53 protein-coding genes (1 of these 53 only partly in view) are annotated in these 55,983 nt (G+C 70.1%); 21 read left to right on the plus strand and 32 right to left on the minus strand.

Annotated elements, in window-relative coordinates; all coding sequences use genetic code 11:
* The first annotated feature begins 242 nt into the window (after window positions 1-242).
* Complete coding sequence (gene pdxS, locus ACFQV6_RS33495) at window positions 243-1,139, plus strand: pyridoxal 5'-phosphate synthase lyase subunit PdxS (protein ID WP_378031661.1); 897 nt, start codon at window positions 243-245, stop codon at window positions 1,137-1,139.
* A 70-nt stretch (window positions 1,140-1,209) separates the two neighbouring features.
* On the opposite strand, the gene ACFQV6_RS33500 is transcribed toward pdxS, so the two are convergent.
* Genes ACFQV6_RS33500 through pgsA form a run of 4 tightly spaced genes read right to left on the minus strand, consistent with a single transcriptional unit; the run spans window position 1,210 to window position 4,447 of the window.
* Entirely contained in the window at window positions 1,210-1,758 is a 549-nt protein-coding gene (locus ACFQV6_RS33500) for a hypothetical protein (protein ID WP_378031662.1), read from the minus strand.
* A gap of 25 nt (window positions 1,759-1,783) precedes the next feature.
* On the minus strand, window positions 1,784-2,938 hold the full coding sequence (locus tag ACFQV6_RS33505; protein WP_378031663.1) for a glycosyltransferase family 4 protein: 1,155 nt from the start codon (window positions 2,936-2,938) through the stop codon (window positions 1,784-1,786).
* Between the two features lie 13 nt (window positions 2,939-2,951).
* A complete protein-coding gene (locus ACFQV6_RS33510) occupies window positions 2,952-3,818 on the minus strand; it encodes a phosphatidylinositol mannoside acyltransferase (RefSeq protein ID WP_378031764.1) in 867 nt (288 codons plus the stop codon).
* Complete coding sequence (gene pgsA / locus ACFQV6_RS33515; RefSeq protein ID WP_378031664.1) at window positions 3,818-4,447, minus strand: phosphatidylinositol phosphate synthase; 630 nt, start codon at window positions 4,445-4,447, stop codon at window positions 3,818-3,820. The genes ACFQV6_RS33510 and pgsA overlap by 1 nt, the downstream gene beginning before the upstream one ends.
* A 177-nt stretch (window positions 4,448-4,624) precedes the next feature.
* On the opposite strand from pgsA, the gene ACFQV6_RS33520 reads away from it, so the two are divergent.
* Window positions 4,625-6,787 carry an elongation factor G-like protein EF-G2 gene (locus ACFQV6_RS33520; protein WP_378031665.1) on the plus strand — a complete coding sequence of 721 codons (2,163 nt, stop codon included), beginning with the start codon at window positions 4,625-4,627 and terminating at the stop codon, window positions 6,785-6,787.
* Here the strand turns inward: ACFQV6_RS33520 and ACFQV6_RS33525 are convergent.
* Window positions 6,780-7,961, minus strand: a complete 1,182-nt coding sequence (locus ACFQV6_RS33525; protein ID WP_378031666.1) for an FAD-dependent monooxygenase — start codon at window positions 7,959-7,961, stop codon at window positions 6,780-6,782. The genes ACFQV6_RS33520 and ACFQV6_RS33525 overlap by 8 nt on opposite strands.
* A 53-nt stretch (window positions 7,962-8,014) precedes the next feature.
* Between ACFQV6_RS33525 and ACFQV6_RS33530 the strand changes: the two genes are divergently transcribed.
* Window positions 8,015-8,632 (plus strand): TetR/AcrR family transcriptional regulator, encoded by a 618-nt coding sequence (locus ACFQV6_RS33530; RefSeq protein ID WP_378031667.1) that lies wholly within the window; start codon window positions 8,015-8,017, stop codon window positions 8,630-8,632.
* Here the strand turns inward: ACFQV6_RS33530 and ACFQV6_RS33535 are convergent.
* From ACFQV6_RS33535 to ACFQV6_RS33545, 3 genes are all read right to left on the minus strand, one after another.
* Window positions 8,610-9,065, minus strand: a complete 456-nt coding sequence (locus ACFQV6_RS33535; protein WP_378031765.1) for an HIT family protein — start codon at window positions 9,063-9,065, stop codon at window positions 8,610-8,612. The genes ACFQV6_RS33530 and ACFQV6_RS33535 overlap by 23 nt on opposite strands.
* A 134-nt stretch (window positions 9,066-9,199) precedes the next feature.
* Window positions 9,200-11,197, minus strand: a complete 1,998-nt coding sequence (gene thrS, locus ACFQV6_RS33540) for a threonine--tRNA ligase (RefSeq protein ID WP_378031668.1) — start codon at window positions 11,195-11,197, stop codon at window positions 9,200-9,202.
* 161 nt (window positions 11,198-11,358) lie between these two features.
* Entirely contained in the window at window positions 11,359-12,276 is a 918-nt protein-coding gene (locus tag ACFQV6_RS33545; RefSeq protein ID WP_378031669.1) for an ADP-ribosylglycohydrolase family protein, read from the minus strand.
* A 96-nt stretch (window positions 12,277-12,372) separates the two neighbouring features.
* Here ACFQV6_RS33545 and ACFQV6_RS33550 point away from each other — a divergent pair, with 96 nt between their 5' ends.
* The 4 genes from ACFQV6_RS33550 to ACFQV6_RS33565 all read left to right on the plus strand — a co-directional run bounded on the left by ACFQV6_RS33550 (window position 12,373) and on the right by ACFQV6_RS33565 (window position 17,209).
* Window positions 12,373-13,062 (plus strand): response regulator transcription factor, encoded by a 690-nt coding sequence (locus tag ACFQV6_RS33550; RefSeq protein ID WP_378031670.1) that lies wholly within the window; start codon window positions 12,373-12,375, stop codon window positions 13,060-13,062.
* Window positions 13,063-13,064: 2 nt separating this feature from the next.
* Window positions 13,065-14,486, plus strand: a complete 1,422-nt coding sequence (locus ACFQV6_RS33555; RefSeq protein WP_378031671.1) for an ATP-binding protein — start codon at window positions 13,065-13,067, stop codon at window positions 14,484-14,486.
* A gap of 233 nt (window positions 14,487-14,719) precedes the next feature.
* A complete protein-coding gene (locus ACFQV6_RS33560) occupies window positions 14,720-17,026 on the plus strand; it encodes an RICIN domain-containing protein (RefSeq protein WP_378031672.1) in 2,307 nt (768 codons plus the stop codon).
* Window positions 17,027-17,062: 36 nt separating this feature from the next.
* Complete coding sequence (locus ACFQV6_RS33565; protein WP_378031673.1) at window positions 17,063-17,209, plus strand: hypothetical protein; 147 nt, start codon at window positions 17,063-17,065, stop codon at window positions 17,207-17,209.
* Here the strand turns inward: ACFQV6_RS33565 and ACFQV6_RS33570 are convergent.
* Together ACFQV6_RS33570 and ACFQV6_RS33575 are read right to left on the minus strand one after the other, a co-directional pair.
* A complete protein-coding gene (locus ACFQV6_RS33570) occupies window positions 17,200-18,213 on the minus strand; it encodes an adenosine deaminase (RefSeq protein ID WP_378031674.1) in 1,014 nt (337 codons plus the stop codon). The two genes, ACFQV6_RS33565 and ACFQV6_RS33570, sit on opposite strands and share 10 nt — an antisense overlap.
* A gap of 62 nt (window positions 18,214-18,275) precedes the next feature.
* The gene (locus ACFQV6_RS33575; RefSeq protein WP_378031675.1) at window positions 18,276-19,052 is read right to left on the minus strand and encodes a trans-aconitate 2-methyltransferase; all 777 of its coding nucleotides are present in this window, start codon (window positions 19,050-19,052) and stop codon (window positions 18,276-18,278) included.
* An 89-nt stretch (window positions 19,053-19,141) separates the two neighbouring features.
* Between ACFQV6_RS33575 and ACFQV6_RS33580 the strand changes: the two genes are divergently transcribed.
* On the plus strand, window positions 19,142-20,119 hold the full coding sequence (locus ACFQV6_RS33580) for an aldo/keto reductase (RefSeq protein ID WP_378031676.1): 978 nt from the start codon (window positions 19,142-19,144) through the stop codon (window positions 20,117-20,119).
* A gap of 41 nt (window positions 20,120-20,160) precedes the next feature.
* Window positions 20,161-20,367 carry a hypothetical protein gene (locus ACFQV6_RS33585; RefSeq protein WP_378031677.1) on the plus strand — a complete coding sequence of 69 codons (207 nt, stop codon included), beginning with the start codon at window positions 20,161-20,163 and terminating at the stop codon, window positions 20,365-20,367.
* Window positions 20,368-20,619: 252 nt separating this feature from the next.
* Here ACFQV6_RS33585 and ACFQV6_RS33590 read toward each other — a convergent pair whose 3' ends face one another.
* The 7 genes from ACFQV6_RS33590 to ACFQV6_RS33620 all read right to left on the minus strand — a co-directional run bounded on the left by ACFQV6_RS33590 (window position 20,620) and on the right by ACFQV6_RS33620 (window position 24,842).
* Window positions 20,620-20,823: a cold-shock protein gene (locus ACFQV6_RS33590; protein ID WP_011905669.1), complete on the minus strand. Its 204-nt coding sequence runs from the start codon at window positions 20,821-20,823 to the stop codon at window positions 20,620-20,622.
* Between the two features lie 341 nt (window positions 20,824-21,164).
* Window positions 21,165-21,437, minus strand: coding sequence for a DUF4235 domain-containing protein (locus tag ACFQV6_RS33595; RefSeq protein ID WP_378031678.1), 273 nt, complete (start codon window positions 21,435-21,437; stop codon window positions 21,165-21,167).
* Window positions 21,437-21,802 carry a DUF3618 domain-containing protein gene (locus ACFQV6_RS33600; RefSeq protein WP_378031679.1) on the minus strand — a complete coding sequence of 122 codons (366 nt, stop codon included), beginning with the start codon at window positions 21,800-21,802 and terminating at the stop codon, window positions 21,437-21,439. Before ACFQV6_RS33600 ends, ACFQV6_RS33595 begins: the two co-directional genes overlap by 1 nt.
* Window positions 21,799-22,239: a phage holin family protein gene (locus ACFQV6_RS33605; RefSeq protein WP_378031680.1), complete on the minus strand. Its 441-nt coding sequence runs from the start codon at window positions 22,237-22,239 to the stop codon at window positions 21,799-21,801. Before ACFQV6_RS33605 ends, ACFQV6_RS33600 begins: the two co-directional genes overlap by 4 nt.
* Window positions 22,240-22,287: 48 nt before the next feature.
* Window positions 22,288-23,523, minus strand: coding sequence for a mechanosensitive ion channel family protein (locus tag ACFQV6_RS33610; protein ID WP_378031681.1), 1,236 nt, complete (start codon window positions 23,521-23,523; stop codon window positions 22,288-22,290).
* Window positions 23,524-23,647: 124 nt separating this feature from the next.
* The gene (locus ACFQV6_RS33615; RefSeq protein WP_378031682.1) at window positions 23,648-24,472 is read right to left on the minus strand and encodes a DUF1206 domain-containing protein; all 825 of its coding nucleotides are present in this window, start codon (window positions 24,470-24,472) and stop codon (window positions 23,648-23,650) included.
* Between the two features lie 37 nt (window positions 24,473-24,509).
* Window positions 24,510-24,842 (minus strand): hypothetical protein, encoded by a 333-nt coding sequence (locus ACFQV6_RS33620; protein WP_378031683.1) that lies wholly within the window; start codon window positions 24,840-24,842, stop codon window positions 24,510-24,512.
* Window positions 24,843-24,884: 42 nt separating this feature from the next.
* Here ACFQV6_RS33620 and ACFQV6_RS33625 point away from each other — a divergent pair, with 42 nt between their 5' ends.
* Window positions 24,885-25,169, plus strand: coding sequence for a GNAT family N-acetyltransferase (locus tag ACFQV6_RS33625; protein WP_378031684.1), 285 nt, complete (start codon window positions 24,885-24,887; stop codon window positions 25,167-25,169).
* Window positions 25,170-25,202: 33 nt separating this feature from the next.
* On the opposite strand, the gene ACFQV6_RS33630 is transcribed toward ACFQV6_RS33625, so the two are convergent.
* The gene (locus ACFQV6_RS33630) at window positions 25,203-26,792 is read right to left on the minus strand and encodes a glycoside hydrolase family 3 protein (RefSeq protein ID WP_378031685.1); all 1,590 of its coding nucleotides are present in this window, start codon (window positions 26,790-26,792) and stop codon (window positions 25,203-25,205) included.
* A gap of 139 nt (window positions 26,793-26,931) precedes the next feature.
* Here ACFQV6_RS33630 and ACFQV6_RS33635 point away from each other — a divergent pair, with 139 nt between their 5' ends.
* The 3 genes from ACFQV6_RS33635 to ACFQV6_RS33645 are packed head-to-tail and all read left to right on the plus strand — an operon-like array spanning window position 26,932 to window position 29,675.
* The gene (locus ACFQV6_RS33635) at window positions 26,932-27,060 is read left to right on the plus strand and encodes a hypothetical protein (RefSeq protein ID WP_378031686.1); all 129 of its coding nucleotides are present in this window, start codon (window positions 26,932-26,934) and stop codon (window positions 27,058-27,060) included.
* A gap of 16 nt (window positions 27,061-27,076) precedes the next feature.
* A complete protein-coding gene (locus tag ACFQV6_RS33640; protein WP_378031687.1) occupies window positions 27,077-28,027 on the plus strand; it encodes a TIGR03557 family F420-dependent LLM class oxidoreductase in 951 nt (316 codons plus the stop codon).
* Between the two features lie 10 nt (window positions 28,028-28,037).
* On the plus strand, window positions 28,038-29,675 hold the full coding sequence (locus ACFQV6_RS33645; protein WP_378031688.1) for a RecQ family ATP-dependent DNA helicase: 1,638 nt from the start codon (window positions 28,038-28,040) through the stop codon (window positions 29,673-29,675).
* A gap of 9 nt (window positions 29,676-29,684) precedes the next feature.
* Here the strand turns inward: ACFQV6_RS33645 and ACFQV6_RS33650 are convergent, their stop codons facing one another.
* Window positions 29,685-31,133, minus strand: a complete 1,449-nt coding sequence (locus ACFQV6_RS33650) for an ATP-binding protein (protein ID WP_378031689.1) — start codon at window positions 31,131-31,133, stop codon at window positions 29,685-29,687.
* A 74-nt stretch (window positions 31,134-31,207) separates the two neighbouring features.
* A complete protein-coding gene (locus ACFQV6_RS33655) occupies window positions 31,208-31,579 on the minus strand; it encodes a MerR family transcriptional regulator (RefSeq protein ID WP_378031690.1) in 372 nt (123 codons plus the stop codon).
* A 111-nt stretch (window positions 31,580-31,690) separates the two neighbouring features.
* Here ACFQV6_RS33655 and ACFQV6_RS33660 point away from each other — a divergent pair, with 111 nt between their 5' ends.
* Both ACFQV6_RS33660 and ACFQV6_RS33665 read left to right on the plus strand, forming a co-directional pair.
* Complete coding sequence (locus ACFQV6_RS33660; protein WP_378031691.1) at window positions 31,691-32,401, plus strand: SDR family oxidoreductase; 711 nt, start codon at window positions 31,691-31,693, stop codon at window positions 32,399-32,401.
* A gap of 97 nt (window positions 32,402-32,498) precedes the next feature.
* Entirely contained in the window at window positions 32,499-33,842 is a 1,344-nt protein-coding gene (locus ACFQV6_RS33665) for a vanadium-dependent haloperoxidase (RefSeq protein ID WP_378031692.1), read from the plus strand.
* Window positions 33,843-33,915: 73 nt separating this feature from the next.
* Here ACFQV6_RS33665 and ACFQV6_RS33670 read toward each other — a convergent pair whose 3' ends face one another.
* Entirely contained in the window at window positions 33,916-35,343 is a 1,428-nt protein-coding gene (locus tag ACFQV6_RS33670) for an LVIVD repeat-containing protein (protein WP_378031693.1), read from the minus strand.
* A gap of 138 nt (window positions 35,344-35,481) precedes the next feature.
* Here ACFQV6_RS33670 and ACFQV6_RS33675 point away from each other — a divergent pair, with 138 nt between their 5' ends.
* The gene (locus ACFQV6_RS33675; protein ID WP_378031694.1) at window positions 35,482-36,153 is read left to right on the plus strand and encodes a DUF305 domain-containing protein; all 672 of its coding nucleotides are present in this window, start codon (window positions 35,482-35,484) and stop codon (window positions 36,151-36,153) included.
* Window positions 36,154-36,162: 9 nt separating this feature from the next.
* Here ACFQV6_RS33675 and ACFQV6_RS33680 read toward each other — a convergent pair whose 3' ends face one another.
* From ACFQV6_RS33680 to ACFQV6_RS33695, 4 genes are all read right to left on the minus strand, one after another.
* Window positions 36,163-36,732 carry a hypothetical protein gene (locus ACFQV6_RS33680; protein ID WP_378031695.1) on the minus strand — a complete coding sequence of 190 codons (570 nt, stop codon included), beginning with the start codon at window positions 36,730-36,732 and terminating at the stop codon, window positions 36,163-36,165.
* Window positions 36,729-41,348: a hypothetical protein gene (locus ACFQV6_RS33685; protein WP_378031696.1), complete on the minus strand. Its 4,620-nt coding sequence runs from the start codon at window positions 41,346-41,348 to the stop codon at window positions 36,729-36,731. The genes ACFQV6_RS33680 and ACFQV6_RS33685 overlap by 4 nt, the downstream gene beginning before the upstream one ends.
* Window positions 41,349-41,538: 190 nt before the next feature.
* Window positions 41,539-42,210, minus strand: coding sequence for an MBL fold metallo-hydrolase (locus ACFQV6_RS33690; protein ID WP_378031697.1), 672 nt, complete (start codon window positions 42,208-42,210; stop codon window positions 41,539-41,541).
* Between the two features lie 42 nt (window positions 42,211-42,252).
* The gene (locus tag ACFQV6_RS33695) at window positions 42,253-44,817 is read right to left on the minus strand and encodes an ATP-binding protein (RefSeq protein ID WP_378031698.1); all 2,565 of its coding nucleotides are present in this window, start codon (window positions 44,815-44,817) and stop codon (window positions 42,253-42,255) included.
* A gap of 97 nt (window positions 44,818-44,914) precedes the next feature.
* On the opposite strand from ACFQV6_RS33695, the gene ACFQV6_RS33700 reads away from it, so the two are divergent.
* Together ACFQV6_RS33700 and ACFQV6_RS33705 are read left to right on the plus strand one after the other, a co-directional pair.
* Entirely contained in the window at window positions 44,915-45,970 is a 1,056-nt protein-coding gene (locus tag ACFQV6_RS33700) for a class I SAM-dependent methyltransferase (protein ID WP_378031699.1), read from the plus strand.
* Window positions 45,971-46,285: 315 nt separating this feature from the next.
* On the plus strand, window positions 46,286-46,789 hold the full coding sequence (locus ACFQV6_RS33705; RefSeq protein ID WP_378031700.1) for a hypothetical protein: 504 nt from the start codon (window positions 46,286-46,288) through the stop codon (window positions 46,787-46,789).
* 342 nt (window positions 46,790-47,131) lie between these two features.
* Here the strand turns inward: ACFQV6_RS33705 and ACFQV6_RS33710 are convergent, their stop codons facing one another.
* Window positions 47,132-48,289 carry an FAD-dependent oxidoreductase gene (locus tag ACFQV6_RS33710; RefSeq protein ID WP_378031701.1) on the minus strand — a complete coding sequence of 386 codons (1,158 nt, stop codon included), beginning with the start codon at window positions 48,287-48,289 and terminating at the stop codon, window positions 47,132-47,134.
* Window positions 48,290-48,316: 27 nt separating this feature from the next.
* On the opposite strand from ACFQV6_RS33710, the gene ACFQV6_RS33715 reads away from it, so the two are divergent.
* Together ACFQV6_RS33715 and ACFQV6_RS33720 are read left to right on the plus strand one after the other, a co-directional pair.
* Complete coding sequence (locus ACFQV6_RS33715; RefSeq protein WP_378031702.1) at window positions 48,317-49,216, plus strand: helix-turn-helix domain-containing protein; 900 nt, start codon at window positions 48,317-48,319, stop codon at window positions 49,214-49,216.
* Window positions 49,209-49,619, plus strand: a complete 411-nt coding sequence (locus ACFQV6_RS33720) for a VOC family protein (RefSeq protein ID WP_378031703.1) — start codon at window positions 49,209-49,211, stop codon at window positions 49,617-49,619. The genes ACFQV6_RS33715 and ACFQV6_RS33720 overlap by 8 nt, the downstream gene beginning before the upstream one ends.
* Before the next feature lie 234 nt (window positions 49,620-49,853).
* On the opposite strand, the gene ACFQV6_RS33725 is transcribed toward ACFQV6_RS33720, so the two are convergent.
* The 5 genes from ACFQV6_RS33725 to ACFQV6_RS33745 all read right to left on the minus strand — a co-directional run bounded on the left by ACFQV6_RS33725 (window position 49,854) and on the right by ACFQV6_RS33745 (window position 54,683).
* On the minus strand, window positions 49,854-50,480 hold the full coding sequence (locus ACFQV6_RS33725) for a response regulator (RefSeq protein WP_378031704.1): 627 nt from the start codon (window positions 50,478-50,480) through the stop codon (window positions 49,854-49,856).
* On the minus strand, window positions 50,477-51,739 hold the full coding sequence (locus ACFQV6_RS33730) for a sensor histidine kinase (protein ID WP_378031766.1): 1,263 nt from the start codon (window positions 51,737-51,739) through the stop codon (window positions 50,477-50,479). The genes ACFQV6_RS33725 and ACFQV6_RS33730 overlap by 4 nt, the downstream gene beginning before the upstream one ends.
* 13 nt (window positions 51,740-51,752) lie before the next feature.
* Window positions 51,753-52,493, minus strand: a complete 741-nt coding sequence (locus ACFQV6_RS33735; RefSeq protein WP_378031705.1) for an ABC transporter permease — start codon at window positions 52,491-52,493, stop codon at window positions 51,753-51,755.
* Between the two features lie 5 nt (window positions 52,494-52,498).
* Complete coding sequence (locus tag ACFQV6_RS33740) at window positions 52,499-53,407, minus strand: ABC transporter ATP-binding protein (RefSeq protein WP_378031706.1); 909 nt, start codon at window positions 53,405-53,407, stop codon at window positions 52,499-52,501.
* A gap of 82 nt (window positions 53,408-53,489) precedes the next feature.
* Window positions 53,490-54,683, minus strand: a complete 1,194-nt coding sequence (locus ACFQV6_RS33745; RefSeq protein ID WP_378031707.1) for a glycosyltransferase — start codon at window positions 54,681-54,683, stop codon at window positions 53,490-53,492.
* Between the two features lie 108 nt (window positions 54,684-54,791).
* On the opposite strand from ACFQV6_RS33745, the gene ACFQV6_RS33750 reads away from it, so the two are divergent.
* Entirely contained in the window at window positions 54,792-55,256 is a 465-nt protein-coding gene (locus ACFQV6_RS33750) for an SRPBCC family protein (protein WP_378031708.1), read from the plus strand.
* 19 nt (window positions 55,257-55,275) lie between these two features.
* Here the strand turns inward: ACFQV6_RS33750 and ACFQV6_RS33755 are convergent, their stop codons facing one another.
* Window positions 55,276-55,983, minus strand: the 3' portion of a protein-coding gene (locus tag ACFQV6_RS33755) for a helix-turn-helix domain-containing protein (protein ID WP_378031709.1). 186 nt of this gene lie beyond the right edge of the window; 708 of the gene's 894 nt are visible here — the last part of the coding sequence; its start codon lies beyond the right edge, outside the window; its stop codon occupies window positions 55,276-55,278.

The following is a 55,983-nucleotide window of genomic DNA, read 5'->3' on the forward strand; positions in this document are numbered from 1 at the left end:
GAAGGAGAGGGCGGCGGGGTGGGGCGGCGGGGCGGCGGGGTGGGAGATGACGTCCCCGTGGGCTGTTGGCGAAGTTGCTCGTTCCGCCGGGCTGAGCTGCGAAAATTAGGCCGCCCGAGGGGCGGCTCCCGGCGTGTCCGGAGGCGGAACAGGCCACCGGCAGGTCGATTGGCTATCGGAGGGCGTGTCGCAGGTTCGTAGGATCCCGTTCACCGAAACCCCGCACGAGGAGCCGATTTCCCATGTCTGAGAACCAGCCCGCCGTCGGAACCGCCCGCGTGAAGCGCGGTATGGCGGAGATGCTCAAGGGCGGCGTGATCATGGACGTGGTCACCCCGGAGCAGGCAAAGATCGCCGAGGACTCGGGTGCCGTCGCGGTCATGGCGCTCGAGCGGGTGCCGGCCGACATCCGGGCCCAGGGTGGCGTGTCCCGCATGTCCGACCCGGACATGATCGACCAGATCATCAACACGGTGTCCATCCCGGTGATGGCCAAGGCCCGGATCGGTCATTTCGTCGAGGCGCAGGTGCTCCAGTCGCTCGGCGTCGACTACGTGGACGAGTCCGAGGTTCTCACGCCCGCCGACTACGCGAACCACATCGACAAGTGGCAGTTCACGGTGCCTTTCGTCTGCGGGGCGACGAACCTCGGCGAGGCTCTGCGGCGCATCACCGAGGGCGCGGCGATGATCCGCTCCAAGGGTGAGGCCGGCACCGGCGACGTCTCGAACGCCACCACGCACATGCGCAAGATCCGCGGTGAGATCCGTCGCCTGCAGACGCTGCCGGAGGACGAGCTGTACGTCGCCGCGAAGGAGCTTCAGGCACCCTTCGAACTGGTCAAGGAGGTTGCCGAGGCCGGCAAGCTCCCGGTGGTGCTGTTCACCGCGGGCGGCATCGCGACCCCCGCGGACGCCGCGATGATGATGCAGCTCGGCGCGGAGGGCGTCTTCGTCGGCTCCGGCATCTTCAAGTCCGGCAACCCGGCCCAGCGGGCGGCGGCGATCGTCAAGGCCACCACCTTCCACGACGACCCGGACGTGATCGCCAAGGTCTCCCGCGGCCTGGGCGAGGCCATGGTCGGCATCAACGTCGAGGACGAGCCGGTCCCGCACCGCCTCTCCGAACGCGGCTGGTAACGAACCCGGCCGGCAATAAAGCGGCCGGCGAGGAAGAGCGGCCGGCGAGGAAGAGCGGCCGGCGAAAGGGTCAGACCGGAGCGGCGGGAAGCACACCCTCAGCCGGATGAGCCGGCATCGGCACCACCACCGGCGGCAGGTCCGGGAGCGCCGGCTCGACGATGTCGAAGTACTCCGGGCGCGGGTGACGGCGGGTCAGCCCGAGCACCCGCACCAGGACACGCCGGCGGGCGCTGAGCGCGTCGCGTACCAGATCGGTGTGCACCTGGCGTGCCAGCACCACCCGCCGGCTGGTGGCGATGAGCGTCCTCGACGCGGGTTCTCCCGGGTCGAGGACGACGGTCTGCAACTGCCGGGTGAGGTCGTTCTCCGCGGATTCGCGGTCGCCCGGCGAGGCGTCCAGCGCCAGGCGGGCCGCGGCGTAGAGCTCGACCGACTCCCCCTTCTCGGCGACCACCGCGGCGGCGGCCGCGCGGCGCATCAGATGCGCGTCGAGGGCGCGCTCGGCCGACTGCGCCCGCACGTGCAGGCGCTCCACTCGCTGAGCGGTCCAGCCGAGGTACGCCGAGAAGATCGCGGCCAGCACGACGACTCCCACCACCCACCACATGCCGGGCATCGTAGTGCCGGAATGTGTCGCCCCGTTACGTGCCCTTACCGGGCTCGGCCCACTCGTCGTCGAAAACCCGCCCGTCGGTGGCCTCGATCGCGGTCGCGTACACCTCGAGTACCCGGTTGGCCACGCTGGGCCAGTCGAACGCGGCGACGGCGGTACGCGCGCACGACGACAGTTCAGCCCGCCGCCCCGGGTCGTCGAGCAGCTCGCCGAGCAGGGCGGTCAGCGCACCCGCGTCGCCGTTCGGGAAGAGAGCACCGGCCCGGCCGCCGTCGAGCACCCGCCGGAACGCGTCGAGGTCGCTGGCGGCGATCGCGGCTCCCGCGGCCATCGCCTCGGTGAGGATCATGCCGAAGCTCTCACCGCCGGTGTTCGGCGCCACATAGACGTCGACGCTGCGCAGCATCCGGGCCTTGTCCGCCTCGGAGACCAGGCCGAGGAACTCCACCCGGTGGTGAAGCTCCGCGGGGATGTCGTCGTAGAGCTCGTCGCGGTCCCCCGGCCCGGCCACGAGCAGTCGCAGCCCGGGTCGCTCCTTGGCGAGAGTGACATACGCCGTACGCAACAGGGGGAAGCCTTTGCGTGACTCGGTGAAACGGCCCAGGAAGCCCAGCGCACCACCCTCGCCGGGCCATCCCGGCAAAGGCGCAGCCGAGGCGAACTTCGCCACCGCGACGCCGTTGGGTATCTCGACCGCGCCGCCGCCGAGGTGTTCGACCTGCACCTTGCGGGCCAGTTCGCTGACCGCGATCCGCGCGGTGATCTTCTCGACGACCGGTTGGACGAACGTCTGCGCCGCGGAGAGCATCCGGGAGCGGATGATCGCGGTGTGGAAGGTGGCGACGACCGGGCCGCGGGCGGAGAGGACGGCGAGGAACGAGATGCTGGGCGAGATCGGCTCGTGGACGTGCAGCACGTCGAACTCGCCTTTGGCCAGCCAGCGCCGCACCCGGGCGGTGGAGATCGGCCCGAAGGCGATCCGGGCGACCGACCCGTTGTACGGCAGTGGCATCGCCCGGCCTGCCGAGACGACGTAGCCCGGCAACTCGGCGTCGTCGTCGGCGGGCGCGAGCACGCTGACCACGTGACCGAGGCCGATCAGCGCCTCCGCCAGGTCCATGATGTGGTTCTGCACACCGCCCGGGACGTCGAACGAGTACGGCGAGACGATCCCGATCCGCATGGCGCACCCCCTTTCAGAGCCACAGCTTCTGGAGCATGTGCCAGTCCTGCGGGTGCTCGGCGAGGCCGGCCGCGTAGGCGTCGGCGAGTTGCTGCGTAGTCTGCTTGACCCGTTCGTCGAGCGGGCCGTCGACCGGCGGGGTGATCCTCCGCATCCGCGACACGGTGCGGTTCTTCTCGAACCAGAGATCCACCGCGTAGAGCGGCGCGCCGGTACGGATGGCCAGGATCGCCGGCCCGGCCGGCATCCGGGTGCGCCCGCCGAAGAACTTCACCTCGACCCCGGAGCGGGACAGGTCACGGTCGGCGAGCAGCGCCACCACCCACCCCTTCTCGAGGTGTTCGCCGAGCACGTCGAGCGGGGGCCGTTCGCCGCCGGTGAGCGGCAGCACCTTCATACCGAGCTTCTCCCGGTACTCCAGGAACGCCTTGAACACGCCCTCCGGCTTGAGCCGCTCGGCGACCGTGATCATCGGCCAGTCGTGTGAGGCCACCCAGGCGCCGGCGACGTCCCAGTTCGCCAGGTGCGGCAGGGCGAGGACCGCACCCCGGCCGTCGGCCACCGCCTTCTTCAGCTGCTGGTAGCTGTCCGGCTCCATGAAGAAGCCGTCGAGGAAGTGCTGCCGGCTCTGCGACGGGAGGCGGAACGCCTCCATCCAGTAGCGGGCGTAGGAGCGGAGCCCGTCGCGTACCAGGGTGTCCGGCATGTCCGGCCCGGCCACCTGCCGCAGGTTGGCCCGCAGCCGCTGGGTGGCCGGTCCGTTCGCCCTGTACGCCCGGTCCGCCGCCACGGTGAAGAGCTTGCGGGCGACCGGCAGCGGCAGTGCCCGCACCACCCGCCAGCCGGCCGCGTAACCGAATTCGATCAGCCGATCCTTGATCACGCCGGCGCCTCGCCGTCGGTGACGGAGTCGGAGCGAGCCGCACTGATCAGCCGCTGGAAGACGGTGAACAACGAGAGCGCCGCGAGCACCCACAACGCCGCCGGCAGACCCCAGTCCAGCCCGGCCGCGCCGAGCAGGCCACCCGCGCCCACGATCAGCAGCCGTTCGAGACGCTCGGCGATGCCGACGTCCGCGTTCAGCCCCAGGCTCTGCGCCCGTGCCTTCACATAGGAGACGACCTGACCCGCGACCAGGCTGATCAGCGCGGCGACCATGCCGCCGTAGGGGTTGCCCTCGGTGGCCAGGTAATAGGCGACCGCCCCGAACACGGCACCGTCGGCGAGACGGTCCATGGACGAGTCCAGGAGTGCCCCGAATTTTCCGGTACCACCCCGCATGCGGGCCATTGTGCCGTCGAGTGCGTCGGTGAGCGCACAGGCGGTTACGATCACGGTGCCCCAGAACAGGTAGCCCTGTGCACCGAAGTAGGAGCCGATCAACACACCGACGGTGCCGGCGATGGTGACGGCATTGGGTGAGACGCCGACCCGGAGCAGGAAACGGGCGACCGGGTGCAGCACATATGAGACGACGGCACGCGCCGTAGTTTGAACGATCTTTGCCATGGCCGTCCCACCATAACGGCGTGCGACCAGCAGCGGCACGGCTCGGGGCCGTGGTTGGCCGGATCGTCACCATCCGGCACAGTTCGTAGGCTGAAGACGCTTGCGGCCGGTGGAGCGCCGGGTGTGGGATTTGCAGGACAGCGGCGTAACGAAACAGCTACGACAGGAGCGCTCGGCATGGCGCAGAAGACTTCGGAGAAGGGACTTGCCGGCGCGACTGCGCCGGTGGTGACAGACCCCGGCAGAGTTCGCAACGTGGTGCTGGTTGGCCACTCCGGTTCCGGCAAGACGACCCTGGTCGAGGCACTGCTCGCGGCCACCGGGACGATTCCGCGGGCGGGCACGGTCACCGACGGCACCACGGTCACCGATCACGATCCGGCAGCGGTACGGCAGCAGCGCTCGGTGGCGCTCTCCTGTGCCCCGCTGACGCATCAGGACGTGAAGATCAACCTGCTCGACACCCCCGGGTATGCCGACTTCGTCGGTGAGCTGCGGGCCGGCCTGCGCGCAGCCGACGCCGCGCTCTTCGTCGTCTCCGCGGTCGACGGTGTCGACGAGTCCACCGTCTCCCTCTGGGAGGAGTGCGCCGCCGTCGGCATGCCCCGCGCCGTGGCGATCACCCGGCTCGACCATCCGCGCGCCGACTACGAGGAGGCCCTCCAGGACTGCCAGGAGGCGTTCGGCGAGAACGTGATGCCGATCTACCAGCCGATGCTGGGTGACGACGGCCAGTCGGTCGCCGGCCTGCTCGGTCTGGTCACGCTCAAGGTCCTGGACTACTCACAGGGCTACCCGCCGCGGGCCGGCGCCGCCGAGCCGGAGCACCTCAACCCGATCGCCGACGACCGGAACACGCTCATCGAGGGGATCATCGCCGAGAGCGAGGACGAGACCCTGATGGACCGTTACCTGGGCGGTGAGCTGATCGACACCGAGGCCCTGATACCGGACCTGGAGAAGGCCGTCGCCCGGGGCAACTTCTACCCGGTGATCCCGGTCTGCGCGGGCACCGGCGTCGGGCTTGACGCTCTGCTCGACGGGCTGGTCAACGGCGCGCCGTCGCCGCTGGAGCACGACCTCCCGGTGGTCACCGGAGTGGACGGCTCGCCGCGCCCGCCGCTGACCTGTGATCCGGCCGGCCCGCTGGTGGCCGAGGTGGTCCGCACCACGATCGACCGGCACGTCGGCCGGGTCTCCTTGGTCCGGGTCTTCTCCGGCACCCTGCGCCCGGATCAGACACTGCACGTCTCCGGGCACGGGATGGCCGAGCGCGGGCACCCCGACCACGACTCCGACGAGCGGGTGGCGCACGTCTACGTCCCGCTCGGCGCCCAGCTGCGCGAGGTGCCGCAGGCCGTCGCCGGCGACCTCTGCGCGATCACCAAGTCGGGCAGTGCCGAGACCGGTGACACGCTCTCCAGCAAGGACAATCCGCTGCTGATGGCGCCGTGGCGGATGCCGGAGCCGCAGCTGCCGATCGCCGTGGTGGCGAAGACCCGCTCCGACGAGGACGCTCTGGCCAAGAACCTGGGCCGCCTCGTCGCCGGCGACCCGACGCTGCGCCTGGAGCGCAACCCGGAAACACACCAGCTCGTCCTCTGGACGATGGGCGAGGCGCACGCCGACGTGGTCCTGGACCGGCTCCGCTCCGGCGGTGTCGAGCTGGACACCGAGCCGGTGAAGGTGGCGCTGCGGGAGACCTTCGGCGCCGGCGCGAAAGGCCACGGGCGGCACGTCAAGCAGTCCGGCGGCCACGGCCAGTACGCGGTGTGCGACATCGACGTGCAGCCGCTCCCCCGCGGCGAGGGCTTCCAGTTCGTGGACAAGGTGGTCGGCGGCGCGGTGCCGCACAACTACATCCCGTCGGTGGAGAAGGGTGTCCGCGCCCAGCTCGAGCGCGGGCTGGCGGCCGGTTACCCGGTGGTCGACCTCAAGGTCACCCTCTACGACGGCAAGGCTCACAGCGTCGACTCGTCGGACGCGGCTTTCCAGACCGCCGGTGCGCTGGCGCTGCGCGCCGCCGCCGAGAGCGGGCAGATCACCCTGCTGGAGCCGGTCGACGAGGTCGAGGTCCGGGTGCCGGAGGCCTACGTCGGCGCGGTGATGAGCGACCTCTCCGGCCGCCGCGGCCGGCCCCTGGGCAGCGAGTCCGGCGGTGAGGGCGAGGCCAGCCTGGTCCGCGCCGAGGTGCCCGCCACCGAGTTGGTCCGTTACGCGGTGGAGCTGCGTGCCATCACCTCGGGCACCGGCACGTTCAGCCGCCGTTACATCCGGCACGAGCCGATGCCCCCGCACCTGGCCGACACCGTCCGCAAGGAGCACGTCTCGGTCAGATAGTGATGGCGTTCGCCGCCGCGTGCATCGGCGCGAGCACCTTGTTGATCACCTGCTCCTTGCGCGGGTGGAATCGCAGGGTGCGCATGCCGTAGTTGCGGAAGGCAATCGCCAGCCGGCTCCCGGGAACCATGTCCTTGGCCATCTTGCGGCCGAAGGCCAGGTTCTTCTCGACATACGGCCGGAGGGCGCGCTCGTAGGCGGCGAAGGCGGCGAGGGGATCCCCGCCCGCCTTCGCCAGCTCCTCGGCGAGCACGAACGCGCCCACCAAGGCCAGGCTGGTGCCCTGGCCCGACGCCGGTGACGGGCAGTAGGCCGTGTCGCCGAGCATCACGACCCGGCCCGAGGACCAGCGCGGCAGCTCGACCTGGCTGAGCGAGTCGAAGTAGAAGTCGTCAGCCGGCCCGAGCGCCTCCAGGAAGGCGTCACTGCGCCAGCCGCGCCCGGCGAAGGCCGCTCGGACCAGGTCTTTCTGCGCGGCGACGTCGCGGCGGTCGTAGTCGAGCGGCTCGGCGGCGAAGGTCATGCCGACCTTGGCGGGCTCTTTCGGGCCCATCGCATAGGCGAAGATCAGGCGGCCGGGTTCGGTGTACATCACCTCTTCGCGGTCCAGACCGAGGTCGTTCGGGACCGAGAAGATCGAGATGTACGCACCGAGGTGGCTCAGCGGAGTCTCACCCAGCACCATGCGCCGGGTCGACGAGTTCAGCCCGTCGGCGGCGACCACGAAGGCGAACCGCCCGGTGCGGCCGCTGGTGAACGTCACGTCCACACCGCCGGGACCGTCGGACAGGCCGGCGATGGCGTCGCCGAACCGGTAGTCGACGTCGGTGGTGGCGTCCCGCAGGATCAGGCTCAGGTCGCCTCGCATGATCTCCAGGTCGTCGCCGCGGCGGCCCATCAGCAGGTCGGCGGGGAGACTCGCGATCTTCCGCCCGTCGGGCCGGACGTAGGTGACCTGCCGCATCCCGGTGTCGCGCCGCTTGGCGGCCTCGTGCAGCCCCATCCGCTTCAGCACGGTGGTGGCGGCACCGCGGACGTCGACCTTGTAGCCGCCCTCGCGCAGGGACGGCGCCCGCTCGACGACGGTGACCCGCCACCCGGCCCGGCGCAGCCAGAAGGCCAGCGCCGGACCCGCGACACCCGCACCGGAGATCAGTACATCTGAGTTCGTCATGGCTCAACTATACAAACGTCTTAGACGTTTGTATAGAAGTTAGGATGCGCATCATGGGTCACCGGGAAGATCTGCTGGTCGGAGCGAAGCGCGCGCTGTACGAGAAGGGCTTCGCCAACGTCACCGCACGCGACATCGTGTCCGCTTCCGGGACGAACCTGGCGTCGATCGGCTATCACTACGGCTCGACCAGGTCGCTGATGACCGCGGCGATGCTGAGCGCGATCGAGGAGTGGGGCGAGACGGTCGGGCAGGCACTCGGCCCGGAACCCGGCAACGAGAGCGCCGAGAGCGAAGATCCGATGCTGCGGTTCTGGCAGCGGGTGATCGGCTCCATCCAGGCACACCGGCAGTTGTGGATGGCCAGCGTCGAGGTGCTGATCCAGAGCGAGCACACGCCGGAGCTGCGGGCTCAGCTCACGGCCGGCCTCCAGGAGGGGCGGCGCGGCATGGCCGCCATGGCCACCGGCATCCCCGAGGACGAGCTCGACGAGACGACGATCCGCACTGTCGGCTCGGCGCAGATGGCACTGATGTCCGGCGTGCTGACCCAGTGGCTCACCGACCCGGCGACAGCACCGTCAGCCGAGGAGGTGGTCGCCGGGGTGAGAGCACTAAGCCGGGGAGGTGGTAGCGGGGGTGCGGGCGCTAAGCCGCCGGCCACGCCTTGACGAACAGCTCCCGGGTGTCGGCCAGTAGCTGCGGCAGCACCTTGGTCTGGCCGATCACTGGCATGAAGTTGGCGTCGCCGCCCCACCGGGGCACCACGTGCTGGTGCAGGTGGGCCGCTATACCGGCGCCGGCGATCGAACCCTGGTTCATACCGATGTTGAAGCCGTGCGGGCTGCTCGTGGAGCGGATCACCCGCATCGCCGTACGCGTGAACGCCGCCACCTCGGCCGTCTCCTCCTCGGTGAGGTCGGTGTAGTCCGCGACGTGCCGATAGGGGCAGACCAGCAGATGCCCAGGGTTGTACGGGTACAGGTTGAGCACCGCGAAGACGTGCTCACCCCGCGCCACCATCAGGCTGTCCTGCTCGGGCAGCCCGGGAGCCAGGCAGAACGGGCAACCGGCCGGACGGTCCCCACCCACGATGTAGGTCATCCGGTGCGGCGTCCAGAGCCGCTCCAGCCCGTCCGGCTCGCCCGTCTCCACCCGCTGCTCGTCCACGAACCGAATCCTATGCGCAAACGCGGCGGACCCGGTCGCCACAGCGACCGGGTCCGCGGGAGCATCGGTCAGGCCGCTGACGGCCCCACGTTGGTCCGGGACCGGACCACCTCGGCCACGTGCGCGACGGCCTCCTCGATCGAGACACCGTTGCGCTGGGACCCGTCGCGGTAGCGGAACGACACCGTGCCGCCGTTGACGTCGTCGTCGCCGGCGATCGCCATGAACGGGATCTTCTGCTGCTGCGCGGTACGGATCTTCTTCTGCATCCGGTCGGTGGAGTAGTCGACCTCGGCCCGGATGCCCTCCTTCTTCAGCAGTGCCACGAAGTCGGCGAGATAGTCGGCGTGGTCGTCGCGGATCGGGATGCCGACCACCTGCACCGGCGCCAGCCAGGCCGGGAACGCCCCCGCGTAATGCTCGACCAGCACGCCGAAGAACCGCTCGATCGAGCCGAACTTCGCCGAGTGGATCATCACCGGCTCCTGGCGGGTGCCGTCCGCCGCCTGGTACTCCAGGCCGAACCCGGCCGGCTGATTGAAGTCGTACTGGATGGTCGACATCTGCCAGGTCCGGCCGATCGCGTCCTTCGCCTGGACGCTGATCTTCGGGCCGTAGAAGGCCGCGCCACCGGGGTCCAGCACCAGGTCGAGGCCGGACTCGGTGGCCGCGTCCTCGAGGACCTTGGTGGCGATCGCCCACTGCTCGTCCGAGCCGATGAACTTGTCGCTTCCCGGGTCGCGGGTGGACAGCTCCAGGTAGTAGTCGTCCAGGCCGAAGTCGTCGAGCAGGGAGCGCACGAAGTTCAGCAGGTGCTTGATCTCGCCCGGCGCCTGCTCGGCGGTGACGTAGGAGTGCGAGTCGTCCTGGGTCAGGCCGCGCACCCGGGTCAGGCCGTGCACCACACCGGACTTCTCGTAGCGGTAGACCGTGCCGAACTCGAACAGGCGCATCGGCAGCTCACGGTAGGACCGCCCGCGCGACCTGAAGATCAGGTTGTGCATCGGGCAGTTCATCGCCTTGAGGTAGTAGTTCGCCCCCTCGAGCTCCATCGGGGGGAACATCGTGTCCTTGTAATAGGGCAGGTGCCCCGAGGTGTGGAACAGCCCTTCCTTGGTGATGTGCGGCGAGCCGACGTACTGGAAGCCCTCCTCGATGTGCCGCGCCCGGACGTAGTCCTCCATCTCGCGCTTGATCACCCCACCCTTCGGGTGGAAGACCACAAGACCGGAACCGATCTCATCAGGGAAGGAGAAGAGGTCAAGCTCGGTGCCCAGCTTGCGGTGGTCGCGGCGCTCGGCTTCGGCAAGGCGGTTCAGGTACGCCTTGAGCTCATCGCGGGACGGCCAGGCGGTTCCGTAGATCCGCTGGAGGTGCGGGTTCTTCTCGCTACCCCGCCAGTACGCCGCAGCCGAGCGCATCAGCTTGAACGCCGGGATCAGCCGGGTCGACGGCAGGTGCGGGCCGCGGCACAGGTCGCCCCAGACGCGCTTGCCGTCCTTGTCGAGGTTGTCGTAGTGGGTCAGCTCGCCGGCTCCGACCGCCACGGCCTCCGGGTCGACGTCACCCTTGATGTCGACCAGCTCGAGCTTGTACGGCTCGCTCGCCAGCTCGGCCTTCGCCTCGTCCAGCGACCCGTACTCCCGGCGGCGGAAGGTCTGCCCGGCCTTGACGATCTCCTGCATCCGCTTCTCGAGCTTCGTCAGATCGTCCGGCTGGAACGGCTTCTCGACGTCGAAGTCGTAGTAGAAGCCGTCGCGGATCGGCGGGCCGATGCCGAGCCTGGCATCCGGGAAGACGTCCTGCACGGCCTGCGCGAGCACGTGCGCGGCCGAGTGACGCAGCACGTCGAGGCCGTCCGGCTCGTCGATCGCGACCGGGGTCACCTCAGCGTCGGCGGCCGGGGCCCAGTGCAGGTCGCGCAGCCGGCCGTCGGCGTCGCGGACCACGACGACCGCTTTCGGCCCGTGCGCGGGAAGCCCGGCGGCGGCCACCGCGTCGGCCGCCGTAGTCCCGGCCGGGACGACTAGAGGGTCGGCCACAGCGGGTGTACGGGGTGCGGACACGGTGTTCTCCATTCGCAGGTGACAGCCCGGCTTCTCCGGGCCGTTCACGATGCTATCCGCCGGGTTTCGCCCGGCTTCGCGCGGCGCGGCCTGCGCGTTCCGATTACTCGCGGCCGGCGCGGCCGTCCAGTCCGGCCCGCGCTTTCCGATCCTTGCGCTGATTAGTCGCGGCCGGGGCCGGCCGTCCAGGCCGGCAGGGGCTCGCGGGCGGCGAGCCAGGCGGGCGGGATGCCGTCCAGGCCGGTGTGCGCCGCGACCACGCCGCCCGCGATCGCCGCTGTGGTGTCCACGTCACCGCCGGACACCACGCAGGCCGCCACGGCCGCCGGATAGTCGTGCAGATAGCGGGCCGCCACCCAGAGCGCGAACGGCACGGTGTCCTGGGCCGTCGCCCGGCTGCCGTTGCCGAGCCGGTGCGCGGCCTCCGCCACCCCGCCGGTGAACCCCGCGGCCTCGACCACGCCGTCCCGGACCAGGCTGGCCGGGGTGTGCGCGGCGACCGCCAGCAGCAGCTGCCCCGGTTCCGGCTTGTGCCCGTTGAGGCGGGCCGCGGCGGCGACCGCCGCGGCCACCGTCACCGCCACACCACCGGCGATCCCCTCCGGGTGGGCGTGGGTGACCTCGGCCGCGCGGGCACCCTGCGCCGCGGCGTGCACGAGCGAGTCGGCGTGCCAGGCGCCCAGCGGTGCCGCCCGCATCGCCGCGCCGTTGCCGCACGAGCCCTGCCCGTCGAAGGCGGCCGCCGCGGCGATCGGCCACGGGAGGCCGTTGCTGATCTCCCGCAGCATCACCACCGCGCCCGGGCCGTAACCGCGGCCCGGGTCGAAGACACCGCCGAGCAGGTCAGCGAAACCGTCCCTGTCGAAGTCACCGTCGGCAAGCGTCGCCACTAGGCAACAGGCCTGCTCGGTGTCATCGGTCCACGGCCAGGGCGCCTCGGGGACCCGGCCCTCGAGCAGGTCCGCCGGCCGGTTGGCGGGCACGAAGTACTGCGCGCCGAGGGCGTCGCCGACGCTGAGGCCGGCCAGGCTCTCGCGCGCCAACGCGAGTCGCGTACCGGGGAAAAGGGTGAATGACATCGGCACTTCGGATCGTATTCCATCACTGAGCGTCATCAAAGCCTCTCGCTCGATGAGCCTTTAGGTTTCGGTTGCCAGGCACAGTACGGTCTTCGCATGGCCACGGTTTTGCTCGTCGAAGACGATCATGTCGTGCGCGGCGCCATGCTCCGATCGCTCGCCGACCGGGGGCACGCCGTGCACGCCGTCGGCACAGCGCTGGAGGCTCTGCGGCGGGTCGCCGCGGAGACGCCCGACCTGGTCGTGCTCGATCTCGGGCTGCCCGATCTGGACGGTTCGGACGCGCTGCGGATGCTGCGCGGCATCACCGACGTGCCCATCATCATCGCAACCGCCCGCGACGACGAGCAGACCGTCGTGCGCCTGCTGCGGGCCGGAGCCGACGACTACATGGTGAAGCCGTTCACCGGCGCCCATCTCGACGCCCGGATCGCCACCGTTCTGCGCCGGGTCGGCCGCGCCAGCCGCGCCACACAGCCCGCCGTCCACGAGGTCGGCGAGCTGCGTGTGGACATCGGCGAGCGCAGTGCCACCCTCGGGGACCAGCCACTCGCGCTGACCCGCAAGGAGTTCGACCTGCTGGCGTACCTCGCTGCCCGCCCGGGCCGGGTGGTATCCCGTCGTGAGCTGTTGGAGGAGGTATGGCGACAGCCATCGGTCGGCGAGGACCAGACCATCGACGTACATTTGTATTGGCTTCGCCGGAAATTGGGCGAGTCCGCGGCGAAGCCCCGCTACCTGCGCACCGTGCGGGGGGTCGGATTCCGGTTGGTGGCGCCGGACTGAGGTTGCGGCTGGCGTACATCACCGCCGCCACCACCGCTGTCGCCGCACTCGTCTTCCTGGTGCCGCTCGGCTGGGGCCTGCGCAACGACCACCGGGACGCGGCCCTGGCCGAGGCTGCCCGGCGCACCGCGACCGTCGTCGGCGCCATCACCGCCGGCGCCGGTGACAAGGGCGTGGCCGCCGCGATCCAAGCCGCCGGCGGCACACCTGTCGTGCACACCCCCGGCCTCGCCGCCTCCCCCGGCGGCCACGCCGACGCCGGTCTCATCGACCGCGCGGCGACGAGCCCGCAGCCGACGGTCGAGGACGTCGAGGGCGGCGTCGTCCGGCTCGTCCCGGTCACCACCGGCGGAAAGACCCGCGTGGTCGAGGCGTTCGTACCGAGCTCGGAGCTGAACGAGAACACCGCCCGGGACTGGTGGCTGCTGCTCGGCATCGCGGTCATTCTGGTCAGCGGCGCGGTCTTCGTCGTGGACCGGCTGGCCCGGGGCGCGGTGGCGTCGGCCCGCAACCTGGTCGACGCGGCCCTCGCCGTCGGCGACGGCGACCTCGGCGTCCGCATCCAGCCTTCCGGCCCTCGCGAGCTGGCCGAGGCCGGTTACGCCTTCAACCGGATGGCGGACCGCCTCGTCACCACCCGCACCGACGAGCGTGAGCTGGTCGCCGACCTGTCGCACCGGCTGCGCACCCCGCTGACCGCGCTGCGGCTCGACGCCGAGGCGCTCGACCCCGACGACACCCAGATCATCGACCTCACCGCGGAGGAGGTCGACCACCGGCGCGGCATCCGGCGCATCCGGCAGGCGATCAGCACGCTCGAGGACGAGGTCAACCACCTGATCAACACCACCCGGCAGGCGGTCGCCGCCCAGGTCGCCGCACCCGAGGACGGCCTCTGCGACGCCAGCGAGGTGGTCCGGGAACGGATGACGTTCTGGTCGGCGCTGGCCGGCGACCAGGACCGTCAGTACCGGGTGGTCGGCGCACACCTGCGGATCCCGGTGCCGGTGGCCCGCGCCGAGCTGGCCGCCGCGCTGGACGCGGTGCTCGGCAACGTCTTCCGCTACACCCCGCAGGGCACCGCCTTCGAGGTCGGGCTCTCCCGCCGCGACGGCTGGGTGGCGCTGCGGGTGGACGACGCCGGTCCGGGCATCCCCGACCCGGAGCGGGCGCTGCGGCGCGGCCAGAGCGACCAGGGGTCCACCGGGCTGGGCCTGGACATCGCCCGCCGGGTGGCACAGAACACCGGCGGATCGGTGAGCCTGGACCGGGCCGCGATGGGCGGTGCGAGTGTCGTTATGCTCCTGGCCGACGCGGACGCCACGCCGACGGCCCCCAGCCGTTTCGGCCTGGTCGGGCGCGGCAGACTGACTCGCGAACGGGACCCGGGACGACGCCGATGGCAACGACCGGGGCGCGAATGAGCAAGGCCTACGACGGACAGGTCCCCCGGACGGAACAGCGCTTGCTTATATCTCTATTAAAGGCATTCCCCTGGCGGCGCCGAACTGGCAATCTTCCATCCGATCCCATCCGGCTTCCCGGATCGCAACTCGCAGCGCGTCCCCATCGCCGCGACCCGGTAAGCCCCCAGGTGGTGGGAGGCGGTCACCCCAAGGGCCCCTCCCACCGCTACACAGTTCGACGAGGAGACGCAGTGTCCGCGCATCGCCGGCCCGCGTTCCGTGGGTCACCGCCAGGACGGCGGCGCCGCACGGAGGCCGAGCGCCAGGTCCCGCGGACACGCTCCGCGACCTTCCGCCTCCTTCCGGTAGCGCTCGGCATAGCCCTGCTCGGCGTGGGCGGCGTGGTGGGCCCCAGCGTCATCGGCACGACACCGTCCGACGGCCCGGACCGGCTCTCGCTCTCGGCGCTGCCCAAGGACGCCCCGGAGAAGGGCCTGGTCTACAGCGGCCTCACACTCGCCGCCGCCGACTCGCTCTGCGCCGGCTCGTACCAGCTCTACGAGGAGACCTGCACGCACGGGCCCGACCCGGCGCCGTCCGGCCTAGCCGTGCGCCGCGACGTCGCCCCGGTGACCGAGGGTGTCAAGCAGGTCACCGCGGTCCGCCGGGAGAGCGGCGCCGTCCCCGTCGACGCCGAGATCGCCCGTGACGAGGGTGGCAGCGCGCTGACCGCGGACGCGCCGGCGCTGATCCCGGACGCCGCACCCGGCCAGGCCGACTTCATCCTCGGCCCGGACGACGTGGCCTGCTCCGGCGACGGCCGCAGCGGCAAGCGGGTCCAGCTGCTCTACCTGCACGAGTCCGCCAAGACCAGCAGGTATGCGAAGTTCCTCAACTCGTTCCGCACCTGGGCCGCCGGTGTCGACGCGATCTACGACGCCAGCGCCGCGGAGACCGGCGGTTCCCGCCACATCCGGTACGTGACAACGCCCGAGTGCCGGGTCGACGTGGCCGAGGTGCAGCTGCCGGACAAGTCCCTCGACTCGTTCGTCAACACCATCGAGTCGCTGCGCACGCTCGGTTACAACCGGGCCGACCGCAAGTACCTGCTCTTCTCCGACGACAACGTCTACTGCGGCATCGCCACCTACATCCCGGACACCCGGCCCGGCCGCGGCAACCGCAACAACGGCGGCCCGTCGTACTCCCGGGTCGACTCCGGGTGCTGGAGCTCGGCGATGGCCGCGCACCAGCTGACCCACTCGCTGGGCGCGATCCTCTCCGACTCGCCCAACGCCACCGGCGCCGGTGGCTGCGTGGACGAGTACGACCTGCTCTGCGGTGAGGACCGCTCGGGCAAGCCGGTCCGCAACGTCTGCCCGAAGAAGCACGAGATCCGGCTGGACTGCGGGCACGACGACTACTTCAGCACCGACCCGAAGCCCCGCAGCTACCTGGACGAGCACTGGAACGTCGCGCTCAGCGACTTCCTGCTGCGCAGCGACGGCGGCAACGACATCCCGGACGTGCCGGGCGCCATCAAGCCGGACGCCACCCCGCTTCCCGGCGAGGCACCGGCCACTCCCGCCGCGCCGGACCCGGCTCCGAGCAGCGCCGCGCCCAGCCCGAGCGCCGCCGGTCCCAGCACTCCCCCGGTGCCCGCGCCGAGCGTGTCGGAGAGCACCGGCCCGGCCGGGCCGGACCCGGACGCGAGCGCCCCCGGCGGCCCGGCGATACCGCCGCTGGAGGAGGTCGTGCGCCCGGTGGGTGCCCGTGCCACCGACGGCCCGCCCGTGGCGGAACTCCCGCCGGCCGGCACCGGTGACCAGGCTCCCGGCGACGACACCGCCGCTCCGCCCGGCAACGGCAGCACCTCCGAGGACGGTGTGCAGGCCGTGCTGGAGATCCGGGAGGCGACAAGCAGCTCGGTCCGCCTGACCTGGAGTGCCGCTGCCGACGACGCCTCGTACCAGGTCTTCGTCGGCGGCAAGCCGGTGGCCACCACCCGCGCCACCCGGGCCCGCCTGATCGGGCTCAAGCCGGACTCCCAGTACCTCGTGGAGATCCGCAACCGCAAGCTCGACTACCACGCCAAGGGCACCGCGGTGACCGCTCCGGCGGCCCGCCCGGTGCAGAACTCGTGGTTCCTGCTGACCAACTCGCTGACCGGCGGTGCGGCCGACCTGTACGCCGCACGGACCGACGACGGCACGCCGATCACCCTCGGCGGCGAGGACGGCGGCGCCCAGCAGCAGTGGCAGCTGGTGCCGGCCGAGAACGGCAGCTATTCACTGGTCTCCAAGGCGAGCAACCGATGCGCGGTCGCGCTCGGCGGCACGCCCGTCGCCGGTGCACCCCTGGTGCAGGGCGACTGTTATGCCGCGGCCGGGGCCCGCTGGATGTTGCAGGCCTCCGACTACGGCTTCACGCTGCGCAGCACCACCGGAAACCTGGTGGTGGGCGTGGGTGCCCAGCGGTTCGGCACACAGCACCGGGTGCTGGTGCTCCAGCCGGACACCGGGCAGCGGCACCAGAGCTGGACGGCGGTTCCCGACTAGGGAACCCGAACGACGCGACGAACGATGGGAGGGCGGATGTCCAAGGTACTGAGCAGGCCGGAGACCGAGCCGGATGAGGGTCCGGCCCGGTTCAACCGCCGACGGCTGGTCCGATGGCTGACGATCCTGACCATCGGCACGATCACCATGGTGGCCTGCTGGCAGGACCCGCTCTACCCATAGTTCTCGGTGTAGGCGCCGATCTCGGCCAGCAGGGCCGACTTGCCGTCCGGCGACAGGAAGCTGTGCCGGACGGCGGCCCGGGCGAGGTCGGCGACACCCGCCCGGTCGAGGCCGAGCAGCTCGGCGGCGGCCGCGTACTCGCCCTCGAGGGTGGTGCCGAACATCGGCGGGTCGTCGGAGTTCACGCTGACCGGCACCCCCGCGGCGACCAGCGTCGCGATCGGGTGCTCGGCCAGGGTGGCGACCGCCCGGGTCCGCAGGTTCGACGTCGGGCAGACCTCGAGCGGGATCTGGTGCTCCGCCAGGTACGCCATCAGCCGCTCGTCCTTGGCGGCGGAGATGCCGTGCCCGATCCGCTCCGCGCCGAGCTCGTGGATCGCGTCCCAGATCGTCTCCGGCCCGGTGGTCTCCCCCGCGTGCGGCACGCTGTGCAGCCCGGCGGCACGGGCCTTGTCGAAGTACGGCTTGAACTGCGGCCGCGGCACCCCGATCTCCGGGCCGCCCAGACCGAAACTGATCAAACCCTCGGGGCGGTCCTCCAGGGCGATCCGCAGGGTCTCCTCGGCGGCCGCCAGCCCGGCCTCACCCGGGATGTCGAAGCACCACCGCAGGTCCACCCCGAAGTCACGGGCGGCACCGGTCCGCGCGTCCTCGATCGCCTCGCAGAACGCCGGTGACGCGATGCCCCGCCGCACACTGGAGTACGGCGTGACGGTCAGCTCGGCGTAGCGCACCTGCTGGCGGGACAGCTCACGGCCGATCTCGTAGGTCAGCAGCCGCACGTCCTCCGGGTCCCGGATCAGGTCCACTACGCTCAGATAGATCTCGACGAAGTGCGCGAAGTCGCGGAACTCGAAATACGCGGCGAGCCGTTCCGGGTCGGCCGGTACCGGGGAGCTGCCCTCGTGCCGGGCAGCCAGCTCGGCGACGATCCGCGGCGACGCCGAACCGACATGGTGCACGTGCAGTTCGGCCTTCGGCAGGCCGGCGATGAACGATTCCACAACACCCTCCGATTTACGCGGTTTGCGCCACGACGATCACACGCGGCTGGCGCCACGACGATTTACGCGGTTTGCGCCACGACGAAGATACGGCGGAAGGGAAAGGCGACCAGACCGGCCCTCTCCGGATGCTCCGCGGCGATCCGCAGTGCCAGCTCAGAACGAAACGCGGTCCACGACTCCGCGTCCAGCGCCGCGCGCACCGGCCGCAGCGCGGTCCCCTCCATCCAGCGCAGAACCGGATGGTCCTCACCGGACCGTGCCGCCGGGAGCAGGTGCAGATAGGTGGTCTCCCACGCGTCGACGGTCGCTCCCGCACCGGTCAGCAACGCCGCGTACCCCGCCGCGTCGTCCACCGGGTCGGCCCGCAGCACCCCGTCCAGCCGATCGGCGTAGCGTGGCCCGGCGCCGATCTCGCGCACCGCCCGATGGCCGGGGCTGTCGAAGTTGCCCGGCACCTGCATCGCGATCCACGCACCGGCGGGCAACTCGCCGACCCAGCGGACGAGCATCTCCTGATGTCCCGGCACCCACTGCAGAGCGGCGTTGGTGACCACCACGTCGACGCCGGGCTCCGGACGCCAGCCGGCGATGTCACCGAGCCGGAATTCGACCGGCCCGGGATCGGCCGCCGCCTTCGTGATCATCTCGGGGGACGAGTCGACGCCGACCACCCGTGCCCGCGGCCAGCGCTCGGCGAGCGTCCGGGTCAACTCACCGGGCCCGCAGCCCAGGTCCACCACGGCACGCGGCTGTTCCGCGCCAATCTGCCGGACCAGGTCGAAGAACGGCCGGGAGCGCTCGGCTCCGAAACGGCGGTAGACAGCGGGATCCCACATGACAACCTCCACATCTCGAGCTTCACACCCACACGCAAACCGTACGTACGTTTTGTTTCAACCTATCAGCTGAGCGGTAGGGTCACGACGTGGAAAAACGAAGCTTTCGGAAGCTGGGACGCGACGTCGGCGTGGTGGGCCTCGGCGCCTGGCAGCTCGGCGCCGACTGGGGCGAGGTCAGCGAGGCGGACGCGCACGCGACCCTGCAGGCCGCCGTCGACGCGGGCGTCACCTTCATCGACACGGCCGACGTGTATGGCGACGGTCGCAGCGAGCAGATCATCGGCTCGTTCGTCAAGGACCGTCCCGGGCTGACCGTGTTCACCAAGATGGGCCGCCGGCTGGCGCAGGAGCCGGCCAACTACCACCTCGACAACTTCCGCGCCTGGACCGACCGCTCCCGCGCCAACCTCGGCGTCGACACGCTCGACCTGGTGCAGCTGCACTGCCCGCCCACCCCGGTCTACTCGTCCGACGAGGTCTTCGATTCGCTCGACACCCTCGTGCAGGAAAAGCGGATCTCAGCGTACGGCGTGAGCGTCGAACGCGTCAACGAGGCGCTCACCGCGATCGCCCGCCCCGGCGTCGCCAGCGTCCAGATCATCCTCAACGCGTTCCGGCTCAAGCCCCTCGAGCGGGTCCTGCCGGCCGCCGCCGAGGCCGGTGTCGGCATCATCGCCCGCGTTCCGCTCGCCAGCGGCCTGCTCTCCGGGCGGTATGACGAGAGCACCACGTTCGGCGCGGACGACCACCGCAACTACAACCGGAACGGCGAGGCGTTCGACGTCGGCGAGACGTTCTCCGGTGTGGACTTCAAGGTCGGCCTGGAAGCGGTCGGCCGGCTGCGCCCGCTGGTGCCGGCCGGTGCCACGATGGCGCAGTTCGCGCTGCGCTGGATCATCGACCAGCCGGGCCTCACCGTGGTGATCCCGGGCGCCCGCAACCCGGACCAGGCACGTGCCAACGCGGCCGCCGCCGATCTGTCACCGCTTCCCGCGGAAACACGGGAAACAATCGCCGCTGTCTACGATGAGTTGATTCGGCCCCAGGTGCACGACAAATGGTGAACAATGAAACCGAGCCGCCGCGATTGAGGGGCTGGCTCACGATGTCTGCGGGCCTGCTCGCGATGACGCTCGGTGCGGTCTGGGCTCTGCAGGGCCTGGGTTACCTGACCGACAGCCTGATGACCGACGAACCGATCTGGGCGGCGGTCGGCGGGGTTCTGGTCGTCGTCGGACTGGCACTTGTGGTCGTCGGCATGCGGCGCCGGACCGCGGGCCACCGACTGACGGAACAAAAGCCGGGCGAATAGGCCCGGCCACAAGCGGGTGCGACAAAGGCCGGGCGACAAACCCGGCGGTGCAACAAAGGCCGGGCGACAGACCTGCCGGTGCGACAAAGGCCGGGCGACAAACCCGGCGGTGCAACGAATGCCGGGCGGACGGGCCCGGTAGTAGGGCCGAAAGAAGCCCCGCACCCTCGAGCGAGGTTGCGGGGCCACGGTCGGGCCGACCTCCGCCAGGCGGTCGGCGAGCCGGCCTCACGACCGGCAGTTTCATAGGTCTCAGAGCGGGCGAACCTGCTCCGCCTGCGGGCCCTTCTGGCCCTGGGCGATCTCGAACTCAACCCGCTGGTTCTCTTCCAGAGTGCGGTAGCCGCTCGTCTGGATGGCCGAGAAGTGGACGAACACGTCAGCACCCCCGCCGTCGACGGTGATGAAGCCGAAGCCCTTGTCTGCGTTGAACCACTTCACGGTTCCTTGCGCCATGCTGAACTCTCCTTCTGAAAATGCCGGCCCGCCCAACCGCGGCAGCGCGGAGCCGATGACCGTTTTCGAGCAGCGGCGCCGCAAGGCGGCCCTTTCAGAGGACGTCCCATCCGCCCGACATCGTGACACCTGCCGACCACCCGGGATGGGGCCGGTGTCCCGCTGACAAGCGGAAGCAGCGAACCACGTACGCAAAAACTGGCCACACTGTACCCGAAAATCGGGCCGTAAAGCTGCCCCTCGAAGGAATCCAATAATGGGTGGCCGATATGGAAAAGGTTCCCCACTTCGCGACTACGAAGCGGGGAACCGGCAAGACTCCTGTCGATACCGAAGATGATCTAGTCAGGCCAAGTACCTGTCAGTTTCTGGGTCCCGATCGCACTGCCACGATGGACAGCCGCCTTCACCACCGCGAAGATCGCGCCCTGCAACGCGGCGGCCGCGAGGATCTCCACCCAGCCGCGTTCCGGGTCGCCCGCGTCGGGGGCGTCGTCGTCACCGGCGACCAGTTTCCACGCCTCTTTGAACAGCATGCCGGCCAGTGCACCGGCGGCGATACCCATGCCGACGTTCACCGGCTTCAGCGCGAGTTTGCTCAGCTTGCCCGCCATCAACGCCTCCCACGAACGATCAGGATGATCCCGGCCACCGCCGCCAGCCCGGCGAGGAGCAGGACGGCGGGCATCGGGTTCGCCCGTACCCGATCTCCGGCCACATGCACGACCTCGCCCGGCGAGGTCTCCCGCGCCCGTTCGGTGGCGCCCAGCGCCGCATCCCGCACGCGGCCGGTCACCAGCGCGGCCTGCGTGCGCACCCGTTCCTTGGTCTGTTCCACCTGATCCCGGGCGCGCGCCTTGACGTCCGCCCGGGCAGCGAGAGCCTGCACCGTCTCACCGAGCTCGGCGCGGGTCTGCTTGATCTCCTCACGCAGCTCCACCAGGTCCGGCTTCGCCGCGGATCCGTTCTTCTCACTCATACCCGGGTACGCTCCTGGTTCTTCACGGCCCGCTTCACTTCGTCGACATCGGCCTTGAGGTTCTGGATCGCGGCCTGCGGCTCGGGCGGTGTCGCCCGGCTCAGCTGCTTCTTGCCCACCAGGGCGAGCACCCCGGCGACCAGGAACAGCACACCGGTGACGATCAGCGCGGCGGCCCAGAGCGGCAGGAACAGATTCAGCACGATGACCATGGTCGCCACCAGGGTGCCCACCCCGTACAGCGCGAAAACGCCCGCGCCGCCGAAGAGGCCGGCACCGATGCCGGCGTGCTTGCCCTTCTCGGCGAGTTCCGCCTTCGCCAGCGTGAGCTCGTCCCTGACGAGGCGGCTGAGCTGCTCACTGGCCCGCTGCACGAGTTCCGCCGTGGACTGCTCGGTGAGCGGTTTGACGGGTATGCCGTTCAAGACATCGGCCATCGTGTCCCCCTTTCCGTGTGATCGGGGTATGCCCTGATCACGCCGCCCTCAATCCTCGCTCTCCGGGGCAAGGCCTGAGTTGTCCGAAGCAGGACGCTGGCCACCGAAGGCCGGGACACCGAAAGCGGCACCCGAAGAAGGCCCACCGAAGGCCACCCCGCGCGCATCACCGTCACCGTCACCGCTGAAAACCCGGGAGTCGTCCCGCGACGCACCGAGCCCCACCCGCTGAACCGGCCGCTCCGCCCGTCGCACCGGCCCCGGTGATTCCACCTCGGCACGCATCCTCGGCAGCGCGGCGCGCTCGTTCTGCCAGACCCAGGCGACGAGCCTCTCGCGTACGAGACAGCGCAGATCCCACAGCGCCGCCGCGTCGTTCGCGCTGACCAGCGCTCGCAGCCGCACGTTGCCCCCGGTCGCGTCCGTCACCTGCAGGACGGACACCCGCCCGTCCCAGAGCTCGGTGCCCTCGCAGACCTGCCGCAGTTCGGCCCGGAGCGGTTCGATCGGCGTACCCCAGTCCACGTCGATCTCCGCGGTGCCGAGCACCGCCGAGTTGGTCCGTGTCCAGTTCTGGAACGGCTTGGTGGTGAAGTAGGAGGTCGGCAGGATGAGCCGCCGGTCGTCCCAGATCTGCACGACCACGACGGTCAGGGTGATCTCCTCGATCCGGCCCCACTCCTGTTCCACCACTACCACGTCGTCGACGCGTATCGCGTCGCTGAACGCGAGCTGGATGCCGGCGAAGACGTTGCCGAGCATGCTCTGCGCGGCGAGGGCCGCGATCACGCTGATCAGGCCGGCGGAGGCCAGGACGCTCGCGCCGAGGGCCCGGATGTTCGGGAAGGTCATCAGCATGACGCCGATCGTCAGCACGACGATCGCGGCCACGGTGACCCGCCGCAGCATCACCACCTGGGTCCTGATCCGGCGCTGCCGCCGGTTGTCCGGCACGTCGGCGCGCCACTTGGCGAGCGCGACGTCCTCCATCACCAGCAGCATCGCGCCGACCAGCCAGGCGAAGGCGGCTATGCAGAGCAGCACCAGGACGTGCAGAACGCCGCCCCGATAGGGAAAGTTCCCTGCGAAGACGCGGATCGCCTGCTGCACCGACAGCAGCGTGACGGCGGTCAGGAACGGGCGATGGATCTTCTTGGCCAGGTCGGCGGCGAGCATCGACCGGCGGCCGAGCCGGACCATCACCCGGTGCACGACCTCGACGATCAGAATCGCCGCGCCGGCCGCCCCGAGGACGGCGAGCACGGCGCTGAGAGCGCTGGACACGGAATGTTCCTTCCCACGAACGATGGCGTGCCAGCGTCTCAGCTTGCCCGGTCCGCGGCCGGAAACGCCAGTGACGGCGGATGTCTGAGTCAACTCACACATCCGCCGTCACGGGCGGGGTACCTCAGATCTTGCGGTATCGGGCCTGCGCGATGCAGTAGACGCCGAAGGCCGCGATGCCCGCCGCGATCAGCACGAGCAGCCACACGCCCCAGGAGTTGCCGGCCAGCGTGTTGAGGGCGGCGTCCAGGCCACGGGCCTTGTCCGGGTCGTAGGTCACGGCGGCGGTCACCACGAGGATGCCGGCGATCGCGTACGCCACGCCCTTGGCCGTGTATCCCGCCATGCCGAGCTTGATGATCGGCTCGCGGGTCGACGGGGTCATCTGCCCGGTGTTGAGGTGCTTGGTGAACTTGCGCTTCCAACCGTAATAGGCCATGCCGATGCCGATACCGAGCACCACGAGGCCGATCAGCCCGACAAGCAGCCGGCCGCCGCTGGAGTCCATCAGCTTCCCGGTCATGCCCTGGTTCTTGTCGCCCATCGAGGAGTTGGCGCCCTGCACCACCTTGATCGCCGTCCAGGCGAGGTAGGTGTAGAGCAGCGCCCGCACACCGGAGAGGGCACGCTCGGCGAGAGCGGCGCGGTCCTGCGGGCCGCTCTCACCGATGGCCGCCTCGAAGGCCTGCCAGATCGCCATCGCGATCAGGCCGACGGCGATGATGATCAGCAGTGTCTTGCCGTAGGACTCACGGGCGATGGTCTGCAGGGCGCCGGACTGGTCCGTGTCCTGGCCGGAGCTGCCGAACGCGACCTGCAGCGCGATCCAGGCGAAGAGCAGGTGGATGATTCCGTAACCGATGAAGCCGCCCCGGGCGAGGTACTCCAAGGGCTTGCTCTCGGCTGCGCGTGATGCAGTGTGCTTGACGTTCGAAGCTGCGGAGGACATGGGCCTCATGTGCCCCGGCAGCCACGTCCGTCAAACGTCACTGGCCTTTGGAGACCTCGATCTGGATCTCGTCCGCCGTCACGTTCTCCAGCTGGACCTGCAGTCCGGCCACATCGACGGCCTGCTGGCCCTTGGTCAGCTGGATCTGCTCGCCGGCCACGTCGAGGGTTACCGTGTTCTCGTCGGCGCTGATGAATTTCGCCTCGACGCCGAGAACGCTCACGCTGGCGTTCGTCTCGCGGGCGATGGCGACGGTGCATTGATCGAGTCCACAACTCACGCCCTCACCGCATCCGGTGAGCAGCGCGAGGCCGAAGGCGGCGGAGGCGAGGGCGGCGACGACACGGCGGCGGGGCTGGGAGATCAACACCCATGCAACGGTACGCGGTACCGACAACCCTATGGTGGATGAGTGAGCGACTATGTGGTTCAGGACAATGCCGCGGAGCACCGATTCGAGCTGATCGTGGACGGTGAGGTGGGCGCGCTCGCCTCGTACCGGGAGCGCGACGGAGCCCTCGTCATCATGCACACCGAGACGGCGCCGGAGATGCGCGGCCGCGGGCTCGCCGGGGAACTGGCCCGGCAGACCCTGGACCAGCTCCGTGACCGGGGCAGCCGGGTGGTCCCGTCCTGCCCGTTCTTCTCCCACTACATCGCCGAGCACCCGGAGTACGCGGACCTCGTCGCCCGCTGAGGTTCAGGCGGCTCTTCTTAACGCGGCTCTTCGTTACGCGGCGACGGGCTGCGGCGCGGGTTCCTGGACGTCGACGCCGGCGATGATCTCGGCGGCGGCCAGGCCCAGTGCCCGGGTCGCGCCGAAGGTGGCGATGTGCACGCCGCCGAGCACGGTGACCGGAATGCCCATCTCGACGACGATCGCGTCGGGGCGCAGCTCCAGCACCCGGGTCAGCGCCTCGGCGATCCACGGGTGCCGGTGCACGTCACGGACCACCAGGACGAGCGGGCGCCCGGCGGCGCCGGCCAGCACCGGCTCGGCCGCGTCCGGCAAGCCGGTCAGATCGTCGGCCGTCAGCCGGCTCGACGTGGTGCCGGGCAGCAGGTCGGCCAGCGGCGCGCCGAGTCCCCACGGGGTCTCGCTGCCGATCGCGATGTTGCGCGGCGGGGCGAACTCGACGACGTGCGGTACCCCGGTGACCGGCAGCGCCGGCGCGCCGGCCGCGAGGGTCACCTTGACCGCGCGCCGGGCCGCCGCGAAGCCGACGGCCGAGCCGCGGGGCGCTCCGGGCGAGGCCAGGACGGCCACCTCCGGTTCGGCGGCGGCGTCGGCGATGGCGCGGGCACCGGTCTCGGTCTGCCGGCGGGTGGTCCAGGTGGCGAGCCGGTGGACCCGGGCGACGGCGTCCCGCAGGCGCTCCTCGGAGAGCTCACCGTTGCGTACGGCGGCCACGATGGCGTCGCGCAGGCTGATCGCGGTCTGCTCGTCGGCGTGGTCACCGCCGACACAGATGGCGTCGACACCCGCGGCGAGGGCGCGGACGGAGGCACCGGCCAGGCCGTACCGGCGGCGGACGCCCTGCATCTCGATGCCGTCGGTGACGATCAGGCCGTCGAAGCCCAGTTCCTCGCGGAGCAGGCCGGTCAGGATGCGGCGGCTCAGCGTGGCGGGCAGTTCGGCGTCGTACGCCGGGACGAGCAGGTGACCGGTCATCACCGACTGCGCGCCGGCCGCGATCGCCGCCCGGAACGGCACCATCTCGCAGGCCGCCAGCTCCTCGACGGTGCGGGCGATCACCGGCACGTCGTGGTGCGAGTCGACGCTGGTGTCGCCGTGGCCCGGGAAGTGCTTGGCGCAGCCGGCCACGCCGGAGGACTGGAGTCCGCGGATGAAGGCAGCGGTGTGGCGGGCGGCGAGCTGGGCTTCGGCGCCGAATGCCCGTACGCCGATGACCGGGTTGTCGGGGTTGTTGTTGACGTCCGCGTCCGGTGCGTAGTCGAGCGTGATGCCGGCGTCGGCCAGCTCCCGGCCCAGGTCGCGGGCGACGATCTCGGTCAGCTCCGGGTCGTCGATCGCGCCGAGTGCCAGGTTGCCCGGCCGTGAGCTGCCGTGGCGGGACTCGAAGCGGGTGACGTCACCGGCCTCCTCGTCGATCGCCACGATCACGTCGGGGTTCTCGGCGCGCAGCTGTGCGGTCAGCGCGGCCACCTGGGCCGGCGACTCCACGTTGCGGGCGAACAGGGCCACACCGCCCAGACCCGTACCGAGCCACCGGCGGACCCAGTCCGGTGCGGAGGTGCCGACGAATCCGGGCTGCAGAACCGCAGCCGCGAGCTCCGGCAGATCGCCGTGAATGGACATGCGCCCCCGTACCTCCGATGCATTCACGAACGCCTATGTGAACGTTCTCCACCGTTCGGGGACCTATGCTCACACCCAGGCCGAGATTAGTCAACAAACCTTTCTATTAGCGGCGGCTGACACTCGGTACGATGCGGGGGTGCCGCCCACCCCCCTTGCGGAAGCCACCGTCGACTGGTCAGAGGTGCACGCCGTCCGACTCCTCGGCGTCGCCCTCGCCCTCCTGTTCCTGCTCTGGGCCATCCGCCGCATGTTCGGAGGCAAATAGGGGTAACCGGGCGGCCATGCGTATCGGATACTTCCTGTCGAGCGAGGAGTACTCTCCCGCCGAACTTCTCGAGCAGGCCAAGGGCGCCGAGCGTGCCGGGTTTCAGGGTCTGTGGATCTCCGACCACTACCACCCGTGGGTGGACGCCCAGGGGCAGAGCGCCTTCGTCTGGTCGATGATCGGTGCGCTCAGCCAGGCCACCGGTTTGGAGATCACCACGGCGGTGACCTGCCCGACCGTACGCATCCACCCGGCCGTGATCGCCCAGGCCGCCGCCACCAGCGCGGTGCTGACCGGTGGCCGTTTCCGGCTCGGCGTCGGCACCGGCGAGGCACTCAACGAGCACATCTTCGGCGACGCCTGGCCGGAGGCGGAGATCCGGCTGGAGATGCTCGAGGAGTCCATCGAGATCATGCGGGGCCTCTGGGAGGGTGGCAACTACTCCCACCACGGCAAGCACTACACCGTGGAGAACGCCCGGATCTACACGCTGCCCGAGCAGCCGATCGAGATCCACGTGTCCGGTTTCGGCCCCAAGGCCGTGGACCTCGCCGGCCGGATCGGCGACGGCTACGTCAGCGTGATGCCCGACGGCGACATGGTCCGCCAGTACCGGGAGGCCGGTGGCGCCGGCAAGCCGGTGCAGGGCGGGTTCAAGGCCGCCTTCGCGGACACCGCCGAAGCGGGGCGGCGGATCGCGTACGAAAAATGGCCCAACGCCGGCGTGCCCGGCGAACTCTCCCAGGTTCTCCCCTCGCCCAAGCATTTCGAGCAGGCCTCGCAGCTGGTCACCGAGGAGATGATCGGCGAGAGTTTCGTTTGCGGCAACGACCCCCGGCCGCACCTCGAAATGATCCAGAAGTACGCCGACGCAGGCTTCGACGAGGTCTACGTCGCCAACTCCGGCCCCCACTACCAGGGCCTGTTCGACATGTACGCCCGCGAGATCCTCCCCAAGATCGGATAGCCTCCCCTCGATGAAGCTCCCCATCTACGGTCCCCGCCTGCGCAGGACCGCCCGCAAGCACTTCGGCTGGCCCTCGCTGCGCCCCGGGCAGTTCAAGCCGATGCGCGCCGTACTGCGCCGCAAGGACGCCCTCGTGGTGCTGCCGACCGGCGCCGGCAAGTCGGCGATCTATCAGATCCCGGCCGTGCTGCTGCCCGGCCCCACAGTGGTGATCTCGCCGCTGCTCGCCCTCCAGCAGGACCAGATCGCCGCCCTCAACGAGCGCGGCGACTCGAAGATCCGCGCGGTCCGGGTGAGCTCCGCGGAGACGCCGAACCAGCAGCGTGAGGCGATCGAGGCGATCCGGAGCGGTGAGGCCGAGTTCCTCTTCATCACGCCGGAGCAACTCAGCGACCCCGACCGGCAGGCCGAGGTCCGCTCACTCAAGCCCGGCCTGGTCGCCGTCGACGAGGCGCACTGCATCTCCGCCTGGGGCCACGACTTCCGCCCGGACTATCTGGCACTCGGGGAGATGATCAAGGCGATCGGCCGCCCGCCGGTGCTCGCCCTGACGGCCACCGCCTCCCCGCCGGTGCGCGACGACATCATCGCCCGGCTGCGCCTGAAGAACCCCGAGATCCACGTGTCCGGGCTGGACCGGCGCAACCTGTTCCTCGAGGTCGCCTACTGCCCCGACGAGGCGTACCGGTGGCGGCGGCTGACCGCCATGCTCGACGAGGCGGAACGCCCCGGCATCATCTACGTCGCCACCCGGCGGGCCGCCGAGGAACTCTCCGAGAAACTCACCCAGGCCGGCTATCCGGCCGCGTACTACCACGGCGGCATGGCGGCCGGCCTGCGCGAACAGCGCCACGAGGAGTTCACCGCCGACAAGGTCGACATCATGGTGGCGACGTCCGCCTTCGGCATGGGCATCGACAAGGCGAACATCCGCTGGGTCGCCCACGTCGCCCTGCCCGACTCCCCCGACAGCTACTTCCAGGAGATCGGCCGCGCCGGCCGCGACGGCGAACCGGGCCGCGCGCTGCTGCTGTGGCGCTCCGAGGACGAGGCCATCCAGCGCTTCTTCAGCGGCGGCTCACCGGACGTCGAGGAGCTGACCGCCCTGGCCGGCGCGCTCCACAAGGGACCGCAGTCGAAAGCCGCACTGCAGAAGGAGACCGGCCTCGGCCCGCGCAAACTGGGCCAGTTCCTGGGGCTGCTCGAACAGGTGGGCGCGGTACGCACCGGTGCGGGCAACAAGCTGTCGGTCCCGGCACGCGCGCCCCTCCCGGCCGCGGCAGCCGAGGCCGCGATCGAGGAGTACGAGCGGCAGCAGGTTGTCGTCCGCTCGCGTACCGACATGATGCGCGGGTTCGCCCAGTCCCGGCAGTGCCGCACCGAGACCCTGCTCGCCTACTTCGGCGAGGACCAGAAGAAGCCGTGCGGCCACTGCGACAACTGCGCCGACGGCAGCGCCCAGGCCGTCGACGAGGCCGAGCAGGAGGGCCCGTTCCCGGTGCACTCGCGGGTCACCCACGGCGAGTGGGGCAGCGGCATGGTGATGAACTACGAGGAGGAGCGGATGACCGTCCTCTTCGACTCCGTCGGCTACAAGACCCTGTCCGTCCCGGTGGTCGTCGAGCAGCAACTCCTGGCCGCCGAGTGACCGACCGCTTCAGACCGGCCAGGCCCGGACGATGTCGTCGGGTCCCCAGATCACGTCCGCGGCGCCGGCCGGAAGGTCGGCTCCCGAGCGGCTGACGACGACCAAGCCGCTGGTCCCGGGCTCGAATCCCGGGATCATCGGTGCGTCGCGGCGCAGCTCCTCGAGGTGGTGCCGGTCGAACGGGCCGTCCTGCCACTTGATGGACCCGGCGAACGCGATGCGCGAAGCGATGGGGGCCCGGTCGGCTCCGACCAGATCGATCTCCGGTTGGGCCTGCCGGTTCCACCAGCCGCCGACCTCCCACGTGTCGGTCCACGGCAGCTCCCCGGCACCGGCAGCGATGGCCAGTGCGTCACGGATGATCGGCTCGACAGCGTTACCGCGCCAGGAGGACCACCGTGCCTCCAGCGTGGCGCGGGCCGCTGCCATCCGGTCACGCAGCACCAACTGATGCACATCACGGAGCACGGCCAGGTACAGGCGCAGGTTGCTGTCGGCGATCCGGTACTGGGCCAGTTTGCTGGGCCTGGTGGACAGCGGTTTGTCGACGGCCAGGATTTGCTTCTCCTCGACGAGCCGGGTGAGCAACGGGGACAGGGTGCCGGAACTGACCGGCCCGCCGCGGTCGCCGGCGGCCGCGGCGATGTTGCTGAACGTGCGGCTGCCGGCACCGCCGACCGCTTCCAGGATGCGCCGGGAAGTGTCCGGGGCGGGGAACTCCGATGCCAGGGACTGTTCGGGGACGGTGAACAACGCCGACGTCTTGTTGGTGATCTCCTGGCGCAGGAAATCGGCGGGGGTGGTCCCCCGGGACCACTCCAGGGCGATACCGGGCAATCCGCCGGTGATCAGATGCGCATCGATCGCGTCCGCCCCGCTCAAACCGGTCACGGCGGCGGTCTCCGCGAGATTGAACGGGCCGAGGACCATGTTGGTGGCCCTGCCGTAGAACGGCCGGTCGTACTCGGTGAATCGCCGCATCATGTGCAGATCGCTGCCGAGCAGCAGCAGCAGGACAGGCTTGCCGGCCAGGAGCCGGTCCCAGGCGACCTGCAGATGCCCGTCGAAAGTCGCGTCCTGCTCGGAGATCCAGGGCAATTCGTCGAGTACGACGATGCTCGGCGTATCGGGTAGGACTCCGGCGAGAACGCGGAGCATGTCCCCCCATCCCCCGGACGGCGGCTGGGACGGCAATAGGTCACGACCGGCGGGGGTGAGCAGCGACGAATCGCGCAGGGCGCCGAAGAAGTAGCTGACCGCTTCGGTGCTCGACGCGCCTTTGACCGCGGTGTAGAAGCAGTAGGGCAGCTCGACGCGGTCGCACAGTTCCTGAACGAGCCGCGACTTGCCGACCTGCCGCCGCCCACGGATCGCCACCGAACGGCCCTCGCCGGAACTCCGCATGCGCTCCAGGTGCTGCAGGAGCAGGTCGAGTTCATTACGCCGCCCGACGAACATCGACGCCTCCGAAGCTAGATGCGATCTAACTTCGGAGCAGTCTACCTATCGGCAGCGACATTCGTGATCGGCTCTCAGAGTGAACAGGTGGGCGCGGCCTCGGTCAGGGTCTCGGCGGTGGCCGCGATCACGGCGTCCATCCGGTCTCGGGCTTCGGTCATCGCGGTGATCTGCTCCTGGAGGCGTTCGCGTTCCCGGGCCAGGTGATCGAGCATGGCGGTGCTGGCTCGGCCGGTGTAGACGCAGGGCAGCAGTTGGCGGATGCTCTTGCTGCTCAGCCCGGCAGCGTAGAGCAACTGGATGAACTTCACCCGCTCGATCGCGCTGTCGGCGTACTGGCGCTGCCCGCTGGGGCTGCGCTCGGATTCGAGCAGCTGCTGCTCCTCGTAGTACCGCAGGGCGCGCACGCTCACGCCGGCCCCTTCGGCGACAGCTCCGATCCGCACTGCTCCTCCTCGTGTTCGAGGTCACTCTTGCCTCTGACGTTAACGTCAGGTTTTAGCGTAGCCGGTGTGAGGACACCGCGTCGCTCACGAGTTGCGGAAGGAATGTGCATCGTGAAGATCGCCGGTTCTGTCGTTCTCGTCACCGGAGCCAACCGCGGGATGGGCCGTCACTACGTCGAGCAGTTGCTGGAGCGCGGTGCGGCCAAGGTGTACGCCACCGCCCGCCGGCCGGAAAGCGTCGATCTTCCCGGCGCCGAGGTCCTGGCACTGGACGTCACCGATCCGGAATCGGTCCGGGCCGCAGCCGCGGCGGCTCCGGACGTGACCTTCGTGGTCAACAACGCGGGGATCAGCACCGGCCACAATCTGATCACCGGTGACCTGGCCGTGATCCGTCGCGAACTGGAGACCAACTTCTTCGGTCCCCTGATGGTGGTCCGGGAGTTCGCCCCCGTGCTGGCCGCCAACGGCGGCGGCGCCGTCCTGAACATGCTGTCGGCGCTGTCGTGGTTCTCCTCCGACGGCGCCAACAGCTACAGCGTGGCCAAGGCTGCCGAGTGGAGCATGACCAACGGCATCCGGCTCGAGCTGATCGGCCAGGGCACGTACGTCGCCGGAGTGCACATCGGACTGGTGGACACGGACATGGCGGCCGGCCTCGACCTGCCCAAGTCCGCTCCGGCCGACATCGTGCGCATCGCCCTCGACGGCATCGAGGCCGGGTTGATCGAGATCGTGGCCGACGACTGGAGTGCCCACGTGAAGGCGTCCCTGTCGGCGGATCCGGCCCTCTTCTACCCGCAGACAGTTCCGGCGGCCTGAGCGGTGGTTGCCGACCGCACGTTGGCACTCACGGGTTGCGACACTTCTTTATAGTGATGCATGTCAATGAAGCGGCACGCACTGAATCGGGGGCTCCATGCTGCGCCGTCTTGGCATCGTCATCCTGTCCGCAATCCTCACCCTTGGTGGCCTGTTCGCCGCGCCGTCGCCGGCGCGGGCGGCGGAGAGCACGCCGGCCACCGTCTACTACTGGAACGACACTCTTCTGGAGCTTTTCCGGCGGTCGCCGGGTGCGGCTCCGGGGCCGCTGTCGCGCGCCGGCGCGATGTTGCACGCCGGGCTGTTCGATGTGATCAACACCGGGTGGTGGGCGCACCGCAACTGGCTCGGCACCGGGTACAACAGCAACTACTATTCGGGCTGGCGACTGTTCGACGCGACGATCGACGACGATCTGGCGGCCGGCATCTTCGCCCACGACATGCTCATCGAGCTGTTCCCGGCCGAGCAGGCCTATGTCGCCCAGCGGTTCGCCGACCGGCACGGTACGACCGACGAGCACTTCGCCCGGCGGCTCGCCAACCGGACCTTCGACGCGATCATGGCGACCCGGGCCACCGATCGGTCCACAGCGGACCCTGGTTACACCCCGGACGGCGTGGCCGGGTCGTGGCGGCCCACCGGCAACCCGGCGTGCACCGCGGTGACGCCGCACTGGGGTCAGGTGGTGCCGTTCACCATGTCGTCCGGCTCGGACTACCGGCCGGCGCTGCCGGGACGGGTCACCACCTACGCCGCTCTGCTGCGCAACTCCACCTACACCTCACAGCTCACCGAGGTGCGCAACCTCGGGCGGCGGGACTCGACGACGCGTACCGCCGCGCAGACGGCTACCGCCCACTTCTGGAACAACGACGCCGCCGGTAGCTACCGGACGCCGGGGCAACTGCTCGCGCACACGCAGGCGGTCGCCCAGCGGGCCTCGTTCAGCGGTGACGGCATGCGGGTCAGCCGGCTCTTCGCGATGGTCGCGCAGGCGCTCGGCGACGCGGCGATCGCGGCCTGGGACGCGAAATATCTCACCGCGGTCGACGTGTGGCGGCCGGAGACGGCGATCCAGCTGCATGCCACCAGCCCGGATGCCGCGTGGCGGCCGCTCGTCACGACACCGTGCTCACCGGCGCACGTCTCGGCAAACGCCACCCTCGCCGCCGCGTGGTCGGGGGCGGCGCAGTTCGTCGTCGGGAGCAACTCGTTCAGCTTCACCGCCGGCACGGAGGATCCGCAGGCGGCCGGCGCCACCCGCGCCTTCACGTCGTTCACCCAGGCGGCGAGTGAGAACGCGGTCAGCCGGGTCTACGCCGGGGTGAACTTCCGGTTCGCCACCGCCAACGGCCTGACCCTCGGTTACGACGTCGCCGACCGGGTCACCGGGACCCGGATGTTCAACCTGGTCGCACCCGGCGGCCCGGAGGGCTGACAAACGCCATCGGCCCGGGTCCACGTGTGTGGGCCCGGGCCGATGTCAGACAGTCAGTTCATCACCGGCGACATCACCAGCGACGGAAGTTGTCCTGCGTCTGTGCGTTGAACTGCCAGGTGCGCTGCCGCTCGGCGTTGCCGATACGGCGGTCGCTCACCTTCAGGACGTCCAGGCCCTTCTGGATGTCGTTGGAGTAGATGTGGCCGTTGTACCAGTACGCCGACCACGATCCGCCGAGGATCAGCTCGGTGGCGCTGACCGGTCCGCGTTCCCAGTACCCGATCTCCTTGGGCTTGCGGGAGTCGGTGAAGTCCCACACCGAGATGCCACCCTGGTACCAGGCCTGCACCATGATGTCGCGGCCCTTGACCGGGATCAGCGAGCCGTTGTGCGCCACGCAGTTCTCGGTCGCGGCGTTCTCCCGCGGGATCTTGAAGTAGCTGCGGAACTCGAGCTTGAGCTTCTTGCCCTTGCCCTTGATGTCGTAGATCGCGTCGGCGCCCAGCTTCGGGCCGATCGTGGGGTTACAGGTGGCCCGGCCGCCGCCGCCCAGCTCGTCGGTGAAGACGACCTTGGTGGCGTCGTTGTTGAAGGTAGCCGAGTGCCAGAACGCGAAGTTCTCGACGTCGCGGACCGTGGTGATCACCTTCGGTGCGGCGGGCTTGCTGATGTCGAACAGCACGCCGTCACCCATGCAGGCACCGGCCGCGATGTTCTTCTGCGGGTACGCGGTGATGTCGTGGCAGCCCGCGGTCGCGCTCTGCCCACCGGTACCACCCGGGTAGCCACCGTCCGGGAAGAGCACCGGCTCGGAGACGACCGCCGCGGCGGCCGGGTTGCGCAGCGGCACCCGCACGATCGAGATCTTGTCGTGCGGCGCCACACACTCCGGCGGGTTCCGGTAGATGTCGTACGACGACACGTACACGTACACCGACTTGTCCCAGCCCTTGCCCGGAACCAGCGTCTGGGTGTGCGAGCCGCAGTCGGTCTTCACCGAGGAGACGTACTTCGGGCTCCGCGGGTTGCTGATGTCGAAGACCTTGATGCCTTCCCAGCGGTTCTCCACCGGGGCCGGCGCCGCTGTCGACTCGCAGGAGTCGTCGCTGCGCGGCGAGTCGGTGCCCAGGAACAGCAGGTTGCCGTAGACCGAGACGTCGTTCTGCGAGCCCGGGCAGAGCACGACGGCGGCCTGCTCCGGGTTCCGCGGGTTGCGGATGTCGTAAACGGTGAAGCCGTTGTAGTTGCCGCTGAACGCGTACCGGCCCTGGAAGGCCAGGTCCGAGTTGTACGAGGTCTGCGCGGCGAACACGTCGGGCTTGGGATCGTTGGCGATCTGCTTGATGTTCGAGCTGGAGACGATCTCGTCGACTCCGGGAATCGGCGCTGCCTCCGCCTGCGCCGCGCTCGCCGGGGCGACGACGACGCTCGTCATGAGCACGGCCGCACCGAGATAGACAAAGCGCTTGAGCCGCCCTCGTGGGGCAGTTCGGTTCATGGAGCTCCCTCCGGCTGAGGAGGTACCGTGGCACACCGCGCGATGACACGGATGCGCACAGTACGAATGACGTTCGTCGTTACCATAGTCGTCGATGCGAGGTCCCGGTGATCTCGAATGACACCGGGAGGCCGCACGATGACCCGACAGCGCTCGTGGATGCTCGCCGCGGCGGCGGCAGTGCTGCTCGGCGCCGGCGGGATCCTGCTGGTCACACGCTCCGGCGAGAGCCCGGCGCCGATCGCCGCCACGGCAACGGCCACGCCGAGCACCTCGCAGGTCCCGGTGATCCTGCCGGGAAAGCCGGGCGAGTCAGCGGGCGTGGCCGCCCCGGGTGTGCGCGCGCAGGAGGGCACCGGGCACAACAGCATCGACATCACGTTCGCCCAGATGATGATCGCCCACCACCAGCAGGCGGTGGAGATGGCCGGCCTGGCGCCGGGGCGGGCCGCCAACACGCAGCTGCGGTCCCTGGCCGCCCGGATGGCCACCACCCAGCAGCCGGAGATCGAGTTCCTGCGTGACTGGCTGAGCAGCCGCGGCCGGCCGGAGAGCGACCCGGCCCACGATCACTCCACCATGCCGGGGATGCAGTCCGCGGCCGCGATCGCCGGGCTGACCGGGGCCACCGGGGCCGACTTCGACCGCCGGTTCGTCGCGATGATGTCCGACCACCACCGTGGTGCCGTGCAGATGGCGTCCGACGTGCTCAACGGCGGGATCGACAGGCAGCTCTCGGAGTTCGCCAACGAGATGGCCGTCGAGCAGAGCGCCGAGATCAACCGGATGGCTGACCTCGGCGTCTCCTGACTACAGATTTCAGACGGTATCGATCTTTATTCGGGCGTGTGCCTTCGTGGCCATCGGCTGACGGACCTCGATGGTCACCGCGTACTCGCCGACCATGGACACCGAGGTGAGCGCCTGGTAGACGCCCGGGCGCCCGCCCACCTCGGCCATCACGATCGGGCCCTGCAGGTGGGACTGCGGCATGGCGACCATGTCCACGAACGCGGCCACCTGTCCCTTGGCGATCGGGTCGTAGGACCCCGGCGCGCTGACCTGCGCCTCGATCTGGAGCTTCAGGTCACCGAGGTGCCGGAGCTTGAGGTCCACCGCCGCCTGCGGCTGGTTTCCCGCGGGAGCCGCGGTCTCGGCGGGCGCCGAGGCCACCGGGGCAGCCGTCGGGCGCACCACCAGGAAGACCCCGATGGCGAAGACCAGAGCGAGGGTGACGCCCACGCACAGCCCCATGACGAACCCGTGCCGGAACGGGGTCCGCTGCTGGGGATGGCGCTGAGCGGGACGCCGGGGCGCCCGGGCGGGCCGTGCGGCCCGCCCGTTCGTCGTGCCCTTGCGCATCTCATCCGGCAGGACGAAACGACTCACTTCCGGCCGCCGTTGTTCAGCACCGCGGACGGGCTGGTGAACAGCGCGGCCGAGGCCGGCACCGGCTTGTCGGGCAGAGCGATCAGCCCGGTCTGCGCCGTCGCGTGCACCCGGAACAGGCCCCACTGCCCGCTGACGAGGTGCCGGGCCAGGGTGTTCGTCCGGTAGAGGTAGTCACCCGCCACCCCTCGCGGGCCACCCGCGCCGCCGGTCACCGCCGGGTCGAGGTGGATGTCGTAGACCACGCCCGGGTTGAACTGCCCCTGGTTGGCCGCGATCTGCGACTGCGGGTCCTTCCAGGAACGCCGCCAGGTGTGCCCGTGCAGGGCGAAACTGGTGGCCCGGGAGTCGCCGACGGCCTGCGCCACCCGGAATACGGTCTTGTCCCCCGAGTACGCCTGGAACACCGGTGTCGACGGATCCCCGTGCGTGATCGAGCTGAAGATGTTGGTGATGTTCTGGTCGCCGGCGTACCGGTGGGACCAGGGTTCGTTGCGGTAGTTGACGGAGAACTCACCCTGGTCCTCGGCGTCGTCGGCCTGCCGCCCGGGACCCTGGACCAGGTCCAGGTTGTCCGGCACCGGCTGGTCGTCGGCCGGGTTGCCGTTGGTGTCCTTGCGGAACAGCGCCAGGTCGCTGTTGAACAGGACGATGTTCTCCCGGAAGTCGGGCTGCGACGGATGTGCGATCACCGCGCTGGTCCCGCTGGTCAGCGCCGACCCGTTGGCCGGGTTGAGGTAGGTCGAGCCGGCCGGCTCGATCACCAGTGCGCCGTACAGCCCGTGGTGCAGGTGGTTGTGCGGGTCGGCGGCGTCCTGCAGGAGCGCCATCCCGGTCACCGTCGGCGGCAGGTACCACCGGTAGGTGATCGAGCGGCCCGGCGCCACGGTGCCGTCCCGGTTGGGCGTGCCGGCCGGCCAGTACGCGACCGCGCCGAACACGTTGTTCCCGTTCGATGGCGAATGATGATCAACCAGTTGCGGTCGCATCGAGACCCGCGAGCTGACCGGGAACGGCTGGAACCCGGGCACGTTCACCTCGTTGCGGGGTGGCTGGTCGATACAGGCCGGGTACGCGGTGACACCCTCCTTGAAGCCCAGTTGCCCCGGCTCGATGGCCTCGTGACAGTGCGGCTTCATCTTCGCCGCGTCCAGCCGGTTGCTCAGATGCACCTCGACGCAGTCACCCGCGTTGGCCCGGACCACGAGCGGCTCCGGCTGTTTGGTGCCGTTCTGCAGCGCCGGCAGGTCGGCGTCGAGCGCGTACATCACGCCGTTGGGGTCGTGATCGCCCGCCTTGTTGTAGGTGATGTCCTTGTTGATCGCGGAGATCACGAAGCTCTTGGCCGGTGCGCCGGTCGGGCATGGCGTGCCGGGGTCGTCCGGCCCCAGCGCGTCACCGAGCTCACATGGACCGATCGTCCCGTTGTCCGGCAGCTCGTAGAGCCGCTGTTCCGCGTTCAGGTTGTGGTACGGGTCGCAGCCTCTGATCTCGGTGATTCCCCACGCACCGAGGAACAGGTCGTCCGAACCGGTGTAGCTGTAGCTGTAGAAGCGGCTCGGTGGATAGTAGGCGTAGTCACCGCCCTGATGCTCGGTCTTCGCCCGGACGTCGATGTATTCGAGCATCCCGATGTGCTGCGCCTGGACGATGTTGGTCTCCGGATCGGATGGTTCGAAGCCCCATCGGAACCCGTCCCAGGTGAAACCGTGCGACTCCTCCTGCGAGAGCTGGAACAGCCGCAGTTTTATTCGGTCACCGGCGTAGGCCTTCAGATATGGCGTGAACGGCAGCCCGTGCACCGTGGAGTCCATCAGTTTCGACGGATCCTGGTTTCTTCGCGCCTCGAACGGTTCCAGCCGGTAGTTGACGCCCATCACACCCGAGTCGTCGGTGGTCGACGGGAACTTCGCCGGATAGATCGGCACGCCGTCCGGTGTCACGAACTGATCGTCGTTGGTGGTGGCCGAACTGGCCGGCTGGAACATCGGCACGTGGTCCTCGATGAACAGCGAGAAGTTGCGATAGTCCTCGCCGTCGGTGGCCTGGCCGTTGTAGTCGGTGGTGGCGTTGCAGCGGACGTCCACGATGGTGCCGATCTGCACCGCCGCGCCGGTGTTCGGGTTGAAGTACGTACAGCCCGCCGGATGGATCGTCGACCCGCCGAACAGCCCGTTGTCCTGATGGACGTTCGGGAAGAAGTGATCGTGGAAGCTGTTCGTCGCGGTGTCCTCGTGCACGAAGTTGCGGTAGGTGATCTTCTGCCCGACGTCGGCACCCTGGTCGTAGTTCCAGCCGTTCGCCGCGCCGTCCGAGGAGAGCACGTCGAACTGCACCATGTGCTGGTGCAGGCCGACCTCGTTGGTCTCCTGTGCCCGGTCGAAGATGGTGCCGCCGAACTCCCGTGGCAGCCGGTTGGTCAGGTTGTAGACCACGCAGTCACCGACGTTGAGCAGTGGGGAGAACGGTTCTGGCTTCTGTCCCGCCTCCACCGCGGCTCGCTGTGACTCCAGGACGTACACCCGGCTCTGTGGGTTCGTCCACTTCAGATCGTCGTTGTAGGTCTGGGCTATCTCGATGGCCGCGATGTCGAAGGTCTTCACCGGCCGGCCGGTCGGGCAGGGGTTCTGGAAGAAGCCGCCGGCCACCTGGGCTCCCGGGTCCGCCGCGGCCTTCTCCAGCGTGGTGGGCGGGAAGGCACCGCCGGCCTGCCGGGTGCTCACGCCGAGCGGTGGTTTGGGCGCCTTGAAGCCGAACTTGCCCGGGATGAAGAGCGGGTAGCCGGGTGTCGCGGTGGTGACGGCGGGCGGATCCTGCCGCCCGGCGACCGTCGGCTGATAGTCGAAGTCCTCCAGCGGGAAGAGTGCCGGGATCGGTGTGCCGTCCGGGTTGGCCCGGTTACCGGTCTCCCGCTTGTCGATCGTCCGGTTCAGTCCCCACATGCCGGTCGCGAAGTGTGGATAGAGATGGCAGTGGAAGATGATGTCGCCGAACGTGGCCTGCTTGTCCTTGTGCGCCGAGCCGGCACCACCCTGCGCGATCAGGCTGTAGTGCGCGCCCGGGCTGACCGACTGCACGTCCAGGATGTTCGTGGTCTTGGTGATGTTCGTCGGCTTGGAGATCTCGGCCAGGCCACCCTCGTCCTTGGGGTCGAAGGGCCACCTGTTCACGTGCCAGTGGAACGTGTGCGTCTCGAACTCGGCCGGGTGCAGCAGCCGGATCTGCATCGGCTCGCCGCGGTAGTTGGCCCAGACCAGGTCACCGGCACCGGGGTCACCGAACGCCCACGACGAGAGGCTGGTCTCCTCGCCGATGCACGCCTCGGCCTGGAAGCCCTGCCCGGACGCGGTGGCGGCGGGACAGCCCACCTCCTCGCGGTTGAAGCCGGGCTCGGACCGGTAGTTGAACGCGAACCACTCGAGCTTGACCGGGATCTCGCCCTGGACGAGAGCGTCGGCGTCGCCACCACCCAGGCCCGGCAGGGTTCCCTTGGTGAGCTTGGCGAGTTGGGCAGCGGTCGGCTGGACGCACTCGTTGCCACCGGCGTCGTCATCGTCGTCGTCGCCGTCGCGGCAGAAGCGGGTCAGCACACCCGGCTCCGCCTCCACCTCGTCGTGGATGAAGAGCACGTGCTCCCGGAAGTCGGGCTGGCTCGGGTGCTTGATGACGGCCCGGCTGCCGGAGGCCAGCGGGCCGCCGGTACGAGCGTCCACCCAGGTCGCGCCGGCCGCCTCGACGACGACGGCGCCGAACGCGCCGAACGAGTGCGAGCCGATGAAGCGGACCTTGCCGTTGCCGTCGACCGGCCGGGTCTCCTGCGAGGTGAAGTCCGCGCCGTCCTTGAACTGGAACTCCCCCTCGGTCCGGGCGGACAGCTTGTAGGTGATCGTCGCGCCCGGCTTGGCGGTGGAGTCGGGGTTGTTGCCGACGGCGGCACCGTCGGAGCCCTTGACGTCGTAGTCCAGGCCGTCGAAGTGCATCGAGGCGTTCGGCGCGGTGGACGGGTCGAAGTCGTTGTCCGGCTGGGTGAGCGCCGGGGCGAACTCACGCGGATTGGGCGTGACGGTGCCGGCCGCGCGCAGGGTCTCGCCGGGCAACGTGAAGATCGACGAGTTGCGGGTGAACGACGGCGCCGCCTCGTTGAGGCGGTTGGTGAACTTCACCTCGACGCAGTCACCCTGGTTGACCCGGATCGCCAGCGGCTCGATCAGGTCGTTCTCGGCCGCCTTGGCCGGGTTGGCCGCCTGGGTGAAGGTCTGCCGCACCTTGCTGACGTTCTCGTCCAGAACGTACATGCGGCCCTCGGGGACGACGTCTCCGAAGCGGTTCAGGAAGATCGGGACGTTGATCAGCGAGACGTTGAACGTCTTGGTCGCCTGTCCGGTCGTGCATGGATTGCCGGGACCGGTCGCCGGTGGTGGCGCCGGCAGGGCCGCCGCGGTGGCGGTGGCCACCATCCAGAGGGCGCCGCCGGCCAGCGAGAGCCAGAGGCCGGCCCCGATGGCCAGGACCGCCTTGCCGATCGGGGTGCGGCGTCTGCCCGCCTTGAAGAAGGCCAGCGAGAGGATCGCCAGGATGAGTAGGACTTGGGATGCGTCCGCGATGGGATGACCCATGTACGTTTCCCCCGTGTCGATATGTCGGGGGCCTCGTGCCAGGGCAGGCGGCAGCGACACCGGACCGTTACCCTGAGGAGCCCCCGTGACTACCCAGTGTCGCCAGGGCAGCATTCCAATTGAAGGTTTTCAATGTCAACCCTGATTGGAACCGTTCCAGCACAGGGGCCGGTGGAACGGACATATCGATCTAGGAGACAGCCTTACGAAAGACCTCCGCGGCCATGCCGGTGACCGCTCGGCCGTGACCGAAGACGGCGTGCTCGAACTCCAGCTCGGCGAGCCGCGCGAGGCTGTTCCCGGCCCCGGCGGGATCGGCGGTCACCACCCGGGGCGGGCCGGTGACCCGGCCCCGCCGGCTGGCCGCCGCGTCGCCGGCGAAGAGCACCCCGCCGGCCCGGTCGAGCAGGAACGAGACGTGACCTCGGGTGTGGCCGGGCGTGTGCAGGGCGGTGAAGCCCGGCACCGGCTCGCTGCCGTCAGCGGTGATCAGCTGGTCGATCTTCGTGGGCTGGACCGTGCCGATCAGGCGGCCGACCAGCTTGCCGATCGGGCCCGCCGGAGCGGCCGGCGGGAACGCCCCGGTGATGTGCGGAGCGTCGGCGGCATGCGCGATCGCCCGCGCACCGGTGCGTTTACGCAGGTCGGCCAGGTTGCCGACATGATCGGGGTGGTGGTGGGTGACGAGGATCGTGGTCACCTCGCCGAGCGAGCGGCGGATCCCCCGCAAACCTCGCTCGATCAGCGGCGACCGGCCGGGCAGCCCGGTGTCGACGAGGACAAGACCGTCGTCGGTGACAACCAGGTGCACGTTGACGTAACCCAGGCGGAGCTCGAAGACCCCGTCGACCACTTCCCGCACCCCAAGATTCTCTCAGCTGACCGAGAGTGATCGCGACGGGTCTCAGGACAGCAGCCTCAGTTCGCGGGCCCGGGACACCGCCTCCTGACGGGACCGGGCACTCAGCTTGGCGAGCACGGCAGCAACGTGGGCGTCGACGGTACGGACCGACAGGACCAGGCGGGCGGCGATCTCCGGGTTGCTCAGGCCGGCGGCGAGCAGGCGCAACACCTCGCCCTGGCGACCGGTCAGGCCCGCCGCGTTCTTCCGGGTGGCGGGCTGCGGCCCGCGCGGGATCCGGGCGACACCCAGCTCACGCAGGCGGGACCGGACACGGCGGGCCAGGGGGTCGGCGCCCAGGCTGTCGAGCACACGCACCGCGGTCAGCAGGTCGTCCGGGTCGTCGCTGTGGCTCAGCGCCACCGCCTGGTCGTAGCGGCACCCCGACCGGCCCCAGTGCCGGGCGGCCTCATCCGGGCGGCCGGCGGTCGTCAGCCCGTACGGAAAAAGAAGCGGAACGTCAGCACCCAGCCGGTGCAACCAGTAACCGAACGCACCCAGCCGGCGCCCGCCCTCCGCGGCCAGCATCTGCCGGAAGACCGGCGTCAGCCGGGCGGCGGCCGCGACGTCGCCGCGCAACCAGGCGGCCTCGGCCATCGCGGCACCCGCCGGGCCGACCCGCTGCGCCTCACCGATGCTCCGGGCGATCTCCCACGCCTCCGCGATCAGCTCGTCACCACCCGGCAGGCCACGGCGGACCCGGCTCAGGCCCAGCACCACCAGAGCGGGCGTACGCATCATCGCCGGCGCCCCCGACTCCCACCGGGCGTGCGCCTCCGCCTCGTCCCACTCGCTCAGCAAGAAGTGCACCATCGACCGGGTGATGTGCAGGTAGCGCAGGAAGCCCAGCACCTCACCACGCTCGGCGAACGCCATGCCCTCGTCGAGCAACCGGCCCGCCTCGGCCAGCTTCAGCTCGTCCAGCAGGTGCCAGGCGATGTTCGTGTAGGCCCGGCACGCGTGATCACCCTCCCCGGCGGCAAGGGCGACGGCCAGGCTCTCCTCCAGCAGTTGCCGGCCGCGCGGATCGTCGTTGTCCCAGAGCGCGAAGCCGACGTTGTTCAGCGCGTGCGACAGGATCCCGTCCACACCGGCGGCCCGGGCCAGGACGATCGCCCGCTCCCCCACGGCGACCGCCGCGGCGCTCTGCCCGGCGAGTGCGAAGAGCTGCGACTGGTTGCTCAGGCCGAAGGCGAGCGCGGTGTCGTCACCGGCGTCCTCCAGCACGTCGACCGCCTCGATCGCGGTCCGATCCGCGGCCGGGCGATCGCCTGCGTACCAGTACACCCGGGACAGCCGGCGCAGCGCGAGACCCAGCGCGACCCGGTCGCTGATGCCGCGTCGCAGGGCGACCGCTTCCCGCTGTGCGGTGACGGCCGGATCGTCCAGGCCGAGGGTGTAGCACTCCTCGGCGTACGCCTCCAGCAGTCCCGCCCGCTCGGCCGGCGGAAAGGCGGTCCGGTGCTCCAGCACCAGCCGGTAGTGTGCGGCGGCCTCCCGGTGCGAACCCGCGGCGACCGCCTCCGCCGCCGCGGCCGGCGCGTATCGCACGATCAGGTCGGTGTCGCCGGCCTCGGCTGCGTGGTGCACCAGCCGCGACAGGTCCACACCACCGCGCTCCAGCAGCGCGGCCAGCACCGCGCGGTTGGCGGCGATCCGGCGGGACGCGGTCAGCGAGGCCACCACCGCGCGCCGCATCAGCTCGTGCCGGAAACCCACCCGGGCCGGCGTCACCGTCAGCATGCCGCGCTGCTCGGCGGGTGCCAGCGTGTCCAGACCGCCGGGCACTACCGCGTCGACGAGCCAGCGCTCCACGGTGGACGGCACCACCGCGAGCCGGCCGAGGGCATCCCGGCACTCCGGGTCGAGCGAGTGGAGCCGCGCGTGCACCGCCTCGGTCACCGTGGCCGGGACACCGTCGGTCTCGCCGGCCCCCAGCAACTCGGTCACGAAGAACGGGTTGCCGGAAGTGATCGTGAAGACCCGGTCGGCGTCACCCTCACCCACCAGGCTGCGCACCGCGCTCCTCGACAGCCGGGCCAGCGGCAGCCGGGACACCGGGTTCGCCGCCACCACACCGAGCAGGCCGCGCACCGGATGACCGGAACCGATCTCGTCGTCCCGGTACGTCGCGACGAGCACCGCCGGCAGCGCCGAGATCCGCCGCACCAGGAAGCGCAACACGTCGAGCGTCGCCTCGTCCGCCCAGTGCAGGTCCTCCACCACCAGCACCGTGGGATGACCGGGCCAGTCCAGCTCGGCGCGGAACGCCTCGAACACCGCGGACCGGTCACCGGAGCCGAGCGCCTCGGTGAGCGTCGTGCCGACCTTGCCGATCAGATCGCGCAGCGGACCCAGCACCCGCGGCGTGGCCAGGTCGTCGCAATAGCCGACCAGCAGCCGCCCCTCAGCCGGCAGCACCGACCGCAGGGCCTCCACCACGCTCGACTTGCCGATCCCGGCCTCACCGGTGACGAGCACGACGGAACCCTGGCCGTCCCGGGCCCGCCGGGCGGCGGCACCGAGCTCGGCCAGTTCGCGATCGCGCTCCAGAAGGGACCGGCGCATGCGGCAGATTCTAGGTAGCGACTTAGGTGGTTCCCGTCGCCGAGCTAGGTAGTTGACACGGATTTCCCTGGTCGCGCCCGCCCGTAGAAACGAACGCATGACAGTCAACGAGACAAAACTGATGGATTTCGTCCACAAGTTCGTCGGCGACCTCGGCGCCACCATGGCGGCCGGCGGCATCGTGATCGGCTGCCGGCTCGGCCTGTACCGGGCCCTCGGCGCCGCACCAGCCCTGCCCGAGGAACTCGCCCGGCTCACCAACACCGCGCCCCGCTACGTCGAGGAGTGGCTGCGCGGCCAGGCGGCCGGCGGTTACGTCGAGTACGACGCGGCGACCGGCCGCTACTCGCTCACCGAGGAGCAGGCGTTCTGTCTCACCGATCCGGACGGCCCGATCTTCGCCCCCGGCGCCTTCCAGCTGGCACTCGGCGCCCTCAAGGCCGAGCCGAAGATCGTCGACGCGTTCCGCACCGGAGCGGGCCTCGGCTGGCACGAGCACGACGAGGACGTCTTCACCGGCTGTGAGCGCTTCTTCCGGCCCGGATACAGCGCCAACCTGGTCAGCCAGTGGCTGCCGGCACTCGGCGGGGTCGAGGAGAAGCTGCGGCGCGGCGTACGGGTGGCCGACGTCGGCTGCGGTCACGGTGCGTCGACGGTGCTGATGGCGGAGGCGTATCCGGCATCGGTGTTCACCGGCTCCGACTATCACCACGACTCCGTCGACCAGGCGCGCAAGCGTGCGGCGTCGGCCGGGCTGGACGGGCGGGTGCAGTTCGAGGCGGCGGGGGCGCAAGGTTTCAGCGGGGGACCGTACGACCTGGTCACCACGTTCGACGCGCTCCACGACATGGGCGACCCGCTGGGTGCGGCCCGGCACGTGCTCTCCCAGCTCACCCCCGACGGCACCTGGATGATCGTCGAGCCGGCGGCGGGCGACACGGTGAGTGACAATTTGAACCCGGTCGGGCGCGTGTACTACTCGTTCTCCGCGTTCCTGTGCGTGCCGAGCGCGCTGTCCCAGGAGGGCGGGTATTCGCTGGGCGCCCAAGCCGGCGAGGAACCGATCCGCCGCCTGGTCAACGACGCGGGCTTCACGCGGTTCCGCCGAGCTGCGGAAACACCCTTCAACAACGTTTATGAGGCAAAACCCTGATTTTGTACGATCCACGCGCAGTCACCGGGCTACACCGCGATCCGGGTGGGTGCTGCGGGCCGCTGCGCGCCCGCCGGGCTGTGAGTGGGTGGTCACCGGGTGCGGCTCCACATACCGCGAGCCGCCGGCGCCGAGGGGGCGCCGGCGGCTTTCGCCGTCGGGGTCGCGGCTTTCGTCGTCGTTCGCCGCTGTTCGGGGTGGGAGTCCGAAACCGACCAGAAGGTGTAACACGGATTTGATCGTCATGCGGTGGTGCGACAGGTGGAACGGGGTAGGTAAGAATGCTGTCGGCCATCCGATCGGAAAGGATCACGCGTGACGGACGAACCGCTCTACGCACAGTTGGGCTACACCGACTCCGAATGGGGCCTGCTCACCGGCTTGCCGCAATCGGTGCTCACCGCGGCGAGCGCCGCCACCCCGGACAGCGCACGCAAGACCCGCGCCGAGAGCGCGGCCGGGCTCGACCGCATCTCCGACGCCCGGGCCTCGGCGAGCCGACTGGTCTCCGCCGTCGCCTCCGCGGCGGTTGCCGAGGCCGGCGACCCGGAGATCGGCGAGGAACCGCCGGTCATCGAGCCCAGCGACCCCACCGGCTACGCCACCGACGTACTCGGCCGCGCCGGCGAGGCAGCCTCCCTGCTCGCCACGAAGGCATCACTCGCCGACGCCGAAACCTACCGCCACTGGCTCCTGGAGATCGCCGACGCGGTCGTGGGCGCCGCCTCAACCGGCGGCCTCCTCGGCATCGGCTCCGAACCCGTGACCGAAAACGAGCGCTCCTTCCGCGACGACCTCGCCCGAGCGCTCTCCGCCTGATCCACCGTGTGAAGTTCGGGCGCCCCCACTCCCGAACTTCACACTCCCCACCCCGCCCACCGTCACCCCGCCCGCGCACCCCGCACCCCGCGCACCCCGCACCCCGCACCCCGCACCCCGCGCATCCCAGCGCCCCGCGCATCCCCCGCCCGCGGATCACCCGCGCCCCGCGCATCCCGTATATCCGGGCATCCCTCGCGTCTTCTGCATCCCGCGCATCTCAGCTGGCGGACACCAAACGTCAAACCTGGGAAAGTCGCTCGTTTACCCACGTCATGGGCCTTGTCAGCGCACACGCAACTCCAATGTGTGCGGCTACGCTCCCACCGGCGGACGGCGTGTTCAGGCGGTGGGTGGGCGCCAGGTGAGGATCGGGTCCATTTGGCGCAGGACCAGGTCGGGGCCGAGTTTGCCGGTCAGCGACATGGCGGTGTTGCGTAGCCACTCGGCGGCGGGGTTGTCGAGGGCTGCCATGCGGCCGATGCGGCGGGAGGCGCGGGCTACGTCGGTGGTGCGGGGCAGGCGCTCGGCGGTGTACCGGCTGAGGGTGTCGGCGTGGGTCGCGAGCACTATGGCGTCCTCCAGGGCCTGGCAGGCGCCCTGTCCCAGGTTGGGGGTCATGGCGTGCGCGGCGTCGCCGAGGAGGGCGACCTTGCCGGAGTGGAAGCGGGGCAGGGGCTCGTCGAGGCAGCGGATGTCGGTGCGGGTGACCGTGGTGGCGGCGGCGATCAGGGAGGGGATCGGCTCGTGCCATCCGGCGAAGTGGCGGAGCATCTCGGCCCGCTCGTCGACAGCTCGGCCGTCGGGGGTGGCCGGAGCGGTGGCGTAGCAGTAGACGCGGCCGTCGCCGAGGAGGGCGACACCGAAGACTTTGCCGGCGCCCCAGGTCTCGGTGGGCAGGATGGTGCCGCCGGGGTGGGGGACGACTATTCGCCAGCTGGTGACGCCCGTGTGGACCGGGCCGGGGTGGTCGGGGAAGAGTTTCGCCCGGATGCGGGAGTGCAGCCCGTCCGCCGCGACCACAAGATCCGCGGTGAGAGTCTCAGCAGCGGTGAGCACTCGACCGGTGGTGGGGTCGACGGCCTCGGCGGTGACCACTCGCCCGGATGTGGGCTCGACGTCTTCGGCGGTGCGGCCGAGGAGGAGGGTGCCGGGGGTGAGTGCATCGGCCAGTACGCCGACGAGGGTGGCGCGGTGCACGATGATGACCGGCTCGCCGAAGCGCTCGGTGGCGCGGGTCGCGTCGGTGCGGGTGATCCAGGCGCCGTCCGGGCGCTGGATGCCGGCGGCGCCCTGGAGGCCGGAGAGTTCGCGCAGGTGGGAGCCGACTCCCAGGGCGTCGAGGACGCGTAGCGCGTTCGGGGCGACGGCCAGGCCGGCGCCGACGGGGTCGAGTTGGGGGGCGCGTTCGAGGATGGTGACGTCCCAGCCGCGGCGTTGGAGCGCCAATCCGGTCGCAAGTCCGCCGATTCCGGCTCCGATGACCACCGCACGCGACATTCCCCGATCTTCGCAGATAATCGGACGATGGTGCTCGAGGAGAGCGCGACAACCCGGCCGGCAGGGGTGCTGGACGGGAACACGCCTGCCCGGCCGCTGGACGAATATGCGCTGGGGCGGCCGGCGGGGATGTTGCGGCCGTTTGTTGCCCGGTACTCCGGATATCGGCAGCGAGGGCTGGCTCCGGCGCGGCATCGGGGGCTGCCGTCGCCGTTTCTGACGTTGATCTTCACGATGGAGGATCCGCTGGTGGTCGCCGTGCATCCGGATCCGCGGCAGGGGGCGGGGCGGTACTCGGCGCTGCTCGGCGGGCTGCATCTCGCGCCCGCGCTGATCACGCACGACGGGTGCCAGTCGGGGGTGCAGGTCGCTGTGCATCCGGTCGGTTGCCGGGCGCTGCTCGGGCTGCCCGCGGGCGAGCTGGCCGGGCTGGACGTGGCGGCGTCGGCGGTGCTCGGTGAGCGGTTCGTGGGTGAGGTGCGGGAGCGGTTGTGTGCGGCGGCGGACTGGCCGGCCCGCTTCGCGGTCCTCGACACCATGCTGGGCGGGCTGTTGCGGGACGGGCACGGTCCCAACCAGGTGGGGTACGCGTTCCGAAGGCTTCTGCACGCCACCGTGCCGATTGCCGAGCTCGCCGCCGAGGTCGGGTGGAGCGGCCGATACCTGACCGATCGGTTCCGCACCGAGGTGGGCCTGCGCCCGAAGGAGGCGGCCCGGGTGGCCCGGTTCGATCGGGCCCGGCGCGCGGTGCGGCCTGGTGTGCGGCTCGCCGACGTGGCCGCGTCGCACGGGTACGCCGACCAGTCGCACCTGGTCCGTGACTTTCAGGCGTTCGCGGGGTGCTCGCCGACCCGCTGGATGGCCGACGAGTTCGGTTTCGTCCAAGCCGCGGCGGCTGCCTCGGACGACGATGAGGGGCATGACTGATACGACTCCGGCACCGCAGGTGTGGCCGACGTTGCGGGCGAACGACGCCCGGGCTCTGATCCGGTTCCTGGTGGACGCGTTCGGGTTCGAGGAGACCGTCTCGTACGGTGAGGGCGACCGGGTGGACCACTGTCAGCTGAGCTGGCCGCCGGGTGGGGGCATCATGCTCGGGTCGGTGCGGGACGATCCGGACGACAAGTGGGCTCTGCGGCCGGGGACGTTCGGGGCGTATGTGGTCACCGACGAGCCGGATGCGCTGCATGAGCGGGCGGCCAAGGCCGGTGCGACGATCGTGAAGGAGCCGTTCGACACTGATTACGGGTCGAGGGATTTCAGTGCCCGGGATCCGGAGGGCAACCTGTGGGCGTTCGGGACCTATCGGGGTGAGCCCCGCCGGAGCTGATGAGCCGGAGGCCGGGGTGAGGCCCGCCGGAGCTGATGAGCCGGAGGCCGGGGTGAGGCCCGCCGGAGCTGATGGGCCGGAGGCCGGGGTGAGGCCCGCCGGAGCTGATGGGCCGGAGGCGGGGTGAGGCCCGCCGGAGTTCATGAGCCGGCGGCGGGGGACGGCCCGGTGGATCGCCGGGCCGGTCCGCGACGGCTGGTGGGACTTTGCGTGGGTCGTACCGAAAAAAGGTTTTCAGTCACGTCCCAGCAGGCCGCGTTCGAAGGCCGTGGCCACCGCGGCGGCGCGGTCGCGGACGCCGAGTTTCGCGTACGCGTGAAGCAGGTGAGTCTTGACGGTCGCCTCGCTGATGAAAAGGCGCCCGGCGGTCTCCCGGTTGGAGCAGCCCTGCGCGATGAGCGAGAGAACCTCCAGCTCGCGCTGGCTCAGCGGCTCCTTCGCCGGTGAGCGAAGCTGGCCCATGAGACGGCCGGCGACCGCCGGTGACAGCACCGACTCTCCGCGGTGCGCGGCCAGCACGGCGCGGAACAGCTCCTCGCGCGGGGTGTCCTTGAGCAGGTAGCCGGTCGCCCCCGCCTTGATCGCCGGAAGCACGTCGGTGTCGGTGTCGTAGGTGGTCAGCACCAGCACGCGCGCCGCCGAACCCCGGGCCTTCAGCTCCCGGATCGTGGTGACGCCGTCCATGATCGGCATGCGCAGGTCCATCAGCACCACGTCGGGCGCGACGGCGGCGGTGACGGCGAGGGCCTCCCGCCCGTCGCCGGCCTCACCCAGCACGGTGAACCGGTCGTCGCCGTCGAACATGCCGCGCAACCCGTCCCGGACCACCGGGTGATCGTCGACGATGACCAGCTTGATCATGCAGCGCTCCCGATCGCGATCGCCGGTACGCAAGCGGAGATCGCTGTCCCCGCGCCCGGCTCCGATTCCACCTCGAGGGTTCCGGCGATGCGGGACAGCCGTTCCCGCATCCCCCGCAGCCCGAACCCGCCGTCGTCGCCGGTCTCGCGAGGCAGGGCCGGGTCGAAGCCCGTTCCGTCGTCGCGGACGTCGAGGGTCACCACATCCTCCATGTAGGACAGTGTGAGGCCGACCCGGCCGGCGTCGGCGTGCTTGGCCACGTTGGCGAGCGCCTCCTGAGCCGTCCGCAGCAGGGTGGCTTCGATCTCCGGCAGCAGCGGCCGCGCCGTTCCGGTGGTGATGAGCTCGGCCCGGACCCCGTGCATACCGGTCCAGCCGCGCACCACGTCGTCGAGCGCCTCGGGCAGCTGGGCCGCGGCCAGCGGCTGCGGGCGCAGCGCCTGCACCGACCGGCGCGCCTCGGTGAGGCTCTCCCGGGCCAGCCGTTTCGCCGACGCGAGGTGACGATCGCGTTCGCCGGGATGGGCCTCGGCCGCCTCCAGCTGGGTGACGATACCGGTGAGGCCCTGTGCCAGCACGTCGTGGATCTCGCCGGCCATCCGCTGCCGCTCGTCGAGAACGCCCGCCTCCCGGGCCTGCGCCACGAGCTGGGCGTGCAGGCCGGCGTTCTCCTTGAGCGCCTTCTCGAGCTTGGTGTTCGCCTCGGCCAGATCGTCGATCGTCTGGCTGCGGCGGACGGCGGTCTCCTCGGACTTGGTCTCCACGGAGAGCATCACCGACGCGATGAGCAGGTTGCAGGCGAGGACGGCGCCGTAGAGGAACGCCGCGTCGCCCCAGCCGATGTTCTGGAAGCCGCCGATCTGCGAGCCGGCCGCGATGGCGGCCACCGGGATCGCTCCGAGGATCCGCCACCGGCCGGGCAGTGCGTAGGCGGTGAAGAGGTAGCCGGTCCAGCTGAAGACGCCGTAGAACGGGCTGCACCAGACGAGGAGTCCACTGAGGACGAGCTGCCCGGTCAGGAAGATCGCCATGAGGCCCCGGCGCCTGTCCCAGGACGGGTGCAGGGTGATCCACCACAGCAGCCAGAGCGCTGTCGCGGCGGTCAGGCCCAGGACCACCGGAAGCGGGCGGGTGGGCAGGTCGGTGTTGCGGGTGGCGAGCGCCAGGACCAGGGAGCCGGCGAGGGTGCCGTAGGTGAGCCAGGTGAGCCACCACTGGCGGACCTGGGTGGAGCCCTCGGATTCCTCCGCGTCCAGCATGTCCGTCACCCCGTCATTCCCAGCGGAAGAGCTTCACCGCGGCGGCGCCGCAGATCACCAGATATCCCAGGAGCACGGTAACCGAGAGCAGGGACGGCGACTGTCCGGTGAGGGAGTCGGTGAGCAGCTGCTGCCCGGCGGCCAGCGGGGTGAAATCGCTGATCGTGTGCAGCACGTCGGGCATGAACTCGCGGGGAACCCAGAGGCCGGCGAAGAACATGAACGGAAAGAAGAGGACCGTGCCGATCGTGTTGGCGGCCTTTCCGGTCGGCGCCAGCGCGGCCACCAGCAGCCCGAAGGCGAACAGGCCGGCACAGCAGAGCACAACCGCGAGCAGGAAGGTCAACGGGTTCTTCGGCAACGGCACGCCGAAAGCGAGGTTCGCGACCGTGAACACCAGCACTGTGGACATCAGCACGATGACCAGGTTCATCGTGACCTGAGCGCCGAGCAGCGCGAGTGGCCGGACCGGCGTGGTGGCGAGCCGCCGCAGGATGCCCCGCTCGCGGTAGGTGGCGAGCACCGCCGGCATGCCCTGCAACCCGACGATGGCGATCGCGATGCCGAGCGCGAGACCGGCATAGAGGTCGATGACCCGGAGACCGCCGAGCTCCGGCGGCGCCTCCTTCATGGACGGGACATTGCCGAGGATCACCACCAGCAGGACCGGGAAGACCAGGGTGAAGAAGGCGTACAGCGGGTCGCGCAGAGAGATCTTGAACTCGGTCAGGGTCAGCTTGGTGAAGACGGACATCGGAGTCACTCCTCGGTTTTCAGTTCGCGGCCGGTCAGGTGGACGAAGGCATCGTCGAGGGTGGCCTGCTCCATGCGCAGTTCAGCGGCGACGATGCCGTTGCTCGCGAGCACCGAGACGACGGCGTAGAGCAGGTTGCCGGTGCCGGTCACCTCGATCCGCTCACCCTGCCGCCGCACCTCGCGGACCTCGGGCAGGACGGTGAGCAGCTCGTCGTCCATCGCTGTGGTGGGGCGGAAGCGGATCCGCTGCTCGTCGGAGGCCCGCTCGACCAGGCCGGCCGGGGTCTCCAGGGCGACGACCTCACCCTTGTCGATCACCGCGATGCGGTCGCAGAGGCGCTCGGCCTCCTCCATGAAGTGGGTGACCAGGATCAGCGTGACACCGCGGTCGCGGATCCCCGAGATCAGGTCCCAGGTGTCCCGGCGGGCCTTCGGGTCGAGGCCCGTGGTCAGCTCGTCCAGGATGGCGATCCTGGGGTTGCCGATCAGGGCCAGCGCGATCGACAGGCGCTGCTTCTGCCCACCGGACAGCTTGCCGAACCGGGTGCCCAGCTTGGCCTCGAGACCCAGGTCGCCGGCGAGCTTCCGCCAGTCGGCCGGGTCGGGGTAGAAGGTGCTGTAGAGCTCCAGCGCCTCGCGGACGGTCAGCTTCTCCTGAAGCTCCGCCTCCTGCAGCTGCACACCGACCTCGGCGCGCAGGCTCGGGTCGGCCGGGCTGCGGCCGAGCACGCTGATGGTGCCGGAGTCGGGGGTACGCAGCCCGGCGATGCACTCGACGGTGGTGGTCTTGCCGGCGCCGTTCGGCCCGAGGATCCCGAAGATCTCACCGGGATCGACGGCGAACGACACGTCCCGTACGGCGACGGTTTCGCCGTACCTCTTGGCCAGGTTCTTGACCTCGATGACTGTCATGCACCCAGCGTCGCGGAAACACCGGGGTGCCCGAATCGATCAGCGAGCGGGAACGGCGATCAACCGATCGGTGGATGCCGTACTAAGCCACTGCTTCGGAATTCACGTCAGGGGTCGTGCGGCGGAGGCCGGTCACGGCGGAGTAGACGGAGCCGACCTGGGCGGCGACGCGCTTCCAGGAGTACGCCTGGCGGGCGCGGTCGAGGGCCGCGGTCGCGTACGTGAAGCGGCGCACCTTGTCGTTGACCAGCCGGCGCAGCGCACTGCCCAGCGCCCGCGGGTCACGGTCGGCGACCAGGTCACCGGTGAGGCCGTCCACCACGGTCTCGGTCAGGGCGCCGCCGGCGGTCCCCACCACCGGCACACCGCAGGCCATCGCCTCGAGAGCCGAGTGCTCCTCCCAGGAGGTGGCGAACAGCAGGTCGGCGGAGCGGTACCAGGCGGGCATGTCGCGGTGCGGCACCGAACCGACAAGCTTGAACCGGTCGGCGACGCGGAACTGCTCGGCCATCGCCCGGAGCACCTTCGCACCCGGGTCGGCGGGCAGCTGCTCCGGCGACGGGCCGCCGATCACCACCACCTCGGCGCCGGGAACGTACTGCATGGCCTGGATGACGTCGCCGTAACCCTTGCGCTCGACGAGCTTGCCGACCGAGAGGATGCGGGGGCGCTCCGGGTCGCGAGCCACGGCCGGGCCGTCCGGGGTGAACCGGTCACTGTTCACCCCGGCCGGGACTACGGACAGACGTGCTCTCGGAACGCCGATGCGCACGAGTCCTCGTACCTCATCCTGGGTCTGTGCGACCACCCGGTCCACCGCCCGGCCGAGCGCACGCTCGTAGCCGGACCGGGACGGGCCGTTCTGCTTCTCGCCGGTCTCCAGATCGCCCAGCTCGTGGAACGACTGCACCACCGGGATGCCGATCTGGCGGGCGGCGGTGACGGCGGCGAGCCCACTGGTCCAGAAGTGGGCGTGCGCGACGTCCGGCGCCCAGTTGCCACGGGTCCACATCTCCCCCAGCACCCGGGCGAACTCACCCATGTGCGGCAGCAGCAGATCCGGCGGGATGGGCTGGGCCGGGCCCGCCACGACGTTCACGACGTGCACGCCACTGGGTGTGAGCACCACCTCGGCGACGTCCGGGTCCTCCCGACGGGTGTACACACGTACGTCGTTACCGAGTTCCGCCAGAGCCTCAGAGAGCTCGGCGACATGGGCGTGCTGGTCGCCGGCGCCGAGCGGGCTGGCGTGCTCGGAGATCATCGCAATTCGCACGGGAGCTCCTCCAGCCGGAATCGAATACGCGGTGCCAGTTGCCCGACTCGTTCGGGCGTAAACATGGGGTGGCCGTTACGACCGGCCTCAGCAGGGTACTGAGCAGCCGTGGCGATAGTTGCGCGTACCGTTCAGGCCCCACCCGATCGAGTGTTCGCCGTCCTCGCCGACGGCTGGAGCTACAGCGACTGGGTGGTCGGCACAGTGCACATCCGCGACGTCGAGCCGAACTGGCCGACGCCCGGATCGAAACTGCATCACAAGGCGGGCCCCTGGCCGCTGTCCCTGCACGACTCCTCGACGGTGCTGTCGTGCGAGCCGGGAAAGCGGCTGAAGCTGAATGCCGGGCTGTGGCCGCTGGGTGCGGCGATCGTCGACATCCGGCTGGAACCGGTGGGGACGGATGCCACCCGAGTGGTGATCCACGAGGATTTCGAGGCGGGGCCGCTGCTGTGGGTGCGGAACAAGGTCAACGACCTGATCCTGCATCGCCGGAACATCGAGACGCTGCGGCGGCTGGCGGATATCGCGGAGCGGGCTCGGGAGCCTGAGCGGCGCGCCGAAAGCCGGTGAGATCGGCGGCGCGGTGAGATCAGTGGCGCGCTGAGAGCCGGTGGTAAAGGTCGGCGTACTTGTTGAGGATGTCGTCGACGTCGGTGATGGCTGAGGCCGCGACGCTGTCGAAGTACTGCCGGTAGACCCGGATATCAGTGAGTGACTGGTACGTCATGGTGGTCGTCATGAGGTCCACCAGGAGCCACTCGTCGTCGAGCAACTCGAAGCCGGCCGCCGGTGGCGCGTCGAGCGGCGCATCGGCGGGTACGACGCCGAGCCAAACGTTGTCCTGAGCTGCGATCCGGCGGATCTTTTCGATCTGGTCGAGCTGGTTGTACGGCCGGCCCAGCCTGTTGCTGAACACCGACTCCATCAGCAGGAAGTAGAACCTTTTCTCCGGCACTGTGAGGATGCCCTGCCGGCCGATCCGGATGGCGACGGCGTTCACCACCGCGCCCGGCGACCGGTCGTCGCCGGTCGAGGTGACCAGCCGCTGCACGCCACCCAGGACCGCCTCGGCATAACCATCATTCTGGAGCAAACCAGGCACCAGCGCAGGCTGGAAGACCCGGATCTCACGCGCTTCCCGCTCCAGTCCGCCCAGCTCGTACTGTTTCTTCGCCAGGTTGGTGCCGCTCACACCGGCCAGGTCCGGAGCATGCTCGGCGTAACCGCGTGCGGCGGCGGCCAGCGCGACAAGCTCCTCGATCTCCGCCGGCGGCACCAGCAGTGCCTCGGCAATCCG

Origin of the sequence: Actinoplanes sp. GCM10030250, assembly GCF_042666575.1 — a bacterium.
Lineage (GTDB): Bacteria > Actinomycetota > Actinomycetes > Mycobacteriales > Micromonosporaceae > Actinoplanes.

Coding starts and splice junctions, on each gene's coding strand:
- pdxS (WP_378031661.1), top strand. CDS start 243: ATGTCTGAGAACCAGCCCGCCGTCGGAACCGCCCGCGTGAAGCGCGGT.
- ACFQV6_RS33500 (WP_378031662.1), bottom strand. CDS start 1,758: ATGCCCGGCATGTGGTGGGTGGTGGGAGTCGTCGTGCTGGCCGCGATC.
- ACFQV6_RS33505 (WP_378031663.1), bottom strand. CDS start 2,938: ATGCGGATCGGGATCGTCTCGCCGTACTCGTTCGACGTCCCGGGCGGT.
- pgsA (WP_378031664.1), bottom strand. CDS start 4,447: ATGGCAAAGATCGTTCAAACTACGGCGCGTGCCGTCGTCTCATATGTG.
- ACFQV6_RS33520 (WP_378031665.1), top strand. CDS start 4,625: ATGGCGCAGAAGACTTCGGAGAAGGGACTTGCCGGCGCGACTGCGCCG.
- ACFQV6_RS33525 (WP_378031666.1), bottom strand. CDS start 7,961: ATGACGAACTCAGATGTACTGATCTCCGGTGCGGGTGTCGCGGGTCCG.
- ACFQV6_RS33530 (WP_378031667.1), top strand. CDS start 8,015: ATGGGTCACCGGGAAGATCTGCTGGTCGGAGCGAAGCGCGCGCTGTAC.
- ACFQV6_RS33535 (WP_378031765.1), bottom strand. CDS start 9,065: ATGACCTACATCGTGGGTGGGGACCGTCCGGCCGGTTGCCCGTTCTGC.
- ACFQV6_RS33545 (WP_378031669.1), bottom strand. CDS start 12,276: ATGTCATTCACCCTTTTCCCCGGTACGCGACTCGCGTTGGCGCGCGAG.
- ACFQV6_RS33550 (WP_378031670.1), top strand. CDS start 12,373: ATGGCCACGGTTTTGCTCGTCGAAGACGATCATGTCGTGCGCGGCGCC.
- ACFQV6_RS33565 (WP_378031673.1), top strand. CDS start 17,063: ATGTCCAAGGTACTGAGCAGGCCGGAGACCGAGCCGGATGAGGGTCCG.
- ACFQV6_RS33575 (WP_378031675.1), bottom strand. CDS start 19,052: ATGTGGGATCCCGCTGTCTACCGCCGTTTCGGAGCCGAGCGCTCCCGG.
- ACFQV6_RS33585 (WP_378031677.1), top strand. CDS start 20,161: ATGTCTGCGGGCCTGCTCGCGATGACGCTCGGTGCGGTCTGGGCTCTG.
- ACFQV6_RS33590 (WP_011905669.1), bottom strand. CDS start 20,823: ATGGCGCAAGGAACCGTGAAGTGGTTCAACGCAGACAAGGGCTTCGGC.
- ACFQV6_RS33595 (WP_378031678.1), bottom strand. CDS start 21,437: ATGGCGGGCAAGCTGAGCAAACTCGCGCTGAAGCCGGTGAACGTCGGC.
- ACFQV6_RS33600 (WP_378031679.1), bottom strand. CDS start 21,802: ATGAGTGAGAAGAACGGATCCGCGGCGAAGCCGGACCTGGTGGAGCTG.
- ACFQV6_RS33605 (WP_378031680.1), bottom strand. CDS start 22,239: ATGGCCGATGTCTTGAACGGCATACCCGTCAAACCGCTCACCGAGCAG.
- ACFQV6_RS33615 (WP_378031682.1), bottom strand. CDS start 24,472: ATGTCCTCCGCAGCTTCGAACGTCAAGCACACTGCATCACGCGCAGCC.
- ACFQV6_RS33630 (WP_378031685.1), bottom strand. CDS start 26,792: ATGTCCATTCACGGCGATCTGCCGGAGCTCGCGGCTGCGGTTCTGCAG.
- ACFQV6_RS33640 (WP_378031687.1), top strand. CDS start 27,077: ATGCGTATCGGATACTTCCTGTCGAGCGAGGAGTACTCTCCCGCCGAA.
- ACFQV6_RS33645 (WP_378031688.1), top strand. CDS start 28,038: ATGAAGCTCCCCATCTACGGTCCCCGCCTGCGCAGGACCGCCCGCAAG.
- ACFQV6_RS33650 (WP_378031689.1), bottom strand. CDS start 31,133: ATGTTCGTCGGGCGGCGTAATGAACTCGACCTGCTCCTGCAGCACCTG.
- ACFQV6_RS33665 (WP_378031692.1), top strand. CDS start 32,499: ATGCTGCGCCGTCTTGGCATCGTCATCCTGTCCGCAATCCTCACCCTT.
- ACFQV6_RS33670 (WP_378031693.1), bottom strand. CDS start 35,343: ATGAACCGAACTGCCCCACGAGGGCGGCTCAAGCGCTTTGTCTATCTC.
- ACFQV6_RS33675 (WP_378031694.1), top strand. CDS start 35,482: ATGACCCGACAGCGCTCGTGGATGCTCGCCGCGGCGGCGGCAGTGCTG.
- ACFQV6_RS33685 (WP_378031696.1), bottom strand. CDS start 41,348: ATGGGTCATCCCATCGCGGACGCATCCCAAGTCCTACTCATCCTGGCG.
- ACFQV6_RS33695 (WP_378031698.1), bottom strand. CDS start 44,817: ATGCGCCGGTCCCTTCTGGAGCGCGATCGCGAACTGGCCGAGCTCGGT.
- ACFQV6_RS33700 (WP_378031699.1), top strand. CDS start 44,915: ATGACAGTCAACGAGACAAAACTGATGGATTTCGTCCACAAGTTCGTC.
- ACFQV6_RS33710 (WP_378031701.1), bottom strand. CDS start 48,289: ATGTCGCGTGCGGTGGTCATCGGAGCCGGAATCGGCGGACTTGCGACC.
- ACFQV6_RS33715 (WP_378031702.1), top strand. CDS start 48,317: ATGGTGCTCGAGGAGAGCGCGACAACCCGGCCGGCAGGGGTGCTGGAC.
- ACFQV6_RS33720 (WP_378031703.1), top strand. CDS start 49,209: ATGACTGATACGACTCCGGCACCGCAGGTGTGGCCGACGTTGCGGGCG.
- ACFQV6_RS33725 (WP_378031704.1), bottom strand. CDS start 50,480: ATGATCAAGCTGGTCATCGTCGACGATCACCCGGTGGTCCGGGACGGG.
- ACFQV6_RS33730 (WP_378031766.1), bottom strand. CDS start 51,739: ATGCTGGACGCGGAGGAATCCGAGGGCTCCACCCAGGTCCGCCAGTGG.
- ACFQV6_RS33735 (WP_378031705.1), bottom strand. CDS start 52,493: ATGTCCGTCTTCACCAAGCTGACCCTGACCGAGTTCAAGATCTCTCTG.
- ACFQV6_RS33740 (WP_378031706.1), bottom strand. CDS start 53,407: ATGACAGTCATCGAGGTCAAGAACCTGGCCAAGAGGTACGGCGAAACC.